The organism is Actinomyces sp. Z5, assembly GCF_003287795.1.
In the GTDB taxonomy this organism is placed as follows: domain Bacteria; phylum Actinomycetota; class Actinomycetes; order Actinomycetales; family Actinomycetaceae; genus Actinomyces; species Actinomyces glycerinitolerans.
In genome coordinates this window covers 38,760-95,636 of sequence record NZ_QMIN01000046.1, presented here as the reverse complement: position 1 = coordinate 95,636, position 56,877 = coordinate 38,760, and the positions used below count along the sequence as shown (strand labels likewise).

The window sequence follows — 56,877 nt, the reverse complement described above, 5'->3', positions numbered from 1 at the left end:
CTCTGGTAGAGCTCGTAGTAGGCGCCCTGGGCGGCCATGAGGGTCTCGTGGTTGCCCTGCTCGACGATGTCGCCGTGCTGCATGACCAGGATGGTGTCGGCGTCGCGGATGGTGGACAGGCGGTGGGCGATTACGAAGCTGGTGCGTCCCTGCCGCAGTCCGACCATGGCCTTCTGAACCAGCAACTCGGTGCGGGTGTCCACCGAGGAGGTGGCCTCATCCAGCACCAGGATCTGCCGGTCGGCGAGGAAGGCGCGGGCGATGGTGATCAGCTGCTTCTCACCGGCGGACACGCCCGCCCCGGAGTCGTCGATGATCGTGTCGTAGCCGTCGGGCAGGGAGCGCACGATGTGGTCGACGCTGGCGGCCCGGGCGGCCGCGCGCACCTGCTCGGGGGTGGCGTGAGCGGCGCCGAAGGCGATGTTCTCCCCGATGGTGCCCTCGAACAGCCAGGTGTCCTGCAGCACCATGCCGATCTGCGCGCGCAGTTCGTTGCGGGCGAGGTCGCGGGTGTCCACGCCGTCGAGCGTGATCGCACCGCCCTGCGGGTCGTAGAAGCGCAGCAGCAGGTTCACCAGGGTGGTCTTGCCGGCGCCGGTGGGGCCGACGATGGCGACGGTCTGTCCGGGCTCCACCGTCAGGTTCAGGTCGGTGATCAGTTCCGTGTCCGGGCTGTAGGAGAACTTCACGTGATCGAAGACGACGCGGCCGGCCACTCGCTCCGGCAGGGCGCGGGTGGCGGTGTCGTCCTCCTCGGGGGCGTCCATGATCTCGAACAGCCGCTCGGCACTGGCAGCACCGGACTGCAGCAGGTTGGCCATGGAGGCCAGCTGGGTGATGGGCTGGGTGAACTGCTGGGAGTACTGGATGAAGGCCTGCACGTCGCCCAGGGTCATCTGGCCGTTGGTGATCTTGACACCGCCGATCACCGCGATGATCACGAAGTTCAGGTTGGAGACCACGCGCATCGCCGGCTGAATGGTGCCGGAGATCCACTGCGCCTTGTAGGAGCCGTTGTACAGGCGGTTGTTCTCCTTCTCGAACAGGGCGTTGAAGGTCTCCTCGGAGTTGAACAGGGCGACCGCCTCGTGGCCGGTGAAGGCCTCCTCGACGACGCCGGACACGTCACCGGTGGCGTCCCACTGCTCGGTGAAATGCGGCTGGGCGCGGGAGGCGATCAGCAGCGTGATTATCAGCGCCACCGGCAGCGTGGCCAGGGAGATCAGGGACAGCTGCACGGAGACCGTCAGCATCATGGCGAACACGCCGATGACGGTGATGATCGAGTTCAGCGCCTGCGAGAGCGTCTGCTGCAGGGTCTGGGTGATGTTGTCGACGTCGTTGGTGACGCGGGAGAGCATGTCGCCGCGGGAACCGTGGTCGATGTAGGACAGCGGCACCCGGTCCAGTTTGGCGGCCACCTCGGCGCGCATGCGCTGGCCGGTGCGCTGGATGACGCCGGCCAGGATGTGGCCCTGCAGCCACAGGAACAGGGCCGAGAGCACGTACAGGGAGAGGGTCTGCAGCAGGATCACCATCAGGGCGTGGGTGTCCAGGCCCTGGCCGACGACCACGTCGTAGGCGGAGAGCATGTCCGCGTAGGTGTCCTGGCCGGCGCTGCGCAGCACCTGCGCCAGCTCATCTCCGGACAGCCCGTCGGGCAGCCCGAAGTTGGCCAGCAGCTTGCCCAGCACGCCTTCGAAGATGACGTTGGTGGCGCGGGCGATCACCTTGGGGGCGGCGACGTTGAGGACGACGGCCGCCGCGGTCAGCACTATGACGGCGCCGATGCGCAACCGCTCGGGCCGCAGCTCGTGCAGCAGGCGCCGCCAGGTGCCGCGGAAGTTCTTCGCCTTCTGGTTGGGGGCCCGCCGGGGCCCGGGTCCGTGGCTCATGCGGCCTCCTCGGCGCTGATCTGGGACAGGACGATCTCTGCGTAGGTGGGGCAGGTGTCCATGAGTTCGTTGTGGGTGCCGACGCCGACGACGTGTCCTTCATCCAGGACGACGATCTGGTCCGCGTTGCGCACGGAGGCGACGCGCTGGGCGACGACCACGATGGTCGCCCCGCCGGTGGCCTGCGGCAGGCCGGCGCGCAGGCGGGCGTCGGTGGCGTAGTCGAGGGCGGAGAAGGAGTCGTCGAAGACGTACACGCCGGCCCGGCGCACCAGGGCGCGGGCGATGGCGAGCCGTTGACGCTGGCCGCCGGAGAAGTTGACGCCCCCCTGGTCGACCTCGTGGTCGAGCCCGTCGTCGAGGGCCTGCACGAAGCCGGCCGCCTGGGCGGCCTCGAGGGCCTGCCACAGCTCGGCGTCGGTGGCGTCCTGCCGGCCGTGCTGCAGCGTGGAGCGGATGGTGCCGGAGAACAGGTAGGCCTTCTGGGGGACCGTGGCGACGTTCTCACGCAGCTCGTGCGGGTCCAGGTCGCGCACATCGACGCCGTCGACACTCACCGACCCCTCGGTCACGTCCAGCAGGCGCGGCAGCAGGTTGGCCAGGGTGGTCTTGCCGGATCCGGTGGAGCCGATGAAGGCGGTGGTGGTGCCCGGGGCCATGTCGATGTTGATGTCGGCCAGCACGCGGGAGTCCGCACCCGGGTAGCGGAAGGTGACGTTGTCCAGCTTCACGTGGCGGCCCCGGGTGCCTGCGGCGCCGCCGGGGGCGGGCAGGTGTGTCGGTTCGGCGGGCGCCTTGATGGCGGGATCCACGGCCATGACCTCCTGGAAGCGGCCCGCGGCCACCTGGGCGCGCGGCAGGATCGTCACCAGCATGACGGCGATCATGACGGAGAAGAGGATCTGCATGATGTAGTTCAGGAAGGCAGTCAGGTCGCCGACCTCCATCTGCCCGTCGTTGATGCGCAGTCCGCCGAACCACATCACGCCGATGGAGGCGAGGTTCATGATGACGGTCACCGACGGCATCAGGATGGCGAACAGGCGTCCGATACTCATCGAGGTACGCGTCAAGGAGTCGTTGGCCTCGGTGAACACCTGGCCGCGTTCCTTCTGCCGCACGAAGGCCCGGATGACGCGCACGCCCTGGATCTGCTCGCGCATCACCAGGTTCACCCGGTCGATCCGGGACTGCATGACTTGGAAGTGCGGCAGCAGGCGGCTCATGAGCACGCCCACCACCACCAGTAGCAGCGGGATCAGCACCAGCAGCAGGGCGGACAGGGGCACGTCCACGCGCAGCGCCATGACGGTGCCACCGACCAGCATGATCGGCGCCATCAACATCATGGTGCTGGCCATGAACACCACCATCTGCACCTGCTGAATGTCATTGGTGGAGCGGGTGATCAGGGAGGGCGCGCCGAAGCGGGACACCTCCTCCAGGTTGAAGCGCTGGACGTGGTTGAAGATGTCCTTGCGCATGGCGCGTCCGAGTCCCATGGCCGCCCTGGAGGACAGGTAGGTGCCGATGACGGCGACGACCCCCTGGACCACGGTGATGGCGAGCATCTGCCCGCCCAGGGACCAGATCTTGTCCGTGTCCCCCGTGACCACGCCGTCGTTGATGATGTCGGCGTTGAGGGTGGGCAGTGATAAAACGGCGATCGTCTCGATGATCTTCAGCAGGAAGACGATCGCCAAGGAGCCCGCATAGGGCTTGAGGTAATGACGAAGTGTCTTAAGCAGCACTCGGAGAGGCTACCGCGAGCCGCCCAATGGGCATGTGTCTATTTCACTGTCGGCACAGGGTTGGGGCGCGTCTCACGCGCCCCGGCCCGACGGCGGAATCGACGGCGGCACGTCGTCGTCGGAGGCCGGCGCCTCGGCGTGGCGGCCCGAGGTGGGCGGTGTCGCCGTGGCGGGGTCCGCTCCGGCCTCGGGGGCGGCGGTGGCAGGGGGCTGCTGTGCGGGCGCGGACGTGTCTGCGGCCTCGGCCTCCTGGGAGGCGGAGGCGGCCTCACCGCGGGCCTGGGCGAGTGCCTCCTCGGGGGCCTGCAGGCTGGTTTCGGCGAGGTCTCCGGCGATGTCCAGGCTGGACTCCATACCGGAGACGTCCACCTTCACGTCGTCGTCGGTGCCGGTGGTGAAGGCGGCCGAGCCGGGGCCGCCGGCGGCGGACTTGCCGCCCAGGGCGCCGGCGATGCCGTCCAGCGCGGCGGTGAACTCGGTGGGCACGATCCACATCTTCGAGGAGGAGCCGTTGGCGATCTTCGGGAGGGTCTGCAGGTACTGGTAGGCCAGCAGCTTGGGGTCGGCGTTGCCGCGGTGGATGGCGTCGAAGACCTGCAGGATGGCGCGGGACTCACCCTGCGCCTTGAGGATGGCGGACTGGGCCTGACCCTCGGCCCGCAGAATCGCGGACTGCTTGTCACCCTCGGCGGTGAGGATCTGGGACTGCTTGACGCCCTCCGCGGTCAGGATGGCGGCGCGGCGGTCGCGCTCGGCGCGCATCTGCTGCTCCATGGCGCCCTGGATGGAGGCGGGCGGGTCGATGGACTTCAGCTCCACGTTGGACACGCGGATGCCCCAGCGGCCGGTGGCCTGGTCCAGGACGCCGCGCAGCTGGCCGTTGATCTGGTCGCGGCTGGTCAGGGTCTGCTCCAGGTCCATGGCGCCGATGACGTTACGCAGGGTGGTGACGGTCAGCTGCTCGATGGCCTGCAGGTAGTTGGCGATCTCGTAGGTGGCGCGCTTGGGGTCGGTGACCTGGTAGTAGATGACCGAGTCGATGGACACCACCAGGTTGTCGGAGGTGATCACCGGCTGCGGTGGGAAGGAGACCACCTGCTCGCGCAGGTCCACGGTGGTGCGCACCCGGTCGATGAAGGGCACCAGCAGGTGCATGCCGGCGCCGTATTCGGCCTGGAACTTGCCCAGCCGCTCGACGATGATCGCGTAGGACTGCGGGACGATCTGCACCGCCCGGAACAGGGCGACGATCACCAGCAGCAGTATCAGTACAAGGATGACGAGGATCGCGGTCTCTAGCACTGTTGGCCCTTTCGGTCGGTTGTGAGCGGCAGCTTACGCGCCTATGCGGCAAATCGTTACCGGCTGCGCCGGGTTCGGTGGCTTGCTACTGGGGGACGACGACGGCGACGGCGCCGTCAATGGCGACTACGCGCACGCCCGCCCCGGGGTCGACGTGCGCGGCGGTGTTGGAGCCGTAGGCCTCCGGGGTGTCGGCCAGGCGGGCGCTCCACTCCTCGCCGTCCAGGTTGATGCGCCCGTCGCGCGCATCGATCACCGTCAGGGCGGTCGCGCTGCGGCCGATGCGCGCCTCGGCGTTGGTGCGCATCTGCGGGGTGGTCGCCGCCAGGTGCCGCTTGGCCCAGGGCCGCACCGCGAGCAGCAGCAGCGCCGCCACCACTGCGAAGACAATCGCCTGTACCCAAACCTGGGCGCCCAGGGCGGCCGCCAGGGCGCCGCCGAGCGCGCCGCCGGCGAGCATGAGGAAGGTCAGGTCCGCCGTCGCCGTCTCGATGACGCCGAGCACGAGGGCGGCTCCGATCCACCAAAGCCAAATCATCGGGTCCTCCTCTGGTTATGTGTGCCCCGGCGAATCGGGGCGGGACTGACGTAAAGGATTCAGGCGCCGCGGGCGGTATAGCGACCGCGGTCCTTGGTGATCTCCAGCGGGAGACCGAAGGTGGTGGTGACGACCTCACCGGTCAGCACCGTGTCCAGCGGCCCGGCGGCCACGGCCCGGCCACCGCGCAGTGCGAGGCCGTGGGTGAAGCCTACGGGTATCTCCTCCAGGTGGTGGGTGACCAGCAGCATCGACGGGGCGCCCGGGGCGGCCAGGATCTCGGTCAGCGCCGCCAGCAGCTGCTCGCGTCCGGCCAGGTCCAGGCCGGAGGCGGGCTCGTCCAGGATCAGCAGCTCCGGGTCCGGCATGAGGGCGCGGGCGAGCTCAATGCGCTTGCGCTCTCCTGAGGACAGATTCGCCCAGGTCCGTTCCGCGAGGTGACCGGCGTCGAGGGCGGCCAGCAGCGCGCGGGCGCGTTCGACGTCGAAGTCGTCGTACTCCTCGCGCCACACGCCGATGGAGCCATAGGAGGCGGACAGCACCACCGACAGCGCCGTCTCACTGCCCAGGACTCGGCCGGCCAGGGCCGAGGAGGCCAGGCCGATGCGGGGCCGCAGCTCGGACACGTCGACGCGCCCCAGCCGCTCCCCGAGGATGTCCACCGCGCCCGCGGAGGGGAACAGCCTGGCCGAGGCGATGCGGGAGATGGTGGTCTTCCCGGCTCCGTTCGGGCCCACCAACACCCAGTGCTGCCCCTCCTCCACGTGCCAATTCACGTGGGAGAGGATCTGGGTGGTGCCGCGGTGGAGCGAGACGTCGTCGAAACGGAGCACGCTGGTCATGGGCTCAGCCTATCCTGCGCGCCACTGCGGCCGCCCACCATTTGGCGCTAAGGTGCGGCGACATGGATCCGCTTGCACTGCCCGTCTCCGTCCTGCTGGCCCTGTGGGCGCCGCTGCCCTCCTCCCAGGGGCGGGCGGTGGTGCAAGGCCCAGACGGCGTGCATGAGGCCCTCGACGGCGCCTCCCCGTGGGGACTGGGACGCCTGCCCCTGGAGCAGTGGGTGGCCGACTTCGGCCCGCTCGCGCGGGCGAGCGCGGTGCTGCCCTCCCCCGCGGACCCACTGCCGGGTCTGGCCGCCGCCATCGAGGTCGGCGAGGGCGTGGTCCTCGAGGCGGTCACTGGTAGGCACGTGCTGCTGGTGCCGTGGGTCGCGGGCGCATCGGTGGCCTGGCAGGTGGAGGAGATGACGGCGCCGCTGCCGCCGCTGGACGCCTCCCAGGCGCGGCGCGACGTACACCGGGCCACCGAGGCGGCGATCGACGCGCTGATCAAGTTGGATCTGGCCCGCGAGCGCCCCGAACTGGCCGACACGCTCAACGACGTCGTCACCGCCGTGCTCGACCCGCGGTTGCTGCCGCCCGGCCTGGACGCCCGCCGCCGCACCCTGCTGGAGCGTTCTCTGCGGCTGCGGGCGATCTGCACCCTGGCCCTGCAGGACGACGGCGCGGCGGCGACGGCGCTGCAGGCCGAGCGGCGCGCCGCCATCCTGCGGCCGCTGCTGGCCACCGCCCGCCAGGGGGTTGCCGCCGCCACCGAGTGGTGGGCGCACTGAACCGGCCGGTGCTCAAGCGCGCAGGGTGATCGCCTCGGCATCGTGCGCGTGGAAGCAAACGTCGAGTTCAACCGGTCCGTCGGCCAGGGCAATCCGCTTGACCAGCGGGTCCCAGGCGCCCAGCTGCGTGAGACGCACTGGGACGTCCACCTCCGCCGTCCTTCCCGCCGGGACCGCCACCGTGGCGAAGCCGAGGAGCTGGGTCTCGTCGGCGTGAGTGCCTCCGCGCCCGTACACCTGGACGACCTGGATGCCATCGCGAGCACCGGTGTTGGCCACGCGGGACCTGACGGTGAGTACGCGTTCCGCCCCCGTGCCGGTGGAGGCGGCGATCTCAGCCGCCTCGAGCCGATAGCGGGTGTAGGACAGCCCCCAGCCGAGCGGGAATGCCGCCTCGACGCCGAGGCGATCCAGCAACCGCTGCCCGTGCCATCGGTCGTAGGTCACCGTGGTCCAGTCACGATCGAAGTCCGGCAGATGAGCCTCGCTCGTGGGAATGGAGAAGGGCAGGCGCCCTGACGGGTTGGCCCTGCCGAGGAGGATGTCGGCGAGCGCGTGGCCGCCCTCCATGCCCGCGTACCACATCATGACGATGGCAGGAGCCTCGTGGCGCCAATTCTCCATCATGATGGGGCCGGCGCCGACCAGTACAACCACCGTACGCGGGTTGGCGGCAGCAACGGCCCTGATGATCTCCTCATCGACCTCACGCAGGGTCAGACGGGAACGGTCGCCCCCATAGCCGGCGGTCATCACGGCGTTGGCCTCCCCGGTCGGTGCCTGCGCGCCTTCGGGCAGTGGGGGGAAGAGATCGAACAGTACCGGGTCGTGCATAGTGTCGCCGCCAACCCACTCGCCCTCGTCGTGCTTGTCGAAGCCGGCGACGACGATGGCCACGTCCGCCTGGGAGGCGGCTCTGGCGGCCGCCTGCGGGTCATCATCCTCGACGAGCAGGATGCGGGCGTTGGGGCAGGCGGAGCGGATGCCGTCGACGGGCGTGACATGGCTGGGCGGATGGACCATGGAGGAGCCCGAGTCACCCATGTTCTCGGCCGTTGCCAGCCGCCCGATCACGGCGATCGTGTCCAGACGCGACGACAGCGGCAGAATCGGGTCGCCGTCTATGGCCTCGTTCTTGAGTAGGGTCATGGCGCGTACCGCGGCCTCGCGGGCGAGGGCGCGGTGCGCTTCGGCGGCGAGCAGGGAGTCGTCCTCGGGGACGTCCTCACGCAGGGCGTAGGAGCGCAACTGGGCCGCCAGCAGCCGCAGGCCCGCGCGCCGCACCATCTCCCAACTGGTCTCGCCGCTGTCGAGCTGCCGGCCCAGGTGCTCGGCGCGCTGCTGCGCGAAGGGCTCTTCGAGGTCGAGTCCGTTGTTGAGCGAGGTCGCCGCGTCTCGCAGGCCCCAGATGAAGTCGGAGACGGTGATGCCGTCCCAGCCCCACTGGTCACGTAGCACCTCGGTGAGCAGCTTCCGGTTCTGTCCGGCCCACTGCCCGTTGACGGAGTTGTAGGCGCTCATGATGGCGGCCACCCCCTCATCGGCCACCCGCTTGAAGTGGGCCAGATACTGCTCGTGCAGGCTGGCGTCGTCGATGGTGACGTCGACCTGGAATCGCTTGTTCTCCATGGAATTGAGTGCGTAGTGCTTGGCGCAGGCCATGGCGTAGCGCTGGATTCCCCGCGTCAGTGCGGCGCCCATCTCCCCCAGGATGCAGGTGTCCTCGCCGTAGGTCTCCTGGATTCGTCCCCAGGCGGGGTGCCGGGGCAGGTTGATGCACACGCCGCCGAAGAAATTGCCGCCTATGGCGCGCACCTCGGTGCCGATTGCCTCACCCACACGCTCCTCAAGGTCCACGTCCCAGGTCGCTCCGCGGGCCATGGACACGGGGAAGGCGGTGCCGCGGCCGCTGACGCAGCCGCGTGGGCCGTCGACGAAGCGCGTGCCGGGGATTCCCAGCCGCTCGACGGCTCCGTGAACGTAGGGGGCGGAGTTGTAGCCGACCTGCATCATATCGGCCATGCCCTGCCAGAACGGCACGTCGCCGTCGAGGAGCCCCAGCCTCTCATCGGCAGTGAGTCGGTCATAGAGGCCGGCGGCCTCGACGAAGGGGTCGGCTCCGTCGCGGACGGCTTTAACGGACTGATCGAAGGGGGTGGTCATGATGCTCCTCACGGTGACGGCGTCATCCTTGACCCGTCAGACACGCCAACAGATTGGTTGATCGATACAACTAATGTAGTCCTCGCCCCGCCCCCTCGCAAGGGCGAATCATTACCGTCTCCCGCGCACCAAGAAACCGATGGCGGCGGCACCCCGAGGTACCGCCGCCATCGCTCACCGCTCATCGCGCAGTCGGCGTCATCACCGCGGGTTGGACAGCGCCCAACGGTAGACCTCCATGGTGCGGTCGGCGATCGCGGTCCAGGAGAAGTGCTCCTCCACCCGCTTGCGGGCGGCCGCACCCATCTGCTGCGCCTTGTCGGCGTCCATGACCAGCTCGGTCAGCCGGTCGGCCAGGTCGGTGGCGAACTGCTCGGGGTGGATGGGGGTACCGGTGCCGTCCTGCAGCTGCTCGATCGGAACCAGGTAGCCGGTCTCGCCGTCGACGATCACGTCCGGGATGCCGCCGGTGGCCGAGCCGACCACGGGCAGCCCCATGGCCATGGCCTCGAGGTTCACGATGCCCAGGGGCTCGTACACCGAGGGGCAGACGAACACGTCGGAGGCGGCCAGCACGGCCTGCAGTTCGCGGTGCGGGAGCATCTCCTCGACCATGATCACACCGGTGCGCTGCCCCTGCAGGGCGGCGACGGCGGTGTCCACCTCGGCCTTGATCTCGGGCGTGTCGGGAGCGCCGGCGCACAGGATCACCTGAACCTGCTCGGGCAGCTTCTCCACCGCGCGCAGCAGGTGCGGCAGCCCCTTCTGCCGGGTGATGCGGCCGACGAAGACGACGGTGGGGCGGGAGGTGTCGATGCCGTAGCGGGCGCGGACGTCCGCCGCCAGCGCTTCAAACTCGGCGTCGTCGGGGCGGGCCCAGCCGGCCAGGTCGATACCGTTGTGGACCACCTTGACGCGTTCGGGGTCGACGTTCGGGTAGGACTTCAGGATGTCGGCGCGCATGCCGTTGGACACGGCGATGATCGCGGAGGCGCCCTCGTAGGCCTGACGCTCCGCCCAGGAGGACAGGGCGTAGCCGCCGCCGAGCTGCTCGGCCTTCCAGGGGCGCATGGGCTCCAGGGAGTGCGCGGACAGCACGTGCGGGATGCCGTAGAGCAGGCCGGCCAGGTGGCCGGCGAGGTTGGCGTACCAGGTGTGGGAGTGGACGATGTCGGCGCCCTCCACTCCGGGGACCATTTCCAGGTCCACGCCGAAGGTGCGCAGGGCGGCGTTGGCGCCCTCGAGTTCGGCCACCTCCGGGTAGCCGGTCACGCCCGCGTCGGCGCCCTCGGTGCCGGGCTCGCGGGGGCCGCCGAAGGCGTGCACGCGCACGTCCGCGAGCGGCCGCAGCACCTTGGCGAGCTCGTTGACGTGCACGCCGGCACCGCCGTAGATGAAGGGCGGATACTCCTTGGTCAGCAGGTCGACTCTCAGTCCGTCACTGGTGTTGGTGTCTTCGGTCACAGCGCTCTCCTTCTTGGTCGTGCACCCGTGCACATCCGGCGGGCATTGTCGCACGTCACACAGTATCGCCGACCGGGGTTCACCGCGCGGCTTTTCCGCCACGGGGAGATCGTCCGATTCAGTCGCTCGAATCCCCTCCCAAGATGACGAAAATCACCGTAAGGTGGCCCCATGGCTTCTCCTCGCGTCCTCGCAATCATCCTCGCCGGCGGTGAAGGCAAGCGCCTGATGCCGCTGACGGTCGATCGGGCCAAGCCCGCCGTGCCCTTCGGCGGGATCTACCGGCTGATCGACTTCTCACTGTCCAACATGATCAACTCCGGATTCCTGAAGGTGGTTGTACTCACCCAGTACAAGTCGCACTCACTGGACCGGCACATCTCCAAGACCTGGCGCATGTCGGACATGCTGGGCAACTACATCGCCCCGGTGCCCGCACAGCAGCGCGTGGGCAAGCACTGGTTCCTCGGCTCGGCGGACGCCATCTACCAGTCGCTGAACCTGGTTGAGGACGAGCGGCCGGACTACGTGGTCATTACCGGCGCGGACAACATCTACCGCATGGACTTCTCCCAGATGCTGGACCACCACATCGCCTCCGGCCTGCCGTGCACCGTCGCCGGCATCCGCCAGCCGCGTTCACTGGCCGACCAGTTCGGCATCATCGAGTCCGCCCCGGAGTCCCCCGGCAAGATCAAGGCCTTTGTTGAGAAGCCCAAGGAGACGCCGGGACTGCCGGACTCCCCCGATGAGGTGCTGGCCTCCATGGGCAACTACATCATGAACGCCGACGCCCTGACCGAGGCGGTCACGATCGACGCGGCCGACGACTCCTCCAAGCACGACATGGGGGGCAACATCGTCCCCTGGTTCGTCAACCAGGGCGCCGCCGGCGTCTACGACTTCAAGGACAACGAGGTCCCCGGGGCCACCGAGCGCGACCGCGACTACTGGCGCGACGTCGGTACGGTCGACGCCTTCTACGAGGCCCACCAGGACCTGATCAGCGTCACCCCCGTGTTCAACCTGTACAACAGCCGCTGGCCGCTGTACGCCGGCTACACCAACGCCATGCCGCCGGCCAAGTTCGTCTACGGGCACCACGAGCGTCTGGGCCACGCCGTCGACTCGATCGTCTCCCCCGGCGTGATCGTCTCCGGTGGTGAGGTCATCTCCTCCGTGCTCTCGCCGGAGGTGCGGGTGAACTCCTGGTCCTCGGTGCGCGAGTCCGTGCTGATGGATGGGGTGAACGTCGGGCGCAACACGGTCGTCAACCGCGCCATCCTGGACAAGAACGTCGTCGTCGAGGAGGGCGCCATGGTCGGCATCGACCCCGAGCACGACCGCGAGCGCGGCTTCACGGTCACCGAGTCCGGTATCACCGTCGTCGCCAAGGGCCAGCGCGTCGTGCGCTGATCGGCCTGGCCGCCCAGCGGCCTGATGCGGACCGCCGCCCCGGGATCCTCACGGTCCCGGGGCGGCGTCGTATGCGGCGGGGCGGCGTTGGCTACCATCCTGGCCATGCACGCCTCTACGCCCCCGTCCTCCCAGTCGACCGGTCTGCCGCGCGTGTCCGGGGCCCATGCGAGCGGGGAGCTGGCCGCCCTGGGGCCCGGCCTGCTGGTCATGGATGTGGACTCCACCCTGATCGAGCAGGAGGTGATCGAGCTGATCGCCGAGCGGGCGGGCACCCGCGAGCGCGTCGCCGAGGTGACCGCTCGGGCCATGCGCGGCGAGCTGGACTTCGCTGCCTCCCTGCGTGAGCGCGTGGCGACGCTGGCCGGGGTTCCGGAGACGGTGTTCGCCGAGGTGCTCGGCGAGGTGCGGCTGACCCCGGGCGCGCGCGAGCTCATCGGGGCGCTGCATGCGCGCGGCTGCCGGGTCGGGGTCGTCTCCGGCGGCTTCGAGGAGGTGGTGTGCCCGCTGGCCAGCAGCCTCGGGATCGACCATGTGGCCGCCAACCGGCTGGAGGTGGCGGACGGGGTGCTCACCGGCCGGGTGCTGGGGCGCATCGTGGACCGCCAGGAGAAGATTCGCTGCCTGCACGCCTGGGCGCAGGCCGACGGCGTGCCCATGACCCGCACCGTGGCGATGGGCGACGGCGCCAACGACCTGGGCATGATCGCCGAGGCGGGGCTGGGGGTGGCGTTCTGCGCCAAGCCGGTGGTTGCCGAGTCCGCGCCCGCGGCCGTGCACGTGCGTGACCTGACCGCGGTGCTGGACCTGCTCTAAAACCGTCGCGATGCCGCGGCCGCCGAGTTCGGTCGGGCGGCCGCGCTCCCCGGTCCGCGCAGTGGCGGGCTCAGCGCGGGGCGGTGACGATTTCGTTCAGGTGTGCGGTCTGCGGGCCGAGCCCCGCCCAGTTGACCGGCACCTGCAGCAGAAGCGCCGTGGCGGTGGGGATGCCGAAGGAGACCTGGTTGGCCAGGTCGTCGACGGTGTCGTGCAGCATGTGCGCCAGCACCGACACGGTCGGCTCGTGGCCGACGACGAGCACGTGCCGGGTCGTCTCCGGCAGCGGCTGCAGCAGTCGCAGGATGCCACCGGGGCCCTCGTGGTAGATCTCGGGCTCCACGCGGGTGAGTGCGGGGCTCATGCGCTCGCGCATGGGACCGGCGGTCTGGCGGGCGCGGGCGGCCGGGGATACCAGCAGCAGGTCGAGGCTCGGCACCCGCCGTTCCAGGGCGTGGGCGAGTTCGTCGGCGAGCAGCCGCCCCCGTGAGGTGAGCGGGCGCTCCAGGTCGGTGGGGGCGTTGTGGGACGCCTTCGAATGCCGAACCAGCACGAGGATCTTGCCGGAGGAGTCAGTCGTCACGCGGCTACCCTACCGTCAGCGGCAGGGTGGCGCCGCCGTCGGCCCGGATGACCTGGCCGGTGGTGGCCGGCAGCCAGTCGGACAGCAGCGCGACGGCAGTGCGGGCGACGGGGCGCGCATCGCGGTGGTCCCAGCCCAGCGGTGCCGTGGTCTCCCAATGCCGGGCCAACGCGTCCAAGCCGGGGATGGCACCGGCAGCGGGAGTGGACAGGGGACCTGCGCCGATCGCATTGACGCGCACGCCCGCCGGGCCGAGTTCGACGGCGAGACTGCGCACGCACGCCTCCAGCGCGGCCTTGAGCGGCCCCATCCAGCCGTAGCCGGAGTGCACGTGGGAGGTGTCGAAGGTGAGAGCCACCACCGCCGCGCGTGGGGCGAGTAGGGGGCGTACCGCGTCAACCAGGGCCGGCAGGGAGGCGGCCGTGGTGGTGAAGGCCTCCGCCAGCCTCTGCTGGCGCCCGGCTCCGGCCGTGGCGGGGGCGGCGTCGGGGTCGCCGTCGGGGCCGGGTAGCAGGGTTCCAAGCAGCTCTGCGTCGGCGTGGGCGATGGCGTGCACGACGCCGTCCAGCCGCCCCACTCCGGCGGCCCGCAGCCGCGGCGCCAGTTCGGCCAGGTCGGCGGGGTCGGTGACATCCAGCGGCAGCACGAGGTCGATGCCGTGCCGGCGGGCGACCGCCCGGGTGAGCGACAGCGTGCGGGGGTGGCCGGTGAGCACCACGCGTGCGCTCTGTTCGCGGGCGGCGGTGGCGATGGCGGTGGCGATGGAGGCGGGTCGCAGCACGCCGGTGACGAGGACGGTGCGCCCGTCCAGCAGGCCCACGGGCGGGGCCGGTTGCTCGCTCATGGCGTCAGCCTTGCACGTGGCGGCGACGACGGCGTGGATATGCCAGCATGTGCCGGTGACCGCCTCACCCGACTCCACCCGTCCGCCCACTCCTGGCTCCTCCCCCTCCCCCACCGCCACCCGGCCCGGGCCGGCCGTGGCCGCGCCGCTGCATATCGGCCCGCTGGAGATCGCCACGCCGGTGGTGCTAGCCCCCATGGCGGGAGTGACGAACGCGTCGTTCAGGCGCCTGTGCCGCCTCTACGGGGAGCGGGCGCTGCCCGAGGCGCTGCGTCCGCAACAGGAGGGCCCGGTTACCACCGTCGCCGGCGGCCTGGCCGCACCGGCGGGCCTGTATGTCACCGAGATGGTGACCACCCGCGCACTGGTGGAGCGCAACGCCAAGACCCTGGCGATGGTGCGCACGGACCCCGCCGAGCGGGTGCGTTCGATTCAGTTGTACGGGGTGGATCCGGCCACGGTTGCGGCCGCGGTGCGGATCCTGGTGACCGAGGACCTGGCCGACCACATCGATCTGAACTTCGGCTGTCCCGTGCCGAAGGTGACTCGCAAGGGCGGGGGTGCCGCCCTGCCGTGGAAGCGGGACCTGCTGGAGGCGATCATGCGCGCGGCGGTGCAGGCCAGTGAGAGTGCGGTTGCCGTCGCCGGCCGGCAGCGCGCGGCGCCGGTGACGGTGAAGATGCGGCTGGGGATTGACGACGACCACGAGACCTTCCTGGACGCGGCGCGTCTGGCCGCGGACGCCGGGATCGCCGCCCTGACGCTGCACGCGCGTACCGCCCGGCAGCACTATGCGGGCAAGGCCAGCTGGGAGCAGATCGCCCGGTTGAAGGAGGCCACCAGCCTGCCGGTGCTCGGCAACGGCGACATCTGGAGCGGGGACGACGCCGTGGCCATGCTTGAGACGACCGGCTGCGACGGCGTCGTCGTGGGGCGCGGCTGCCAGGGGCGGCCGTGGTTGTTTGCCGACATCGTGGCGGCCATGCATGGTCGCGCGGAACGCACCCGACCCGACCTGGACGCGGTGATCGCCGTGATCAAGGAGCACGGGCGGCTGCTGGCGGCCGAGCTGGGCGAGGACCGGGGTGTGCGCGATCTGCGCAAGCACATCGGCTGGTACCTCAAGGGCTACCCGGTGGGCGGGGCGGCGCGCGCCGAGCTGATGCGCGTGTCCTCGCTCGCCGACCTCGATGCGGCCCTGGCGCGGATGCGGGAGCGCCTGCCCGCGCAGGTGCCCTTCCCGGGGGCGGCGGCCGAGGGTCCGCGGGGGCGGGCCGGCAGCCCGCGCCGCCCCCACCTGCCCGACGGCTGGCTGGACTCCCCCTACCTCGGACCCGCGGATCGGGCGCTGCTGGCCGAGGCCGAACTGGACGTCTCCGGCGGTTGAGCCGAGGCGGCGCCCCCGGTCCCTTGCCGAGTCGAGGCGCCACGCCCGGTCCCCTTCCGGCATGCGGCTCAAGGCCGGTGCCCGCGTCGTGCCGATCAGGCCTCGGCGGTCGCGGCCGGCTCGCCGGTGCGGCACAGGGCGGCGGCGATCGCCGTCGTCGCCGGGATGGCCAGCACCAGGCCGATGGAGGACACCAGGGTGCGCACGACCTCCTCGGCGATCTCGCCCGAAAGCAGCGTGGCGGCCAGGGGCCGGTCGATCAGCGAGGCCGCCAGGATGAGCGGCAGGGCCGTGCCGGCGTAGGCGAAGGCGAGGGTGTAGACGGTGGAGGCGATGTGGTCACGGCCGATCCGCATGCCGCCGGTAAACAAGCGGGCACGGCCCAGCGCGGGGTTGGCGGCGTGCAGCTCCCACACGGCGGAGGCCTGGGTGATGGTGACGTCGTTGAGCACGCCCAGGGCCGCCACCACCATGCCGCAGGTGAGCAGCGCCTGCAGGTTGATGCCGCCCACCATTGAGGTCAGGGTCAGGGCGGTCTCGTCGGTGGCGCCGGTCAGGTTGGCGGCGTCCACGCCCCACAGGGACAGCAGGACGGTGATGACCACGCCGGCGAAGGTGCCCAGCAGGGCGGTGGTGGTGCGCACGGAGATGCCGTGGGCGACGTAGACGGCCAGCAGCATCATCGCCGAGGCGCCCACCAGCGTCACCCACATGGGTGAGGCCAGGTCCAGCAGCGCCGGGATCATGAAGCCGAGCAGGACGCCCGTAGCCAGCAGCAGCCCCAGCACGCTGAGGGCACCCTTGCGGCCGGCGACGGCGACAACGAGCACCAGGTACACCACCGCCAGCGCGGTCACCGGCACCTGGCGGGCGTAGTCGACGAACACGTACGGGGTGCCGGAGGCCAGCGCGGCGGGGGCGTACATCACCTGCAGGCGGTCGCCGACGTCGGCCGCGGCCAGAGACTCGGCGGGGATGTGCACCGGCATGACCAGACCCGCGCCGTCGCCGGAGGTGATGCGCGCGCACACCGCGTCGGCGAGCAGCGAGTCGTTGGTCACTCCCTCCAGCGCGCCGGTGGTGTCGGCGCAGGCGGCGGTGTTCAGGGAGGTGATGGTGGCCGATTCGAGGGTGGCGCCGTCCGCGGTGAAGGGCTGGGAACCGACCAGGGAGTTCCCACTCGGCCACAGCACGATCAGACCGATAAGCGTGGCCACCACCAGGGGCACGACGATGGCGGCCAGCATCAGGCGCACCCGCCGGGCCTCGGCCGCCCCCAGGTTGAGGGGGCCGGAGTGGCTGTGCGCCGCCGAGGATACGTGCGGGATCGAGGTGTGCGGGCCCGAGGCGTGCGGGCTCGAGGCGTGCGGGCTCGAGGTGTGCGAGCCCGAGGCGTGTGGGCCCGAGGCACCATCGGCGCGCCCGGTCGGTGATTCCCCGGCGTCCGCGTTTCTCGGCCCGTCGATGGGCGGGTCGGCGGGCGCTGCGGCGGTCGGCGTCGTCTCGTCGTTCACGCCGCCATCATGCCCGCCGGCGGTGTGAAACCGCAGGCACCGCGCAGGCACGTCGCCCTGAGGCGGCCGGCCCCGGCTTGAGCCGGCTTGAGGTGCCTCGGGCGGCACGAGCCGGCAGGCGTGCGCCGACCAGCCGCTCATCCCCCGGCCAAATACACCCCGGCACGTTGCACGACCCCGGGCCGCGTTGCACGACCTTCGGGTGCGTTGCACGACCTTCGGGTGCGTTGCACGACCCCCGGGTGGTCGTGCAACAGGCACCGAGGTCGTGCAATGTCACCGAGGTCGTGCAGTGAGAGGCCCGCGGCACCGCAAAACGAGACCAACCAGCGGTCGAGGAGTATGGACAGGGTGGACCACCGAAATACTCCCGCGGAGGCTGGCCAACCAAGGCACCAAAACCCACAGGTGCCATTAGCGGCACCCCAGACAACCGCTTGTCCACAGTCGACGATGCGAGTAGTGGTCATCGCACCCGACTTCGGCGAATGCTGGAGGCATGCCCGCCTCGCCTGACCAAGCTCGCGACCGTGATCTGTTTCCCGTGCTGATTCACACCGGTCGGCATGACCGCGCCGGCGTCGCGGTCCCCCGCTCCGCGCTGCGGCTTGCTCCCGGCATTCACTGGGTTCCAGCCCCCGAGGCGAAGCGCTGGCAGCACCGCTATACCTTGGCCTTGGCACGCGCCATAACCGCGCAAACAACGCACCGCTCCGCACGCTGCCTCACCCACGCGTCCGCCGCACTTGTACTTGGCCTGCCAATGATGACCCAGGAACCGGACGTATACCTGGCGGTTCCCAGCACGCCCAAGCGAGTTGGCACGCCGCTGCCCTTGATCAGCGTGCCTCCCACGGGACCGCCGCGGTCGAGCGCAAACGAGGACTTCTACTGCCGACAGATCATGCTTTGGCGCCGACACTTGGACCTCCCGGAGAAAGACATCACCGTGGTCGGCGGGGTGCCGGTCACCACCGTGTTACGTACCGCCTTCGACTGTGCGTTCGACGAGCCCGCGCACAATGCCCTGGCGATTGCCGACGCGGCCCTGCGCCTGTACTGTCGCACGCAGCACGACAACCGCAGCCTGGATGCGCAGGCCGAAGCACGCGCCCGCGACATTTGGCAAGAATGGCTTCAGCAGTCCGCACGCAGACACGGAGTCGCACAAGCACGGGCAGTACTGGGGGCGGCGACGCCGCTGGCCGACTCTCCTGGCGAAAGCGTCATGCGCTGGCTGACTCTCGTACTCGGACTTGCGCCGCCACAAGTCCAGTACCGGGTGAGCGACCGCGCGAACATGTGGTGGCTCGACCTGTGCTGGCCCGAGCACGGGATCGTCATCGAGGTTGACGGCCGGATGAAGTACAACACCCGGGAGGATGCCTGGCAGGAGAAACTGCGCCAGGACGCCATCCAGGCCATGGGCTGGCGATTCATACGCGTGACTTACGGAGAGTTCCGCGATCTGCGCGCGCTGGCGGACAAGATCCTCGCGGCCTTTCCGCCCGGGGTTGTCGCCTCGCTCAGACCCAACCGTGATCTGCTGCGGCCGGGTACGAGGCTGGAAGCGGGGCTGCACGAAGGCTCCCTGCTGGGAATGCGCCGACGCTAAACGCAGTCGCCCCACGCGTCCTCCCCGAACCGAGCCGACGCCGGGCACATCTCATGCACAGCACGACCCCCGGCTGCGTTGCACGACCTCGGTGCCTGTTGCACGACCACCCGGGGGTCGTGGAACACACACCAGGGTCGTGCAATGTCACAAAGGTCGTGGAACGGCCGCGCTGCCCGGCCAGACGCCAATCAGGCGCCGGCCGGGCAGCCAGCATCTAGTTGGCCAACAGCGGACTGTTCAGCAGCCGACCAGGCGCTCGGCGAGGTAGCGCTCCACGCCCTCGAGCGGGATGCGCTCCTGGGCCATGGTGTCGCGCTCGCGCACCGTCACCGCACCGTCCTCGGGCGACTCGAAGTCGTAGGTGATGCAGAAGGGGGTGCCGACCTCGTCCTGGCGGCGGTAGCGGCGCCCGACGGCGCCGGCCTCGTCGTACTCGACGTTCCAGTTGCGGCGCAGCCGGGCGGCGAGCTCGCGGGCCGGGCCGGTCAGTTCCTCCTTGCGGCTCAGCGGCAGCACGGCGGCCTTGACCGGGGCCAGGCGCGGGTCCAGGCGCAGCAGCACGCGCTTGTCGACGCCGCCCTTGGTGTTGGGCGCCTCGTCCTCGGTGTAGGCCTCCACCAGGAAGGCCATCAGCGAGCGGGTCAGGCCCGCCGACGGCTCGATCACGTAGGGGGTCCAGCGCTCGTTCTTCCCCTGGTCGAAGTAGGACAGGTCCTTGCCTGAGTGATCGGCGTGGGTGGACAGGTCGAAGTCGGTGCGGTTGGCGATGCCCTCCAGCTCGCCCCACTCCCCGCCGGCGAAGCCGAAGCGGTACTCCAGGTCGACGGTGCGCTTGGAGTAGTGGGAGAGCTTCTCCTTGGGGTGCTCGTACAGGCGCAGGTTGTCCTCGCTGATGCCCAGGTCCGTGTACCAGGCCTTGCGGTAGTCGATCCAGTACTGGTGCCACTCCTCGTCCGTGCCGGGCTCGACGAAGAACTCCAGCTCCATCTGCTCGAACTCGCGGGTGCGGAAGATGAAGTTGCCGGGCGTGATCTCGTTGCGGAAGGACTTGCCGACCTGCCCGATGCCGAAGGGCGGCTTCTTGCGGGCGGCGGTCATCACGTTGGTGAAGTTGATGAAGATGCCCTGGGCGGTCTCGGGGCGCAGGTAGTGCAGGCCGGCCTCGTCATCGACCGGGCCGAGGTAGGTCTTGAGCAGGCCGGAGAAGGCCTTCGGCTCGGTGAAGGCGCCGCGGGTGCCGCAGTTGGGGCACACGAGCTGGTCCAGGGTGACGGTGTCGGGATTGTCAATGCCGTGTTTGGCCGCGTAGGCCTCCTGCAGCTCGTCCTCGCGCAGCCGCTTGTGGCAGGAGGTGCACTCGATCAACGGGTCGGTGAAGGCGGCCACGTGGCCGGAGGCGACCCACACCTCGCGCGGCAGGATGACCGAGGAGTCCAGGCCGACGACGTCGTCGCGGGACCGCACCATGTACTGCCACCACTGGCGCTTGATGTTCTCCTTCAGCTCCACGCCCAGCGGCCCGTAGTCCCAGGCCGAACGAGTGCCGCCGTAGATCTCGCCGCAGGGGAAGACGAAGCCACGCCGCTTGGCGAGGTTGATAACGCGGTCGAGCGTCGAGGGAGTTGCTGCCACTGTGTTTCTCCGTAGGTCCTGTTATGTGCTCTCGTCAGCTGCCGTCCGCGCCCCGCACGCGGTCGCCCGGACGAACGGGCTCAGTCTAAGGGGCGTCACGGGTCGGATTTGACGCCCGCCCCACAAGTAACTGAGAATGGTTCCCATGAACGTTTCTTTGCGCCCGCGCCGCCGCCCGCGCGCCCGCCGCACCCTGGCCGCCCTCTCCACGGTCGCGCTCGGGCTCACGGGCCTGTCACTGACCGCCTGTTCCGCCGATTCCACCGACGACGACGCGGCCGGGGACACGCTGTCCGTGGCGGCATCCTTCTACCCGATCCAGTACCTGGCCGAGGCGATCGGCGGCGACAACGTGACCGTCACCTCCATCACGCCCACCAACGTGGAGCCCCACGACTACGAGCTCGCCCCCAAGGATGTCACCGCCCTGTCGAGCACTGACCTGGTCGCCTACGTTCCCGGATTCCAGCCCTCACTGGACGACGCCCTGGCAGAGGTCGCCGGCCCCACCGTCGTGGATCTGTCCGAGGCGGTCGACCTGGTCCCCCACGACGGCGTGGAGCACGACGACGAGGCCGACGACGCCCACGAGTCCACGCAAGCCGACGACGGCGCGGACGCGGCAACCACCGACCCGCACTTCTGGCTCGACCCGGTAAGAATGCGGTCGGCCGCCCAGGCGATCGAGACCGCCCTGGCGCAGGCCGACCCGGACCACGCGGCCGACTTCGAGGCCAACCTCGCAGCTCTTACCGAGACCCTTGACGGCCTGGACAACGACTACTCCACCGGGCTCGCCCAGTGTGAGCGCAGCACCTTCGTCACCTCCCACGCGGCCTTCGGCTACCTGGCCGAACGGTACGGACTGACCCAGGCGTCCGTATCCGGCGTCGACCCGGAGTCCGAGCCCAGCCCCGCCGAGCTCGCCACCGTCAAGCAGGTCGTGCAGGAGACCGGGACCACGACGATCTTCACCGAAGAACTGGTCTCCCCCAAGACCGCCGAGGCACTGGCGGCGGAGACCGGCGCCACTACCGCCGTGCTCAACCCGCTCGAGTCCGCACCCGAGTCCGGGGACTACGCTGACGCCATGTCCGCGAACCTGCAGGCGTTGCGCACCGCGCTGGCCTGCGAGTGAGTACGATTCCCATCATCGACATTCTTGACTCGACTTGCCTCAAAAGGACCCCATGACCCCAACCTCAGCGCCTGCGCGGGCGAGCATCCCACCGATCGAAGTGGCCGACGTCTCCGTGGTCCTCGGCTCCAGTCTGATCCTGGACGCCGTCGACCTGACCGTGCGCGGCGGCGAATCCGTCGCCCTGTTGGGCGCCAATGGCTCGGGCAAGTCCACGCTGGTCAAGACGATTCTCGGCCTGCTGCCGATCCGCTCGGGAGCGGTACACCTGTTCGGCCACGACGTCACCGACCGCCGCACGGTGCCCTGGGAACGGGTCGGATACGTACCGCAGCGGGTCGGGGTGGCCTCGGGTGTGCCGGCCACGGCACTGGAGGTGGTCCGCTCCGGGCTGCTCTCCCCCGGGCATCCCTTCGCCGACCGTGGTCGCACCGCCCGACAGCGGGCCCTGGAGGCCTTGGACGCCGTCGACCTGGCGGACCGGGCCCAGGACCACGTGCAGATCTTCTCCGGGGGCCAGTCCCAGCGCGTGCTGATCGCGCGGGCCCTGGTGCGCTCCCCCGAGCTGCTGCTGTTGGATGAGCCGCTGGCGGGCATCGACCGGGCCTCCCGGGAGGCACTGGCCACCACTCTGGCCGGTTTGCGCGCGCAGGGACTGACACTGTTGACCGTCCTGCACGAGATGGGCGAACTGGCCGACGTCGTCGAGCGGACTGTGGTCCTGGACGAGGGGCGGGTGGCATTCGACGGGCCGAAGCAGGCACTGGCCCACGATCACGCCCGTCACGACGAGCTCGGGCACGACCGCCTGGATGACTGTGAGCACGAGCACGCCCACGGCAGCACCGAGCCGGCCATTCACCACGCCCCGGTACTGACCACCTCCGTGCGTCAGGCGGGAGGCGTCAAATGAGCGCGCTCGCAGCAGCGCTGGGCGACATGCTCGCCAGCCCGCTCATGCAGCGGGCCTATATCGTCGCGGTGCTGGTCGGCCTGTCGGCCCCGGTGGTGGGCACCTACCTGGTGCAGCGGGGGCTGGCGCTGCTGGGCGACGGCATCGGCCACATCGCCCTGACCGGCGTGGCGCTGGGCTGGATCGCCGGGGCGGCCGCCAACGTCACCCCGCACGACGCCTGGGCGATCCCCGGGGCGATCGTCGCCTCCGTGCTCGGGGCGGTGCTGATCGAGGTGATTCGCGCCCGGGGGCGCACCCGCGGGGACGTGGCCCTGGCGATCCTGTTCTACGGCGGCATCGCCGGCGGCGTGATCCTCATCAAGCTGGCCGGGGGCACGACGACGAATCTGACCAGCTACCTGTTCGGCTCGATCGCCACCGTGTCGGCCTCGGACACTCGGTTCACGGTGGTGCTCGCCGTCATCGTGCTGGCCGTGGGGATCGGCCTGCGCGGGCCGCTGTTCGCGCTTTGTCACGATGAGGAGTTCGCGCGCTCGATCGGGCTGCCCACTGGGGTGTTGAACGTGACGGTCGCGGTGGTGGCGGCGCTGACCGTATCGGTGTCCATGCGCGTGGTCGGAGCACTGCTGGTGTCGGCGGTCATGATCGTGCCGGTGGCCATCGCCCAGCTGGTCTCCTACTCCTTCGGCCGCACCATGCACCTGGCCATGGCGATCGGCGTGGCCGCCTGCGTGATCGGGCTGACCATCACCTACTTCCTGGCGGCCTCGCCGGGCGCCATGATCGTGGTGCTGCTGGTGTGCACCTACGCCGTCGTCGCCCTGGTCAGCGGTCTGGTGCGCACCGTCCGCGCCAGGCGCGGGCGCCGTCCGGAGGCCGGTGACATGCGCGGCAGCATTGCCCAACGCAACCGCAGCGAGCAGGAGGTGCCCGCATGAGCATGAACACGTCCGCCGGTAACGGCAGTTCCCCACGCCACCGCGCCACCTGGCAGCGGGCCGCGGTGGCCGACATGCTGGCGCGCACCGACGAGTTCCGCTCCGCCCAGCAGATTCACGCGGCCTTGCAGGCGGAGGGCACGAAGGTGGGGTTGGCGACCGTCTACCGCAACCTGACCGCCATGGCCGAGGCCGGCGAGGTCGACCAGATCCGCAGCGCCGACGGCGAGGTCCTGTACCGGGAGTGCGAGCGGCCCGAGCACCACCACCACATCGTGTGCCGCTCGTGCGGGCGCACCGTGGAGGTGGCCGGCGGCGAGCTGGAGGAGTGGATTCGCCGGGTCTCCGCCGAGCAGGGCTATACGGACATGGAGCACACCGTGGAGTTCTTCGGCCTGTGCCCCGTCTGCTCGCGAGGTCGGTAGATCTTACCTACCGAGTTCGGTTGATCTTACGTGCCGAGGTCGGTTGAAGTGGCGTCGCCGGGTTCAGGACCGGGACGTCACCCGGTCAACGGCGCCGCCGAAGCGCCGCTCCCGGTGCGCGTAGGCCTCGCAGGCGCGCCACAGTTCGGTGCGGTCGAACTCGGGCCAGGGCAGGTCGGAGAAGTACAGTTCCGCGTAGGCCGAGGACCACATCAGGAAGTTGCTGGTGCGCTGCTCCCCGCCGGTGCGGATCAGCAGGTCCACATCCCGCATGTGCGGCGAGTACAGGTAGCGCTGCACGGTCTTCTCGTTGATCGACGCCGCCCGCAGCCGCCCGGCCTCCACGTCCTGGGCCATGGCGCGCGCGGCGTCGGCGATTTCGGCCCGGCCGCCGTAGTTCAGGCACATGTTCAGCACCATGGTGTCGTTGTCGGCGGTGATGCGCTCGGAGCGGCGCACCTCCTTGAGCACCGATTTCCACAGCCGCGGCTCGCGCCCCACCCAGTTCACGCGCACGCCCCAGGCCAGCAGGTCGTCGGTCTGGGCGCGCAGCACCGAGCGGGTGAAGCCCATGAGGAAGCGCACCTCCGCGGGTGAGCGCTTCCAGTTCTCGGTGGAGAAGGCGTACACGCTCAGCTCCTTGACCCCCAGTTCGACGGCGCCGGCGATCACGTCCATCATGGTCGACTCCCCCACCCGGTGGCCCTCGGTGCGGGGCAGGCCGCGCGCGTTGGCCCAGCGGCCGTTGCCGTCCATGACGCAGGCGACGTGTGCGGGCACGGCCGCCGGGTCGAGCGCCGGCGGGGTGAGCCCCCCGCGGTGGAGGGGGACGACGTCGAGTGGGCGCGGATCCGTGCCGGTCCCGTCGGCGGATGCTGAGCCTGTGGCGTCGGGCATGTCAGGCCCTTTCTACTAGGGAGAGGGAGCGCAGGCGCCGTTCCAGGTGCCAGGTCAGGTAGGCGGACACGCACCCGGACGCTTGGGCACGCTCGCGCGGGCTCGAGGCGTCGGCCAGCTCCCAGTTTCCCGAGAGCAGGGCACCGAGCAGCGCCATGGCGCCCGGTTCGACGTCGACGGCGCCGGCGGGTCGGCAGCCGGAGCAGACGGCGCCGCCGACCTGCACGTGGAAGGCGGTATGCGGGCCGGGGGCGCCGCAGCGGGCGCAGTCGTAGCAGGAGGGCGCCCAGCCGGCCAGGGCCAGGGCCCGCAGCAGATAGGAGTCGAGTACCAGACCGGGGGCGTGACGGCGTCGCGCCAGCGCGGACAGCGCGCCGTACAGCAGCAGGAACTGCTGGGGGGAGTCGCTGGTGCCCAGGTCGCCGTCGTCCTGCGTGAGGCGCTCGGCGGTCTCCGCCATGGTCTCGGCGCAGGTGAACATCGCGTAGTCGGCGGCGATGCTGCGGCCGAAGGGGGCGATGGTCTCCACCTGGGTGACCACGTCCAGGCTGCGGCCGGCGTGCAACTGCACGTCGATCATGGAGAAGGGCTCCAGACGCGCGCCGAAGCGGGAGGTGGTGCGGCGCACCCCCTTGGCGACGGCGCGCACCTGCCCGTGGGCGCGGGTGAGCATGACGATGATGCGGTCGGCCTCGCCCAGTTTGTAGGTGCGCAGGACGATGGCCTCGTCCCGGTAGAGCCTCTCCCCCAAACGGCGCCTCCGTCAGCGCATGGCGCGGTTGACGGCGGAGATCACGGCCTTGAAGGAGGCGGTGGTGATGGAGGGGTCGATGCCGACGCCCCACAGCACCTGGCCGCCGACCTCGCACTCGACGTAGCAGGCGGCGCGGGCGTCACGCCCCTCACTCAGGGCGTGCTCGGCGTAGTCGAGGATGCGCACCTCGATGCCGGTCTGCTCCAGGGCGGTGACGAATGCGTCCAGCGGGCCGGAGCCGGAGGCCGTGAGCAGCTTGCGCTCGTCGCCGTCGGAGATGGTGACGGTGAGGATGGACTCGTCGTCGCCGACTGCCGTAAGGGTCGCCCCCTTGAGGCTGTAGCGGCCCCAGGCGGGCAGGTCGGCGCCGGGGGCGGCCGCGGCCGGCAGGTACTCGTCGGCGAAGATCGACCACAGCTCGTCGGCGTCGACCTCGCCGCCGAAGGTGTCGGTGTGGTGCTGGACGATGTTGGAGAACTCGATCTGCAGACGACGGGGCAGGTCGAGGTTGTGGGTGGTGCGCAGCAGGTAGGACACCCCGCCCTTGCCGGACTGGGAGTTCACCCGCACCACGGCCTCGTAGGAGCGGCCGACGTCGTGCGGGTCGATGGGCAGGTAGGGCATGGACCAGGGCACGGCCACCTCGGCCTCGGCCTGGCTCATGCCCTCGGCGGTCTTGGCGGCGACCTTCTCGGCGCGGGCCGCGAAGCCCTTCTTGATGGCGTCCTGGTGGGAGCCGGAGAAGGAGGTGTAGACGAGCTCGCCGGCGTAGGGGGTACGCGGGGGCACGTCCATCTGAGTGGAGTGCTCGACGACGCGCCGCACCTCGTCGATGTCGGACAGGTCGAGCATGGGGTCGATGCCCTGGCTGAACAGGTTCAGCGCCAGGGTGACCAGGTCGACGTTGCCGGTACGCTCGCCGTGGCCGAACAGGCAGCCCTCCACGCGGTCCGCACCGGCGAGCATGCCCAGTTCGGCGGCGGCGATGCCGGAGCCGCGGTCGTTGTGGTTGTGGATGGACAGGCACACGGCGTCGCGGTGGGAGAGGTTGCGACTCATCCACTCGATCTGGTCGGCGTAAACGTTGGGGGTGGCGCGTTCGACGGTGGCGGGCAGGTTGAGGATGATTTCGCGGTCGTCCTCGGGCTGCCACACGCCCATGACGGCCTCACAGACCTCCAGGGAGTACTCGCGCTCGGTGTCCACGAAGATCTCCGGGGAGTACTCGTAGCCGAAGATGGTGTCGTCGGTGAGCACCTTCTCCGCCCGGGCCATGATCTGGCGGGTGCCGTCCACGGCGAGTTCGCGGATGTCGTCCTTGCCCATGCGGAAGACGACCTCGCGGAACAGTGGAGACAGGGCGTTGTACAGGTGGACGGTGGCGCGCGGGGCGCCGACACAGGCGTCCAGGGTGCGGTCGATCAGGTCCTCGCGGGACTGGGTCAGCACCGAGATGGTGACGTCCTCGGGGATGGCGTCGTCCTCCACCAGGGAGCGCACGAAGTCGTAGTCGGTCTGGGAGGCGGCGGGGAAGCCGACCTCGATCTCCTTGAAGCCCATGCGCACCAGCAGGTCGAAGATGGCGCGCTTGGCGGCGGGGCCCATGGGCTCGATGAGGGACTGGTTGCCGTCGCGCAGATCGGTGCTCAGCCAGCGGGGGGCGTGGGTGATGCGGTTGTTCGGCCAGGTGCGGTCCGGCAGGGAGGCGTCGACGGTGTCGAGGAACGGCCGGTACTTGGTGAAGGGCATGCCGGAGGGCTGCTGTGGGGCGGGGCGGGCGGTACGCATGGGTCTGGTTCTCCTGAGCAGGTGTGCTTGGTTCCCGGCACCGGTGCCCGGCGCGCCGGGGTGGCTGGCTACGCGAAGTAAGCCGCGGTCGGGGTGCCGGCCTGGTCAGGCCCCGCCGCGGCGACTAAGCAGGAGGTTCCGCTCCCGGACGGAGGTCGCGCGCACGGGGACACCGTACCGCGAATCCGCCGCTCCGCCACGCCAGGTCACAGTGTGGACGGCGCGACGACGGACGGATTTCGCGACTTGCAGCCACAGCAATCGTCATCAATACACGCATTATGTAGTAGGTCTGCTACGATCGATAGCGTACCTACCAGGAAGGAGCGGTTATGCCCCCTGCCCCACCCATAATCGCCGCCCGGGGTGTCGACTTCGCCTACGGCAAGAACCCCGTGCTGCACGACGTCAGCCTCACGGTCCAGCCCGGCGAGGTGGTCTGCCTGCTCGGCCCCAACGGCGTCGGCAAGACCACGTTGGTGGAGAACCTGCTCGGCTCACTGCGCCCGCACGCGGGCAGCGTCCGCGTATTCGACACCGATCCGCGCCGCGCAGGCGCCGCATTCTGGGCGCGGATCGGGCTGGTGCAGCAGAACTGGACCGATCACGCCAAGTGGCGGGTGAAGGATCAGCTGGAGTGGATCCGTTCCATGCAGTTGACCGCATCGGCGCGGGTGGCCACAATGGCCGAGGTGCTCGACGCCGTGGGCCTGGCCGACAAGTCCAACTCGCGTCTGTCCCGGCTCTCGGGAGGGCAGCGCCGCACGCTTGACTTCGCGGCGGCGCTGCTGGGGCGCCCGGAGCTGCTGATTCTTGATGAGCCGACGACGGGTCTGGACCCCGCCTCCAAGGCGCGCCTGCACGATCTGATTATGGAGCGCGTCGACGACCGCGCTACCGTGCTGATGACCACCCATGACCTTTCCGAGGCCGAGCGCCTGGCCTCGCGCGTGGTCATCATGGCGGCGGGACGGATTATCGCCGACGGCACCGTGGCCGAGCTGCGCGAGCGGATCAGCAGCGAGGCGGAGGTGACCTGGATGCAGGACGGCGTACGCCATGTGCATGCCACCTCCAACCCCGAGCGCTTTCTACAGAAGCTGGACCTGGACGCGATCAGCGGGTTGACGGTCACCCGCCCCACCTTGGAAGAGGCCTACCTCGCCCTGGTCTCCCAGCCCGCGGAGGACGAGCGAAGCAGCACAGATCACCTGGCCGTCCGGAGCGATCCGGCAACCACCCCTAGCACCAAGGAACCCAGGCCATGACCCCCACTCGATCTCTACCCCTGTCCGTACTACGCGCGGCGGCGCGTCAGGCCTATGGTGACCTGCGCCCGAACATCATGGGAGCCGGCGCGGCGTCAATTGTGCTTACCGTGGCCGCCATATTGGTCGTCTCCCGGATAAGCGACGGTCCGCTCCAAGGTTTCGGGTCTTCCAGCGCCTTCGGCACCATGCTCGCGGCCAGCTGCGTCGGCGGCTTCGCCAGTCTCATCATGATGCAGATAGGCGCGGAGACCTATACCGACCGCATCGGTGGCGCACTGCTGCGGGTGCGTATCCTCCCGCACGGACCGCTCACCTGGGCGATCGGCAAGACGCTTTCCACCGTGGTGCTGGTTTTCATCATGCAGGCGATGATCCTTCTGGGGACTGTCCTCTTGATTGATGTCGCTATGCCCGCCACCGGGACGGCGCTGCTCTGCCTGCTTATTGCCGCGCTGGCCTCGCTGGCGTGCGCGCCACTCGGGTTCTTCCTCAGCGTGTTCATCCGCGGCGTTTACAGTTACATGGTGAACATGGTGATCTGCCTCGCGCTGTTCTTGGCCGGTTGCTGCTACCCGACCTCCGCACTACCGGGCTGGGTACAGGGCATTCAAATGGTGCTGCCGACCTACTGGTCCGGGCACCTGACCCGCTGGGCGCTCGTGGGCGACCCGTCGTGGGAGATCGGTGGCAGCTTCCACCCGGCGTTGGGCTTCGGGGTGCTGCTGGCCTGGGTCGTCGTCGGCTTCGCGCTGGTGCCGCCGGTCATTCGCCGCAGCTTCCGCAAGGAGACGATCGGCGGCCTGAACCGCACCCAGTCAACGATCCGCTCGCAGACTGGGCTGTGAGATGTCCGGAGAGGTCGTTCACAACCGGATCGCCGTGCTGCGCGCGGACCGCAGGGTCAGCCGACGGGAGTTGGCGGAGGCGCTCGGCGTCCACTACCAGACGGTCGGCTATCTGGAGCGCGGCGAGTACGCCCCGTCGCTGTATCTGGCGCTGCGCATCGCCCGCTACTTCGACGTGCCCGTGGAATCGGTGTTCTCCCTGGAGGAGTTCCCGCCCCTAACCTGAGCCGAGGCGCTCCGGGCGCCCGCCCTCGCCGAAGCCGGTCGATGAGGCATTCAGCTGTTGGGCTAACCTCACCTGCGCCCCATGAGACTTGAGCTTTCATTGACCTCATGGCAACGCGCGAGGAGAACAGGGAGCGCATACGCGTCCTGTGGGAGTACATCAAGCCGCACCGGAAGGTGCTGGCCATCGGGGTCGTGCTCGGACTGGCGGGAACTGCCAGCTCGCTGGCCACCCCCATGGTGACCAAGTGGGTCCTGGACACCCTGGGAACGGGCGTCGACCTGCTGCAGCCGGTGGGGCTGCTGGTGGGTTTGTTCGTAGTGGGGGCGATTGCAAGCTTCGCGCAGTTCGTGGTGCTGGGGCAGTTGGCGGAGAACATCGTGTTGGATGCGCGCCGCTCCCTCATCAACCGGTTCTTCCGCGCCAAACTGCAGCAGGTACAGCGCATCCGTACCGGCGAACTGGTCACCCGCGTCACCAGCGACACGGTGCTGCTGCGGGAGGCGACCACCAGTTCCATCACTCAGCTGGTGGACGGAGCGGTGGCTCTGGTCGGCACCATCACACTCATGGTGGTCCTCGACGTGCCCCTGCTCATCGCCACGCTCATCACTCTCATGGTCATCGCCGTCCCCTTGATCGTCCTGATGCCCATGATCGGCGAGGCGGACAAGCGCGCCCAGGACTCGCTGGGCGAGCTCGGCGGCTCGCTCGAGTCGGGCATGCGCGCCCTGCGCACCGTCAAGGCCTCGCGCGCGGAGGACCGGGAAGTAGCCGCCTCGCAGGACCGGGCGCAGACCGCGGCCAAGTTCGCGGTCCGCTCGGTGTGGATCTCGGCCATGACCGGGGTAGTCGCCGGCGGCGGACTGCAGTTGGGGATCATCGCCATCCTCGGTTTCGGAGCCTGGCGGGTGAGTACCGGGGCACTGGCCGTCTCCACGCTCGTCGCGTTCCTGCTGTACGCCTTCAACCTCGTGACTCCGATCGGAAACCTGACCACGGCCTTCACCCAGCTGCAGTCCGGCATTGCGGCGGCCGGACGCATTCGTGAGACCCAGCATCTTGAGCTCGAGGATTTGCACGCGGTTCCGGGCGGCGCCGACGACGTCGCCAATGCGGAAGACTCGCCCCGGATCGCACTGCGAGACGTCGTCGCCCAGTACGCCGACGCGAAGCAGCCGGCCCTGAGCGGAGTGAGCCTGGAGATCCCCCGCACCGGCCACGTGGCCCTGGTGGGGCCCTCCGGTGCAGGCAAGACGACGGTGTTCTCCCTGCTCCTGCGCTTCCTTGAACCGACTTCCGGAAGCCTTGAGCTCGACGGCGTCCCCTACAACCGTCTCAGCATCGATCAGGTCCGCTCGCGGATCTCCTATGTGGAGCAGGAGACACCGGTCATTCCGGGCACCATCCGGGACAACGTTCACTACCGGCATCCGGACGCCGACGATACGGAGGTGTGGCAGGCGCTCGACGCAGTCGGCCTGGCGGACCGCGTGCGTCAGTTGCCCGAGGGAATCGACGCGCAGGTGGCCGCCACCAGCCTGTCCGGTGGGGAGAGGCAGCGGCTCGCCATTGCGCGCGCTCTGCTGCGTTCCCCCGACTTGGTACTCCTCGATGAGGCCACCGCCCAGTTGGACGGTATCAGCGAGGCCGCGATCCAAAGGGCGATCCTACGACTGGCGCAGGCGGGGACCGTGGTCACCATCGCCCACCGCCTATCCACCGTCATCGACGCCGACCGCATCATCGTCCTGGAGGACGGAAGGGTGCGCGATGAGGGCACGCACGCGGAACTGTTGGAGCGCGACGGTCTCTACCAGGAGTTCATCGCCGCCCTACGGATCGGGACGCCACGATAGGCGGTTTCACTTGGCCCTATGACCCGCCGGACCCGCCGACGACGCCGAAGACGTCCAGGTAGGCCCGCTCGGCGCCGCCGGCACGCACGTCCACGGTGGCGGCCACCAGCCCGTCCTTGAGCAGGACTACCCGCTCGCAGACCTCGTCGAGCACGCTGAGGATATGGCTGGACATCAGGGCGATGCCGCCGCCGTCCAGGTAGTCGGCCAGGGCGCGTCTGAACAGCAGCACGCCCTCCACATCGAGTCCGTTCAGCGGCTCGTCCAGCACCACCACTCGTGGGGAGCCGAGGAAGGCGCAGGCGATCCCCAGGCGCCGGGTCATCCCCTGCGACAGGTGGCGCACCTCGGTGTCGCCGAAGCTGGCGCAGCCGAAACGGGTCAGGTGCTCCCCCAGCGCGGCCTCGTCCACCTCCAGGCGGCGCATCGCGGCCTCGAAACGGCAGGCCTGCCGGGCGGTGAGCTGTGGGAACAGCCTGCTTTGCTCGGGCAGGAAGCCACACAGTTCAGCGGGCAGGCGACGGCCCAGGTGGCGGCCGTCCAGCCGGACGGTACCGGCCTGGAGGTCGCTCACCCCGCACAACGCGTCGAAGAGGGTGGTCTTGCCGGCACCATTGGGTCCGACAACGCCGAGCACCTCCCCCGCGCTTACCGTCAGGCTAACCGGCCCGGTGCCGCGACCTCCTCGGTAACGGCGCTGCGCGTCAATGACTTCGAGCACGAGTCCTCCTGCGAAGTAGGTGGGCGGCGGCCGGGAGCACCGCGAGGGGCAGACCCGGAACCAGTGCGAGCAGTGCCCCGCCCAGCTCCGCGGCGGGCAGCATCCGATGCCGCCGGGTGTAGGCGGTGGCCGCGTCGGCCAGCACAGCGGCCAGCAGGGGCAGATAGACCAGGCAGGCCACCACGGCGGCACCGTCGATACGAGCACCGGCCCAGACGCCGGACAGTATCGTCATCAGGCATTCGGCAAGCAGCAGCGGCAGCGTCAACGCGAGCTTGACTCGCCGCAGCTCCGCGTCGGCAACACCGTAGCGACTCCTGGCGAACCGGGCGGCAGCGGTGTCATCAACCTCCGACAGAACACAGATGACGGTCGCCGCCAGATAGGCGCCCGCCACATACACCCCCGCGGAGAGAGGTTGGTCCAGTCGCCCCAGCACGTACGCGATCAGCACGCCCTCGGCGGCTGCGGCAAGCACCGGCCACCGTGAGGCGGAGCGGAGGTAGGCGAAACCCAGCGCCGGGAGACGGCGCCGCAGCCGGGCTCCCAGCGGGAGGCGACACCGCAGCCGAGCGTTCGATGCCATTGGAGCGCCGCGCACCGCGCTAGTACGACGCACTCCCACGTTTTCCATGTCTGTCGTGTCGGTGCCACGTCCTGCGCCGGCTCTCGGCACGGGCAGTTCCCCCACGATATCGACACCCCGGAGCCGCTCCGCTGCCGCCGTCACCAGCGCCGTCGCCGCCGTCCACGCCGCCAACAGCAGCCCGAAGCGGCGCGCGTCGGACCAGCCCGGGAATTCCAGTGCGAGCATTCCGCACGCGGCTTCCAACGCCGTCAGCGGCAGGGACGCGAACGCGTACAGCATGAGGAAATCCGCCGACCCGAATCCGTAGTAGCGCAGCGCCCCACGTAGGGCGACATCGAGGTCCCGCAGCAGCGCCGAGGCGTTCGCCGCCGCGACCAACACCCCGAGACCCGCCACGGTCAGCGACCGGGCGAGGCTGCCGGTAACGGTTACCGCGCTCCGGGTGGCGGTCCAGACGAGCACGAACACCAGCGCGAGCGCGAACGAGCGCACCGACGGGGTCAATACCAGCCCCGGGCGGTGCAGCCGACACGCGACGGCGATCAAGTTCAGGGCTCTCACGGCCTGCCTTCACCCTCCCGATGACTCACACCAGCATGGGGAACAGGCCCCAGTAGGCGATCGCAACCAGCAACGTGGCCGCACCGATCACGACCGCCGAGAGCACCGCCGCCGCGGGGACGGTGAGCCAGCGGCCCTTCTCACCGCGCTCCTGGTTGGCCGCGTGGGCGGCGGCGCGCATGAGCCGGGCGCGGTAGGTCAGTTTGACCAGGATAACCACGGCTACCACCGCAACCAGCTGGACCACCACCCAGCCGCCGTAGGAGAACAGGTAGTTGGTGTGGTAGCTGGTGGCCAGGGACGCCACGCCGAGGATGTAGACGATGTACAGCGCCCAGGCGACGCTGACACTCACGCTCAGGGACACGGCCCAACGGCCGATCGGGTCCGGCAGGTGCAGGCCGCGCCGGCCCCGCAGCCGCGGCCCCTGTCCGAGCAGCCAGCCCAGCCCCGCCGCCACCATCAGTCCGAAGCCGATGACGAATGTGGCCAGCATGAGGTCTCCGGAGGCGTACCAGCGGGTGGAGGCGGGCCGCTGCGCCCAATAGGCCTGGGTGGGGGTGGCGCCGGCGACGTGCGGGACGGCGGCGGCCGTGTCGGGCAGGCCATTGACCCAGCGCGACAGGTCACGGGTGACCCCCGGGGCGAGAGAACCGTCGGTGGTGATGCCGAGCTTGAGACCGTGGTTGGCGCCGTCGTAGTAGCGGACGGTGAGCTGGTCGTTGTCGGCGGCCTGCAGTGCCTCCCACACGGTGCTGGGGCCCTGCACCAGGGGCATGGAGGCGTCGGCGGTGCCGTACATCATGAGGATGGGAACGGTGATGGTCTCCAGGTAGGACACGGAGTCGAAGTCGGCGTACTCGAAGCCGCCGCCGGGGATCTCCGCGCTGCCGAGCACGCGCGGAATCAGGTCGAGCATGGCCTGCGGCACGCCGACGTTGCGCATATAGCTGTCCACGGCCAGCGCGGCCTGCTCGCGCAGCCGCACCACGGGGGCGCTGGCCAGAATGAGGAAGGCGACGCGGTCGTCCTCCGCAGTCAGCACCACCCCGGGGATGGCGCCCTCGGACTCTCCGTAGATGCCGACGCCGCCGCTGTCCACGCCGTCCAGGGCGACCAGGTAGTCGAGACTGCGCTGGTAGTCGGCGGCCATGGACAGGTAGTCCCGGTCGGTTGCGGAGTAGTTCTCCATGGGTTTGGAGGGCACGAGCGTGGTGACGCCGGTGGAGGTGAGGGCCTCGGCCTGTTCGGTGAAACCCCAGATGGAGTGGGTGCCCGCGCCGTGCATGAAGACGACGCCGGGCGTGTCCTCCTCAACGCCTACGGGACGGCGTAGCAGTGCGGGCACCTCCTCGCCGTCGGCCTGGGTGATGGTGATGGTGGTGGTCTCCACCTCGTAGGTGCCGACGGCGGCGGTGGCAACGGTCCCGCCGATGCTGGTGTCGGTGGTGGATGGGGCCAGCGAGTCGGTCAGCGGCTGGGGGTTCCAGCGGGGACCGGCGAAGGTGCCGATCAGGCTGAGGCCGAGGACGGCGACCACCACGCCGCCGATGGTGCGGTGGTCGGTGGAGACCGCGAGCACGAGGGCGCCCAGACCGACGGTCAGCATGATTTCCCAGATCTCCCGGCCGCCGGTGCCGAGCCACCCGAGGAGCACCGCTACACCGACGGCGGCCGCCAGCACGATCAGAGTGCGGCGCCGCTCGGTGCGCCACAGCCGGGACAGCAGCGCCCAGGCGCGGCGGGGAAATTCACGCAGCCATGCCCAGCCGGAGCGCAGTTCGGCGGCGGTGATGCGTGCGGGCTGGGCTTTGGGGCGGGCCCGACGCGGCGAGACCGGCCGGGTGCGTCTCCGGCGCGGCGACGCGGTTTTGGGGCGCGGAGCCGCACCCCCGCCGGATCGGTCGTCGGGTGGTTGGGACAGCGGGGACATGGGCGGGTGGGCCTTCAGAATCCGAGCCTGGCGAGGGCCTTCGGATCGGACTGCCAGTCCTTGACGGTGCGCACGTGCAGGTCGAGGTAGACCTTGCGGCCCAGCAGCTCCTGGATGCCGCGGCGGGCCTCGGAGCCGATGGCCTTGAGGTTGGCGCCGCCCCGACCGATCACAATGGCCTTCTGGGAGTCGCGCTCCACCAGCAGACTGACGCGCACCTGCAGCCGGTTGCCGGTGCCCTTGACGCGGCCCGCGTCCTGGGTCTTGGGGTCAACGATCTCGTCGACGACGACGGCCAGGGAGTGCGGCAGCTCGTCACGCAGCCGCTCCAGGGCGGCCTCGCGAACGAGCTCGCCGACCATGACGGCCTGGGGCTCGTCGGTGACGGAGTCGGTGGGGTACAGCGGCGGGGATGCCGGCAGGTGGGAGGTGAGGACTTCCTCCAGGACGTCGACCTGGTCCCCCTTGAGTGCGGAGACGGGCACGATGTCCGCCCACTGTCCGAGCTGGTCGACGGCGAGCAGCTGCTCGGCCAGCTTGGCGCGGGAGACGGTGTCGGTTTTGGTGACGACGGCGACGACGGGCTTGCCCAGGTCGGCCAGTTCCCGGGCGATGAGCCGGTCGCCGGGGCCGATCTTGTCGCCGGCGGGTATGCAGAAGGCGATCACGTCCACGCCCGTGAGCGTGTCGCGAACGAGGTCGTTCAGGCGTTGGCCGAGCAGGGTGCGGGGGCGGTGGAAGCCGGGGGTGTCCACCAGCACCAGCTGGGAGTCGGGCCGGCTGACGACGCCGCGCACGTTGTGGCGGGTGGTTTCGGGGCGGCCTGAGGTGATGGCGATCTTTTGGCCCACCAGCGCGTTGGTCAGGGTGGACTTGCCGGTGTTGGGGCGGCCGAGCAGGCAGACGAAGCCGGCGCGGAAGTCCTCCGGGTAGTCGGGGACGGTTATGGATGCGCGGGTGGGGTCGTCCGCGTCCGGTTCGTCGGGCAAGATGGGGAAGCCGTCGGCGTCGGTGGCACTGGTCATCGGGGGTCCTAGGTCCTCAGTCGTCGTTGGGGTTGTCGCCGTCGTCGGCGTGATCGTTGGGGGAAGCAGCGGCCGCGGGGCCGTCGGGCGGCGCGGGCGGCCCGACGGCGTCGATGCGGGAGGCTAGCAGGGTGGCGACCTGGCGGCGTCTACCGGTGGCCTCCTCGGCCACCAGGCGGATGCCCTGCACGTCGCCGCTGGCCCCGGGCAGTGGTACCCGGCCGATGGCCTTGGTGAGCAGGCCGCCGGCGGTGTCGACGTCGTCGTCCTCGATCTCCAGGTCGAAGAGCTCGCCGAGGGCGTCCAGGCCCAGGCGCACGGGCACGCGGAAGGTGCCATCGCCGAGGTCCTCGGCCACGGGCTCGGCGTGGTCGTGCTCGTCGGTGAGTTCCCCCACGACCTCCTCCAGCAGATCCTCCATGGTGACCAGGCCGGCGATGCCGCCGTACTCGTCCACCGCCAGGGCGATGTGGAAGTGCCCCAGCTGCATCTCGCGCAGCAGGTCGTCGGCGAGCTTGGTCTCGGGCACGTACACGGCCTCACGCACGAAGGACACCACCGGCCGCTCCCCGTGCTCGGGGTGGTCGGACAGGCGCCGCAGCACGTCCTTGAGGTAGAGGATGCCGCGCACGTCGTCGGCGTCCTCCCCGATCACGGGCACGCGCGAGTAGCCGGAGCGGACGAACAGGCGCATGGCGGCGGAGGCGGGCTTGTCCTCGTCAATGGTGACCATGTCGGTACGGGGGACCATGACCTCACGTACGAGCGTCTGGCCGAGCTCGACCACGCTACGCAGCATCTCGCGGTCCTCATCCTCGATGGTCTCCGAGTCGCCGATCTCGTCGATCATCTCGCGCAGGTCCTCGGTCACCTCGGCGCGAGCCTCGGCGTCGGTGCGGGTGGAGGCGCGGCCGAAGCGGGACTGGAACCAGCGCCAGGGCGCCCCCAGAGCGTCGACCCGCTCCAGAATGCCGGCCAGTGCCAGGAGCGTGCCGGCGGGGTTGCGGCGGCCGGCCGAGCGCGGGGACACGCCCACGAGCAAACCCAGCAGCACCAGGCTGACGGCCACGGCGACGAGGAGCGCCTGCCACCACTGCTCGAAGCGCCCGGCCACGCCCAGGGTGACCAGGACCGCCACCAGCATGTCGACGCCGGCGCGCAGGACGGCGAGGGTTCCCAGCACCTGCTCGCGCTTAGCGGTCAGGGCGGCCACGCGGCCGGCCCCGCGGCGGCCGTCCTCGACCAGGTCCTCGGCGGCGGCCCGGGTCATGCGGCTCAGCGCCCCCTCCCCCGCCGAGAGCACCATCCCGAAGCCGAGCACGACCACCGCCACGAACAGCAGCGGGGCGGTGGGGGCGGCGGTCACTTGCCGCGCTCCGCCAGGAAGGTCAGCAGTAGGGTGCGCTGGAGGGCGAACATCTCCTCCTTCTCCTCCGGCTCGGCGTGGTCGTAGCCGAGTAGGTGCAAGATGCCGTGCACGGTCAGCAGCAGCATCTCCTCCACGGCGCTGTGGCCCGCCTCGAGCGCCTGCTTCGCGGCCACCTGCGGGCACAGCACCACGTCGCCCAGGGTGCCGGGCGGCGTCTCATTCTCCGCGGTGCCGGGGCGCAGCTCATCCATGGGGAAGCTCATCACGTCCGTGGGGCCCTCCAGGTCAAGCCAGCGCTCGTGCAGCTCGGCCATGGGCTCGGGCTCGATGAACAGGATGTTCAGCTCTGCCATGGGGCTCACGTGCATGGCGGCCAGCACGTAGTCGGCCAGGGCGGTGAACTCGGTGGCGTCGATGGGGGTGGTGGTCTCGTTGATGACCTCGGTGGTCATGGGCGGTTCCTGTCTCGGAATTCGGAGGGGGTTCGGCGGCGGGCGCCGCCACGTTGGGGGGCCGGCTCGCCGCCGCGGCCGGGGCGACCGGCCGGTTCGGCGCGCTCGGCGTCATAGCGGGCGTAGGCGTCGACGATCTGGCCGACCAGCCGGTGCCGCACCACGTCGGCGGCGGTCAGCTCGCAGAAGCTGATGTCCTCCAGGCCGTCGAGGATGCGGCGCACCACCCGCAGCCCGGAGGGGCGCCCACCGGGCAGGTCGATCTGGGAGATGTCTCCGGTGATCACCATCTTGGAGCCGAAGCCGAGGCGGGTGAGGAACATCTTCATCTGCTCGGGGCTGGTGTTCTGGGCCTCGTCCAGGATGATGAAGGCGTCATTCAGGGTGCGCCCGCGCATGTAGGCCAGCGGGGCCACCTCGATGGTGCCGGCGGCGATCAGCTGCGGCAGGGCCTCGGCGTCGAGCATGTCATGCAGGGCGTCGTACAGGGGCCGCAGATAGGGGTCGATCTTGTCGGTGAGGGTGCCGGGCAGGAAGCCGAGGTTCTCCCCCGCCTCCACGGCCGGGCGGGTGAGGATGATGCGGGAGACCTGCTTGCGGGCGAGGGCATCGACGGCCTTGGCCATGGCCAGGTAGGTCTTGCCGGTGCCGGCCGGGCCGATGCCGAAGGTGATGGTGGAGTTCTCGATGGCGTCGGTATAGGCCTTCTGACCGAGTGACTTGGGGCGGATGGAGCGGCCGTGGGTGGTCAGTACCTCGTCGGTGAGGACCTCGGCGGGGCGGGCGGAGGCGTCCAGCAGGCCGATGGCGCGGTCGACGGCGTCGGCGGTCAGGGGAGTACCGGCGCGGGCGATGTCGATCAGTTCGGACAGCAGGACGATCACGACGTCGACGCGGGCGGCGGGGCCGGTGACGGTGACGGTGGTGCCGCGCACGTACACGGACACGTCGGGGAAGCCGCGTTCGACGGCGCGCAGCACCTCGTCGCGGGCGCCGAGCAGGGCGACGGGGGCGAGGTCATCGGGCAGGGTCAGGGTGCGCGTGACGTCGGCCGGGGCGGCACCGGCCGCATTGGCGGGTGTGCTGGTTGTACCAGCTGAGGCGGAGGTGGTCGCCGCGGTCGCGGCTACTGGTGTGATGGGCGAATTCGTCATCTTGAAGCCCATGCTACCGGCCGGACCCGGACGGTACAGGCCGCGTTCGCGCTGAACGGTGTCATCCCCACCACCGAGGTCGGTTGATCTTACGTGCCGAGGTCGGTTGATCTTACGTGCCGAGGTCGGTTGTTGTGGCGCACCCAACGGCTCGGCCCGGATCCGCTAGGGTTGCTCCGTCGCTCAGCGGCAGTGATGCCCACGGTCGGGAGGTGCGAAGCGAGTGGTGATTTGGTGAGTAGCGATCTCCGCGCGCACGAGTATGTGAGGGGCAGGATGTAAGCGATGACCGAACTTCTAACTCTCGGACCCGAAGGCCGAGTCGTCATTAATGAAGGAAAGACGCTTGAGCTCAAGCGCGATCTGTCTTCACCCGACGGGCCACTGCGGACGATTGTTGCCTTCGCGAACTCCGCGGGCGGGCGGCTGGTCATCGGAGTCGCGGACGATGGCACGGTGGTTGGCGTCGAGGACCCGCTCGCCGAGGAGGAGCGCATCGCCAGCCTCATTGATGACCGGATCTCACCTCAGTTGGTCCCCGCGATCGATCTGGTGACGCTGGCAGACAAGACGGTGCTCGTTGTTGACGTGCCGCTCAGTACTCGCCGACCTCACTACATCACCCACCAGGGCGCCGAGGCCGGCGTCTACGTGCGCCTCGGCTCCACCACTCGGCAGGCGGACCCGGCGCTGGTGGCCGAGCTTGAACGCAACGCCAGCGGTATCGCCTTCGAAGACCTTCCCGAACCGCGCGCCACACTGGAAGACCTGGATCTGCAGGTCCTTTCCGATCTGCGCGGACGCGACACGTCCGTCGACGACCTCCTGGCACTCGGTCTCGCTGCCAAACAGGGTGACCAGATCGTCCCCACCAATGCGGGCGTCCTCGCCGCCTGCCCCGACCCTACGCGCTTCCTGCCCTCCGCCTGGGTCCAGTGCGGGCGCCTGCGCGGCCCGCACGGCACCGACATCTTCGACCAGACCGAGATCCATGGCCCCATGGCGCTGGCCGTCGACCCCGCCGTGGACTTCCTACTCAAGCACGCCTACAAGACCGCGGTCTTCGGCGAGGTCCGGCGCCGGGATGTCTACTCGATCCCCATCGAGCCGATCCGCGAAGTGATCGTCAACGCCCTCGTCCACGCCTCCTACACAGAACGCGGAACCCCCATCCGCATCGGCTTCTACGACGACCGCATCCAGGTTGACAGCCCCGGCCTGCTGCTGCCGGGCATGACCATCGACTCTATGCGGCGTGTGTCCCGCCTGCGTAACCCCGCCCTCGCGCGTATCTTCCGCGAGGCCGGGATCATGGAACAGTGGGGTACCGGTGTCCAGCGCGTCTTCGAGCAGGTGGCCGAGGCCGGTCTGCCCGAGCCCGTTATTGAGGAGGTCCAGGACCGCGTACGGGTCATCATCCAGATCCCCAGCCATGACCCGCGGCATGCGGCCGCCGCACACGCCGGATCGCACGAAGTACGCAGTGCCCACGAGCCGGAGACTGAGGACCAGATCAGCTCAGAACATGCCTACACACATAGCAATGACGATAGATATGACGGTAGGTATGATGTGGCAATGATGCGCGCGGCAGCGAATGGGCCGGTTCACCGGAACACGCTCCTGGAAGCCGCTGGCCTTAGGCCCCTGTCACAGAACTACGCGCGGCACGTCGTTCCACTGCTGAATCGTGGGCTGATCGCCATGACCCTGCCGGACAAGCCCCGCAGCAAAGCGCAGAGATACGTTCTGACGGATAAGGGCCGCGCCTACCTGCGCACCCTTACGGGAGATGCCGAATGAATGCCATGTCGGCCGTCCGACGCCGCGAGCACTTCGAGCTCGACCGGCGCCAGCAGTACTTCCGGCAGGTCAGGGAGTTCACGATCGCCTACATGCGCAAGCAATAGCCGGCCGCCCGCGCCTGCCTTCCCCCACGCCGCCCTCACCGCACCCGCCGCGGCACGGTCAGGGCGGCTACCGCGAGGATCGCCACCCCCACCCCGGCCACCAGCCCCAGGTCGGCGGCGAAGGCGGTGGTCGGCGCGGTGCTCGTGCTCAGCTCGCCGACGGCGTCGACGGCCCAGCTCATGGGCAGCACGTTGCTGCACAGCTCCAGCACGCGCGGCAGCTGGTCGCGGGCCACCAGCAGCCCGCACAGGAAGATCTGCGGGCCGATGATCACGGGGAAGAACTGGACGGCCTGGAACTCGGTGCGGGCGAAGGCGGATACGAACAGCCCCAGCGCCACGCCGAGGAAGCCGTCGACCAGCGCGGTGAGGATCACCCACGCCCAGGGGGCGGTGATCTGCACCCCCAGGCACCAGGCGGCCACCGCGCACAGCAGCAGCGACTGCCCCACGGCGGTGGCGGTGAAGGCGGCGGCATAGCCGAGCAGCAGGTCGGCGCGGTGCAGCGGAGTGGTCCACAGCCGCTCCAGGGTGCCGGAGCCGCGCTCACGCAGCATGGTGACGCTGGTGACCAGGAACATCACCAGCATCGGCAGGATCGCCATCATGGCCACGGCGATCCGGTTGAACAGCTGCTCGCCGTGCGGATAGTCGTAGTAGACGAAGTACAGCAGGGTCAGCAGCGCGGCGGGCACCACCATGATCAGTCCGAGGGTGCGCCGGTCGGCGGCCAGCTGCGCCAGCACCCGGCGCACGGTAGCGGCGAAGGTGCGCGCGTTCATCACTGTCCCTCCCCCTGCTCCGTTCGCCCCGCATGCCGGACGACGTCGAGGAAGGCCGCGTCGAGGGTGTCGGCGCCCGTGCGCTCCAGCAGCTCGCCCGCAGTCGTGGAGGCCAGGAAGCGGCCGGAGCGCATGAGCAGCACGCGATCGCAGTGGAAGGCCTCATCCATGACGTGGCTGGAGATCAGCAGGGTGGCGCCCGCATCGGCCAGTTCCCGGAAGGTGGCCCACAGCCCCTCCCGGGTCAGCGGGTCCAGGCCGACCGTCGGCTCATCCAGTACCAGCAGTTCCGGGCCGGCCACCAGGGCGCAGGCGAGCGAAACCCGTCCGGTCTCACCGCCGGAAAACGTACTCACGCGCCGGTCGGCAAGCTCGGTCAGCCCCACCGTGTCCAGCACCTCGTCGATGTCGCGGGCGCGCGCCCCGGCCAGCGCGGCGAAGTAGCGCAGGTTCTGGCGGGCGGTCAGGTCCTTGTACACGGCCGCCGCCTGGGTGACGTATCCGATCCGGCCGCGCACGGCGGGCGTGCCCGGCCGCTCCCCCAGGACCCTCACCACGCCGTCGTAGCACTGCACCCCGACGAGTACCCGCATCAGGGTGGTCTTACCACAGCCGGACGGCCCCAGCAGGCCTGTGATGGAGCCGGGACGCAGGTCCAGGTCCAGGCCGTGGAGGATCTCGGTGCCGCCGCGGCTCACCCGCAGTCCGCGCACGTGTACCGCACTGCCGACAGCCTCCGCGACGGCCGGATCGGCATGACCGACGACAGCACCCAAGCCATTTTTCATCATGCGATGAATATAGGGGGCACGGCAGCGGTCCGGCAAGGACTGCGGACTACTCCTCGGGTTCTTCCATGGTCTTGAAGGCCCCGGCATCCTCGACCGGGACATCGTGCGCGTCGCCGAGGTCACCGGTCAGGTAGCGCTGGATCACCGGACCCACGGCGGCCGCGAGCTCCTCCGGGCTTGCGGCGGATACGGCGTCGAGGCGGGCGATCCAGCGCGTCATGCCCAACCCGACCAGGTGTCCCGCGATCAGCTGGGACCGCAGCCGGACCCGATCGGGAGCCACACGTTCGACCAGCGGAGTCACCAGGGCGCCCACCACGAGCTCCCGTATGCGGGCGACAACGCCCTCGTGAGCCAGCGCCGCGCGCACCACCGCGGCGAAGCGGTCCGCCCCCATGCGGTCCCACTGGGTCACGAACAGGCGCACCAAGGCGGTTCCCTGCCGAGAGGCGGGCAGGCGCCGGACGTCGTCCAGAACGGCCGGATCCATGACGGGCCCGTCCGGCCCGTCATAGACGGCCTCCACGAACAGGTGCGAGCGCTCCGGGAAGTAGTGGTGCACCAGGGCGGGGTCGACGCCGGCCGCCCGGGCGATGCCTCGCAGCGAGGCGTTGTAGCCGTCGCGGGCGAAGGCGGCGCGGGCCGCCTCTAGAATCGCCTGCCGGGCGTCCGGGCTCCCGGCCCGCCTACGCCCTCGCGTGCCCATCTCGCCCCTCCTGCGCAACTATTGACGAGTCGAAGGATACGTGCGGTGTCCTCATTACCGCCGGACTTTAGGAGGCCGCCGCCACCGCCGACCCGGCCACGTCGCACACGAGCTTGCCGGCCTGGTGCCCCCGAGCCAGTTGGGCGTAGGCGGCGGGCACCGCGTCAAGCGGCACCGTCTCGGCCACGCGGGCGTCGAGCCGCCCGGCGGCGACCAGTTCCAGCATCTCGGTGAGCATGGTCGCCAGGTCCGCGCGGTCGCGGGCGGTGCCCGCGGAGTAGGCGGCGCCGAGGGAGACCTCGTGGATCGAGGGCGAGATCGTGAATCCCGGCATGGCAGACAGATCGGGGCACCCACCGATGAACGCCAGGGCGCCGTTGAAGGCGAGCGCGCCCAGATTCGCGGTGGCGGAGGCGCCGTCGAGCGTGTCGAGCACGGCGTCTACGCCACGCCCCTGCGGAGTGAGGGCGCGGGCCGCCGCGGCGACGGCGTCGGGATCGCCGGCGGCGCGGTAGTCGATGACCTCGTCGGCGCCGAGGGCGCGGACGGCCCGCACCTTATCGGTCGAGGCGGTGGCGACGACGCGGGCGCCCAGGTGGTGGGCGATCTGCACGGCGTAGCCGCCCACTCCCCCGGCCCCGGCGGTGATGAGAATGGTCTGCCCGGCGGCCAGGCGCAGGCGGCGGGTGAGGGCGTGGTAGGCGGTCATGCCGGCGCAGGGCAGGGCGGCGGCGTCGGTGGCGGAGACCGCGTCCGGCAGGTGCGCCAGTGCGAGGGCGTCGACGACGACGTACTGGGCCAGGCCGCCGGGGCGCCGCAGGTCGTGGTGCAGGGCGACCGTGTCGCCGACGGCGAGATCGGGGCGCAGCGCGGTGGCGCCGTCCTCGGCGGGAGTGGCAACGCCGGGTCCGAGGGCGTCGACGGTGCCGGCCACGTCGAGGCCGAGCACGTGGGGCCAGGTCCAGGCCGGGTTGCCGCCGCGAGCGACCTTCCAGTCCACGGGGTTCAGGGAGCAGGCCTCCACGCGCAGCCGGACCTGGCCGTGACCGGGCTCGGGGAAGGGCAGCCGCCCCAGGCGCATGGCTGCGGAGAGCTCGTCGGGCCCGGCCGGCCGGTCGAGCAGCAGGGCGGTCATGGTGTCGGGCACGGTCTCCTCCTGGACGTCCGGCGGCAAGCAAGGTCAATATGCGGGCCGCCCGGGCGCGCCCGCCCCGCCGCCTGCACGGTCCGCCGACATCGTATCGCCGCGCCTGCAGACCGCTCCCGGCAGAGGGCAGCAATGCGCCCGAATTCGTGTCGTACCCCTGGCGGACACTTGAGTCGAAAGGAACCGCCTGCAACACCTCTTGACTACTTGCCGAAAGGGGGATTGAATAATGAAGCGCAGAGATCTCATCCGGCAGTTGGAGGAGGTCGCCCGTCAGAAGGGACAGAAGCTTGTACTCACCGAGGGCGGAAGGCACACCAAGGCAACCATAGGGACGTGGAGCGAGCCCATCCCCCGCCACCGGGAGATCAACGAGATGACCGCACGGGCAATCTTACGGAGGAGCAAACGATGACCAGAATTGAAGCCATGGCACTTTACTGCGAGGGTTGGTGGGCGATCGACTTCACCCTTGAAGGCCACGAGTACTCCACCCAGGCGCGACGTCTCGATGAAGTCGTCCCGATGGTCACCGATGCCGCCGTCCTCATGACGGGGCGCCCCACAGACGACTTCGAGGTGCACTACACGGTACGCAACGCGAACTACGTAGACGCCGTAGAACAGTACAAGGCAGCAGCGCAAGCATCCACAAAAGCCAGTGCGGCCGCGGCAGCCGCCTCACGCCGCGCCGTCACCCTGTTGCGCGCCGACGGCCTACCGCTACGCGACATCGCCACCCTTATGGGAGTCACCACCCAGCGGGTCTCACAACTGGCCCGAAGCTGAAGCCACCCGCTCCCGCGAGCCCAGCGCAACTGCCATGCCGCGCGCAGATCGCTCCCGGCAGAGGCCAGCAATGCGCCCGAATTCGTGTCAGTGGGGCGTGCGATCTTGTACGCATGATGCCTCAACGAATCAGTACCGCAACGGTATGGCGGAGCGCGCCGCGTGGTGCACTCTTGACCAACCAAACTCGTCAACGTAAGGTTGACGGATGAGGGTTACTCGGTCGGCCCTCAAACACGGTGTCTCAGCCGATGACGTCGTCCACGCCTGGGAGAACGCGTTGCGATTGGTCGAGTACGAGTATGACGGGGAGGAACGATTACTCGTGATTGGTCCAGCATTGGATTCGAGTCTGCTCGAGTTGGTCGCTGTTCCCTCAGCCGCACCTGCTCGCATAATCCATGCAGACCGTCTACGGCCGAAGTTCTACGTCTTTCTGAAGTGATTCCCATGCAGCGAACAACTACGACTACGACCAGTTCTCCGGATACCGGCCTGCAGTCTCTCGACCCGGCACGCACGCCATCACGCGACGCCACGCACTTCCGGCGCATCATCGCCGTGAAAAAACACGTGATCGATGCGGAACAAGACCTGGCTCACGCCGTCGCCGACGCTCGTGCGGCCGGTGAGTCATGGACAGTGATAGGCGCCGCCCTCGGCGTCTCGAAGCAGGCCGCGCACAAGCGCTTCGGCCACTCATCCCCCCGCTGAAGACCCGTCTCAGCCCCACAGGCCGGTGCGCTGGGCGAGGACCGCGAGCGCGACCGGTCCGGCCGATGCCGTGCGCAGCACATGCGGCCCCAGGCGCACGGCGCGTGCCCCGGCGTCCTCCAGCGCCTCCACCTCCGTGTCGCTGATGCCGCCTTCGGGCCCGACGACGACGGCCAGCACCGGCGCCTCTCCCGCACCACCGGCACCCTCCCGAGGGTCGCCTTCGGTTGTACCAGCCCCCTCCGACGCTCCCGCACCCGCCCGCGTCTCCGGCAGCGCCGCGTCGCCGATCGGCTTGGTCGCCTCCTCGTGCAGTACCAGCACCGTCCCGCCGGCCTCGCACACCTGTCGCACCCACCCGGACAGCTCGGCGGTGGTGAGCAGCTCCGCGATCTCGGGCACGCGTGCCCGCCGCGACTGCTTGGCGGCCTCGCGGGCGGCGGCCTGCCAGCGCTGGCGCCCGCGGGTCGCCTTCACGCCGCGCCACACCGCAACGCAGCGCTCGGCCCACCAGGGCACCACCAGATCCGCACCCACCTCGGTGGCGGTCTCGATCGCCTGCTCGTCGCGCCCGCCCTTGGCCAGCGCCTGCACCAGCACCAGTTTCAGCCCCGCGTCGGGCTCCTGGATCCGCTGCACGACCTGCACGCCCAGGCGCTCCCGCCGTCCACCGTCGGCGGCCGCGTCGGTCACCTCGCACACCAGGCGCAGGCCCCGTCCGTCCACCAGGTCGACCCGCTCTCCCGGATGCAGGCGCCGCACGGAGACCGCGTGATGCGCCTCCGGACCGGTCAGTGTGAGTCGGGCCCCGGGCGTGGCGGTGGTGGCCGCCCCGGTGGGTTCGAGCGTTTCGGGTGTGATGAGGAAGACGGGTGCAGTCACACTTACAGGGTACGGTTCCGGACGGGTCAGTGCCGCGGTGCTAGCGTCACGGAACATGACCGATCCGTCGTCCCTCCCGTCCCCCCAACCGTCCACCGCACCGCCTGCCGCCGGCTCCGAACCCGCCGCGCAGCCGTCCAGCGCCCCCACGGCCACCACCGTGGAGGACTTCCGCCGCAACCTGGCCGCCGTGCGCGCCCGCATCGACGCCGCCGCCCGTGCCGCCGGCCGGGACCCCGCCGAGATTCGGCTGCTGCCGGTGTCCAAGACGGTGCCGGAGGAGCGCCTGCGGGCCGCCTGGGCCGCCGGCATCACTCAAATGGGTGAGAACAAGGTGCAGGAGGCCAAGCGGAAGGCGGCGAACCTGGCCGACCTGGGCATCCACTGGGCGCTGATCGGCCACCTGCAGACCAACAAGGCCAAGGACGTGGCGGCCTTCGCCGACGAGTTCCAGGCCCTGGACTCCCTGCGCGTGGCCGAGGCCCTGGATCGGCGGCTGCAGGCGGCCGGGCGCGGCCTGGACGTGTACGTGCAGGTCAACTCCTCCGGAGAGGCCTCCAAGTTCGGCCTGGAGCCGGACGCCGTCGCCGACTTCCTGGCGGCCCTGCCGGCCTACTCGGCGCTGCGGGTGCGCGGCCTGATGACGCTGGCCGCCCACACCGACGACGCCGACCGCATCCGCGAGTGCTTCCGCATCATGCGCACCCTGCGCGACGCCGGGCTGCAAGCGGGCACGGTCGGCGATGGGCAACTGTCCATGGGCATGAGCGGTGACTTCGAGCTGGCCATTGCGGGCGGTTCCACGTGTGTGCGCGTGGGGCAGGCGATCTTCGGTGCGCGCCCCACCCCGGATTCGCTGTACTGGCCCGCCAACGGCGCCGAGTAGCCCGATGCGGGCGGCCCGGGAGGCGCCGCCCGCATCGCGTCCGTGTCGGCAGACCCGTCAGCGGCCGGACAGCTTCTCCTTCAGCTTGCCCATCATGGACTCGTCCTTGGGGGCGGCGTAGCCGTCCTCACCGCGCAGGGAGGCCAGCTCCGTCAGCAGCTCGCGCTGCCGGTCGTTCAGGCGGGTGGGGGTCTCCACCACGATCTGCACGCGCAGGTCGCCGCGGCCGGGGCGGCGCAACCGCCCCACGCCGAGGCCGGACAGGACGATCTCGTCCCCGCCCTGGGTGCCGGCGCGCACGGAGACATTGCGCTCGCCGTCGAAGGTCTCCAGCGGGAAGGAGGCGCCGAGGGCGGCGGCGGTCATGGGCACGCGCAGCTCGGTGTACAGGTCGTCGCCCTCGCGGGTGAAGGCCTCGTGCTCCCTCTCGTGGATCTCCACGTACAGGTCGCCGTTGGGGCCGCCGGCGGGCCCGGCCTCGCCGCGCCCGCCCATGCGGATGCGGGTTCCGGTTGACACGCCGGCGGGAATGTTGATGTCGATCGGGGTGCGCACGTGCTTGCGGCCCTCACCGTCGCAGTCCTTGCAGGGGGAGGCGATGACGGTGCCGTACCCCTGGCAGCGCGGGCAGGGCATGGAGGTGACCACGTTGCCGAGCAGGGAGCGCTGCATGCGCTGGACCGAGCCCTGGCCGTTGCACTCGGCACAGGTGACCGGCGAGGTGCCGGGGGCGCAGCAGGACCCGTTGCACGTGTCGCACACGACGTAGGTGTCCATGGTGACGGTCTTGGTGGCGCCGAAGACGACGTCGGCCAGGTCCACGTCCACGGCCAGTAGCGAATCCTGGCCCCGGCGGGTGCGGGACGCCGGGCCGCGGGAGGCTGCGCCGCCGAAGAAGGCCTGCTGGAACAAGTCGGAGAAGCTGCCGAAGTCACCGGTGAAGCCACCGCCGAAGCCGTTGTTGCCGTGCAGGGCGTCCTCACCGCCCAGGTCGTACATCTTCCGCTTCTCGGAGTCGGACAGGACCTCGTAGGCGGCGGAGACCTTCTTGAACTCGTCCTCGTGCCCCGGGCCGGCGACGTCGGGGTGCAGCTGGCGGGCCTTCTTGCGGTAGGCCTTCTTGATCTCCTCGGCCGTGGCCTGGCGGGTGACGCCGAGGACGTCGTAGTAGTCGCTCACGCTTGCTGGTGTTCCTTCGTGGTGGGGTGGTGTCGGATTCTCGGTGGGCGGGTCAGCCCGGCGCGCTGCCCTCCGTCCCGGTCAGGAACCGGGACAGGTAGCGGGCGACCGCGCGCACGGCCGCCATGGTGGCCGGATAGTCCATGCGGGTGGGGCCGATTACGCCCAGGTGGGCGACGGCGTCCCCGGGGCCGTAGGCGGCGGAGACGACCGAGGCCTCCGCCAGGGCGTCCTCGTGGGTCTCCGAGCCGATGCGCACGGTGGTTCCGGTGTCGTCGGCGTCGTCGCGGTGGGCGGCGTCCTCGGAGGTGAACAGGCGCAGCAGCACCACTTGTTCCTCAACCGCGTCCAGGAGCGTGCCGATGGCGGTGAAGTCCAGGGAGCGGGCGAGGTTGGCGGTGCCGGCGACGACGATGCGCTCCTCGGCGTCGGGCCGCAGAGCGGCGATCAGCTCGTCGGTGACGGCGGCCAGCACGGCGCGCTCGTCGGCGGGCGCCTGCTCGGCCAGGGCGGCGAGCACCGGGACCACCTCGACGGCGCGGCGGCCGACCAGGGCGGTGTTCAGCCGCAGGCGCAGCCGCTCCAGGACGGCCGGGTCCACCAGCCCGTCGGGGCCGCGCCCGGACAGGCCGACGGTGCGCTGCTCGACGCGGCCGGTGTCGGTGATGATGACCATGAGCAGGCGGGTGGGGCCGAGGGCCACCAGTTCGAGGTGACGCAGGGTGGTGCGGCGCAGACTCGGGTACTCGACGACCGCCAGCTGGCCGGTCAGTTGGGCGAGCGCGCGCACGGTGCGGGCGACCACCTGCTCCAGGTCGACGGCGCCGGACAGCAGGGCGTTGATGGCGGCCCGCTCGGGGGCGGAGAGGGGCTTGATGCGGGCCACCTCATCGACGAAGCGGCGGTAGCCCTTCTCGGTGGGGACGCGACCGGCACTGGTGTGCGGCTGGTGGATGTAGCCCTCGTCCTCCAGGGTGGCCATGTCGTTGCGGATGGTGGCCGGGGAGACGCCCAGCCGGTAGCGCTCCACCAGGGCGCGTGAGCCGACCGGCTCGCGGGTGCGCACGTAGTCGGTGACGATGGCGGACAGCACCTTCAGACGGCGATCGTCCGACATGGGGCCCTCCCTTCTCGTCTGCGATGCGCGCACGGGGCGACGCGACGCCCGGCCGCCGGTTCAGGCGTCACCGGGCCGGCCGACGCCGTTAGCACTCCCGGGGCGCGAGTGCCATCCTACGCCGCGCCGCGGCCGGCAATCAGGGCCGACGGCGTGACCTTCCCCTACCGTGCCCAGAGTGAACACGCCACCCTCCCGCCGTTCCGGCTCCCAGTCCACTTCCAACGCCCGCGGCGTCGTGCCCGGGGCGACGGCGGCACGCCGTCGGGCCCTGCGGGAACAGGCCGCCCGCCAGCAGGCCGCCGCACGTCGCAGCGGCGCCCCGGAGGGTGCGGCCCGAGCGGCCGCGGCTTCCGGGCGTTCCGCGGCGGGGCGTGGGGGCCGGAAGGCCGCCGCTCCCCCGCCCGCGCGCCCTTCGGCCGACAACCGTTACGGCGGGGATGTGCTGGCGGTGGACCCCCACCGAGTGGGCCCGACGGCGGTGCGCCCGGAGTCGGTGCATGTGGCCCTCACGCGCGGCATGGTGCTCGAGGACCGCCAGACCGGCTTCGTGGGGGCGGCGGTGGCCGTGGAGAAGTCCGGCGGCAAGCACCTGGTGGTGCTGGAGGATCGGCGGGGCGTGCACCGCGCCTTCCCACTCGGGCCGGGCTTCTGGCTGGAGGGCCGGCCCGTGATCGTGGACCCGCCGGCCCCGCGCAGGCGTCCCCCCGCCGGTCCGGTCAGCGCCGGCGGACGCAGACTGACCGCCTCGGGCTCCTATGCCGTCGAGGGCGAGCGGGCCCGGGTGGCGCGGGCCTCGCGCATCTGGGTAGAGGGCAAGCACGACGCCGAGCTGGTGGAGAAGGTGTGGGGTGATGACCTGCGCCATGAGGGCGTGGTGGTGCTCATGCTGGACGGCGTCGACAACCTCGAGGAGGTCATGGCCGCCTTCGGTCCCTCGTCTCAGCGGCGGGCGGGAGTGCTCGTGGACCACCTGGTGCCCGGCTCGAAGGAGTCGCGCATAGCCGAGCAGGTGCGGGCCATGCCCGGCGGCGAGAACGTGCTGATCCTGGGGCACCCGTATGTGGATGTGTGGCAGGCGGTGCGGCCCGCCCGCGTGGGCCTGCAGGCTTGGCCGGAGATTCCCCGCGGCACCGACATCAAGCACGGCACCCTGGAGGCGCTGGGGTGGCCGCATGCCGACCAGGCGGATATCGCCCGCGGCTGGCAGCGGATTCTGGCGACGGTGCGCTCCTACAAGGATCTGGAGCCGAGTCTGCTGGGCCGCATGGAAGAGTTGATCGACTTCGTTACCGCCCCCGGCACCCGCTGATGACGCGCCCTCCTCGCTCCTGCCCCACCCTCAAACGCCGAGATCGGTAGTAGTGACGTGCCCAGATCGGTAGAAGTGGCACCTGCCACTGGGCATGGCCGTCTCCGCACGAGCCCGGCAACCTCACAAGCGACTCACAGCAAGACTCCCGGGTTACGCTCAGACGGCACCGGTTGCATCCTGTCTGTCACCCTGACATCAACTGGAAGGAATCCAACGATGATCCTCTCACGACGCACCGTCATGCGCGCGGTGCCGGTGGCGACGCTACTCGGCGTCGCGGGACTGGCTGCTTGCTCCAACGACTCCGGCAGTTCGACCAATACCTCGGGCTCCCCAGCCGCCTCCACCACCAGCACCGACCTGGCGCTCAACCCGGCGGCCTGGAGCTATGACGCCGACGGCGACGTGTACTACCAGCTGGGACTGTCCTACGTGGCCTCCCCCCAGGACACCAGCTACGAGGCCCTTGGCGTCTTCGTGCCCGGCGCCTACATGTCCGCCACCGACAACGGGGACGGCACCTTCACCGCCGAGGTCGCCTCCGACGGCGCGGTGGGCGACTGGACGGCCACGACGGCGCCGATCGTGCTGCCGGTCAACACCCCGGGCTACGCCGCCCAGCAGCCGCCCGGCGAGTACTCCTACGACACGGTGTCTGCCTACATGGAGGCCGGCTTCATCTACGTACAGGCGGGGCTGCGCGGCAAGGACTCCACCACCGACGCCGCCCCCGGCAACGCGCCCTGGGGTGTGACCGACCTGAAGGCCGCCGTCCGGTACCTGCGCTACAACACCTCCGCCCTACCCGGCGACCCGGAGCAGATCTTCGTGTTCGGCCACTCCGGCGGCGGCGCCCAGTCCGCCGTAATGGGAGCCTCCGGCGACTCCGCGCTATACACCCCCTACCTGGAGGCGCTCGGCGCGGCCACCACCGACGCCGACGGCAAGGCACTGTCGGACGCGATCGCGGGGGCCATGTGCTGGTGCCCGATCACCAGCCTGGATGCCGCCAACGCCGCTTACGAGTGGAACATGGGCCAGTTCGCCACCACCGGCACCCGCGAGGAGGGCACCTGGACGGAGGCGTACTCCAAGAACCTGGCCGCCGCCTACGCCAGCTACCTCAACGGCCTGGGCCTGGTCGACTCCGACGGCAGCACCCTGACCCTTCAGGAGTCCGCGGACGGGCAGTACCTGGCCGGCTCCTACTACAACCACATGGTCGCGGTGGTCGAGCAGTCCCTGAACGACTTCCTGTCCACCACCGAGTTCCCTTACACGCCCAACGCCACCGAGATGGCCGGTATGGAGGCCCAGGGCGGCTCCGGCGCGCCTGAGGGCGGTCCAGGCGACTCAGCCGACAGCACCTCCGGGCTCCCCTCCGGCGCCCCAGACAGCGCGCCCGTCGGCGAGGGCACGCAGGGTGCCCTCGCCGACGGCGGCCCGGACGGAGACGGCGCCACCGCCGGCGCGGGCGGCCCCGGGGAGGGCTCCTCGGCGGATTCCTCCGAGTCGGTCACCTACGAGACGGTGGAGGACTACATCGCGGCCCTGAATGAGGACGTGGAGTGGGTCTCCTACGACTCCTCGACCAACACGGCCACGATCACCGGCCTGGAGGGCTTCGTCACCAGCCAGAAGGCGGCGACCAAGGACGTGGGCGCGCTCGACGGCGTCGACCGCGGTCAGACGGAGAACACGGTCCTCGGGGTCGGGCAGACGGCGATGCACTTCTCCGAGCTCTCCCGCGACGTGATCGCTGCCAACCAGGACGCCTATGCGTCCCTGACCAACTGGTCTGACGAGTACGGCTCTTCCGAGTACGACTCGGACTTTGCGCAGACCGACGCGCTCGGCGTCGATGTGCTGACCCGCGAGCACATGTACAACCCGATGTACTTCCTGTCCAGCGCCTACGAGGGCGCAGGCACCTCGACGGTGGCACCGAACTGGCGCATCCGCACCGGTATCACCCAGGGCGACACCGCCTCCACGGTCGAGGTGAATCTGGCTCTAGCCCTGCAGGCGGCCGGCCAGTCGGTGGACTTCGCGACCATCTGGGGCCAGGGGCACACCATGGCCGAGTTGACCGGCACCGGTGAGGAGAACTTCATCGCCTGGGTCACCGAGCGGGCCGCCTCCTGAGGAGAGCCCCCCCGGCTGCCCGGCACAACTCGCCGAGATCGGTAGAAGTTACGTGCCGAGATCGGTAGATATGGCCGGCCCGATAGATGTGAGACGGACAAATACGAGGGGCCCGGACACCTGCGGGTGTCCGGGGCCGGCCCGCTCGTATCGGCGGCGGTGAGCGCCGTCGTCAGGCGTCCGCCAGCGCCAGGCGGCGGCTGGAGCGCAGCAGCCGGACATTGTTGGCCAGCAGCACGACTACCAGCACGACGCCAAGGAGCTTGGCCCACAGCGGGTTGGCGATGAACAGCAGGACCATGGCGGCCAGCACGGGCACCAGGTACATGAAGGAGCGGCCGATGTAGCCGCCGAAGGAGGGCATCTCGACGTCGCGCGCCTCGGCGACGGACTTGACCATGAAGTTCGGGCCGTTGCCGATGTAGGTCAGGGCGCCGCACAGGACCGCGCCCAGCGAGATGGAGCGCAGGTACAACTCGGGCACGCCGGCAACCGTGGCCCCGCCGGGGTGAGGGATCTGACCGGCCATCTCGAAGAAGGTCGCGTAGGTGGGGGCGTTGTCCAGTAGGGAGGACAGGCCGCCAGTGAACACGAAGAAGGTGATCTCGTTCAGCGGCAGGCTGCCGGCGACTTCATCCAGGTAGCGCAGGGCCGGAATCATGGTCAGGAAGATGCCGATGAACAGCGCGGCCACCTCGGCAATCGGCCCCCACTCGAACTGGTTATCCTCGAAACGGGCGCGTTTGTCGCCCAGCTTGTAGGAGGCGCCGGCGGCGGCGAGCATGATCATCTCCCGAAGCGGGATCCAGTCCATGACGGTGGCGTGCCCCTCCTCTATGGCCTCGGCGTCGATGGAGGGGGCGAAGGCGACGGCGGCGATGATGACCACGAACCAGATCAGGTTATTGGCGCCGCGCAGGCCGAGGGGCTCGATGTCCGTCTTGTCGGCCAGGATGTCGGCGGCGGGCTCCTGCGAGTAGTACCAGGAGTCCAGGGCGAAGTAGATGGACAGCAGCATGGCGTTGACGAACAGCCACTCGACGGCGAGGTTGAACGTCCAAGTGAAGGGGACGCCACGTAGGAAGCCCAGGAACAGCGGCGGATCGCCGAGCGGGGTCAACAGGCCGCCACAGTTGGCGACCATGAAGATGGTGAACAGGACGGTGTGGACCCGGTACTCGCGCTCGCGGTTGGTGTTCAGCAGCGGACGGATCAGCAGCATGGCGGCACCGGTGGTGCCGACGAAGCTGGCCAGCAGCGCACCTATCGCCAGGAAGATGGTGTTGTTGCGGGGGGTCGCCTGAATGTCACCCCTGAGGAATATGCCGCCCGAGACCACGAACAGCGCCAGTAGCAGAGAGATGAACTGGATGTACTCCACCACGGAGGCGAATACGGGCTCCCAGCCAATGGCCACCAGCATCCAGACCGCGACGGGCAGTCCCAGGACGAGGGCGACCAGCAGTTGGTGGGAGTTCTTCTCCCACCAATGGGACGTTGCCGGCACGAGCGGCAGGACCGCGATCGATGCCAGCATGACAACGAAGGGCAGTATGGACCACCACTGCAACTCCACGTGAGACTCCTCAGTTCGGGGCAGGCGTGCTCGTCGCCCCATCAAAGATGCGACGACGCTAGCTTCACCCTATGACGATATCCGTCCCATATCGCGAGACATCGGTGTGTCCCGGGCACAAGGTGACCGGAAGCACGCCGGGCTCCGACCCCGGTGAGGGCCGACGACGCCGCACACCGCCGTCGACGCGGGTCAGCCCTGGCTCGGGTAGCGGGCCACGTCGCGTCCCTGGACGCGCACGTAGGCGTAGGTGGTCATTAGAGCGACCAGGGGAACGGTGACGATCCAGCCGATGACGGTGACGGTTCCGGCGACGGTCAGGAGGAAACCGATCAGCGCGAACGGCAGCAGCACGCCGACGTTGGCCGACAGCAGGCGCATCGAGTGGCGCATGGCGGCGATGGCATCCAGGTGGTGCTCGACCGCTGCAAACCTGACGAAGGTGAACAGGTAGTACAGGATGATGCCGGGAACGATCAGGAAGATGGAGCCGATCACGGTGGCCAGGCCCGAGAGGAGCATGGCAAGGAAGGCCTGCAGGAAGTTCGGGAAGGTGAAGAAGTCGCCGAAGCTCGCCTTGCGACCGGAGGATGTTAGTAGCCCCACATGCGCCGTGGCGATGGGACCGACCAACATGGCAGCCAGAGAGATGACGTTGCCGCCGGGGATTCCCAGGCCGTAGCTGTGCTCGACGCCGTCGACCGTGTAGCTCGCCTGCACCCCGACGCCGGCGAGGATCGTCCAGATGCCAAAGCCGACCAGCAGGACCACAGCGTTGTCGGTGATGCGGGACCACGCCCAGGACAGCCCGTCACCAATCGTGAGGGTGGGCGGGACCGGGGGCATGGAACCGTACGGTCCGGAGGCGCCGGGCTGCGACGCGCCATAGCCGTATCCCTGGCCGGTGTTTCCGTAGCCGTTGTTCTGGGGTGCTCCATAACCGAGCATACCTGTGCTCATAACTCCAGGATGCCAAATCGACACGTTGCATGTCCCGCCGAAACACTGTGGAGGCCGCCACGCCAGCGGCGTGGCAAGATGCAGAACGGACCGCCGTACCAGGCGCGGTAACGTCGCAGACCACGGTCTCAGACCTGACTCGTGCCACTTTTGGTGACATGACGTCGGGATCGTGGTTTTTCGTTGGTGTGGCGTGGTTGGGTTGGTGGTTGTGGGGCACTAATCCGGTGGCCTGTAGAGTGATGGCGTGTGAGCCCGTTTATTCGGAAGGTGCGTACAGCGTCGGGGGCTACGGCGGTGCAGATCGTGGCCAAGGAGCACGGGGTGCGCCGGATTGTGGAGCACCTGGGCTCAGCCCACGGGTGAGGCGGAGCTGGCGGCCCTGATTCAGGCTGGGCGGGAGAAGATCCGGGGCGGCCAGGGCGTGCTGGACCTGGCCGGCCTGACACCTCAGGCCGCCGGCCAGGCCGCGCAGGCGGTAGTCGTCGCTCAGCGCTCGGCTCTGCTGTGGGATGTCCTGTGTGCGGCCTACGAGGCCCTGGGGCTGGGTGAGGCCACTGGCGGGGATGAGGGTTTCAG

At 69.8% G+C, this 56,877-nt stretch carries 49 protein-coding genes and 1 pseudogene (1 of these 50 cut by a window edge); 20 read left to right on the top strand and 30 right to left on the bottom strand.

Features of this window, described 5'->3' with window-relative positions; genetic code table 11:
- The 5 genes from DRB06_RS05855 to DRB06_RS05835 all read right to left on the bottom strand — a co-directional run.
- Positions 1–1,895, bottom strand: partial view of an ABC transporter ATP-binding protein gene (locus DRB06_RS05855; protein ID WP_111819366.1) — the 5' portion only. The gene continues 97 nt to the left of window position 1, outside the view; only the first 1,895 of its 1,992 coding nucleotides appear in the window; its start codon is at positions 1,893–1,895; its stop codon lies beyond the left edge, outside the window.
- Entirely contained in the window at positions 1,892–3,646 is a 1,755-nt protein-coding gene (locus tag DRB06_RS05850; RefSeq protein ID WP_111819365.1) for an ABC transporter ATP-binding protein, read from the bottom strand. Before DRB06_RS05850 ends, DRB06_RS05855 begins: the two co-directional genes overlap by 4 nt.
- Before the next feature lie 72 nt (positions 3,647–3,718).
- Positions 3,719–4,948, bottom strand: a complete 1,230-nt coding sequence (locus DRB06_RS05845; protein ID WP_108967420.1) for an SPFH domain-containing protein — start codon at positions 4,946–4,948, stop codon at positions 3,719–3,721.
- An 85-nt stretch (positions 4,949–5,033) separates the two neighbouring features.
- Positions 5,034–5,486 (bottom strand): NfeD family protein, encoded by a 453-nt coding sequence (locus DRB06_RS05840; protein WP_073331592.1) that lies wholly within the window; start codon positions 5,484–5,486, stop codon positions 5,034–5,036.
- Between the two features lie 59 nt (positions 5,487–5,545).
- Positions 5,546–6,328: an ABC transporter ATP-binding protein gene (locus DRB06_RS05835; protein ID WP_073331589.1), complete on the bottom strand. Its 783-nt coding sequence runs from the start codon at positions 6,326–6,328 to the stop codon at positions 5,546–5,548.
- Between the two features lie 62 nt (positions 6,329–6,390).
- On the opposite strand from DRB06_RS05835, the gene DRB06_RS05830 reads away from it, so the two are divergent.
- The gene (locus DRB06_RS05830) at positions 6,391–7,101 is read left to right on the top strand and encodes a hypothetical protein (RefSeq protein ID WP_108967422.1); all 711 of its coding nucleotides are present in this window, start codon (positions 6,391–6,393) and stop codon (positions 7,099–7,101) included.
- A gap of 12 nt (positions 7,102–7,113) precedes the next feature.
- Here the strand turns inward: DRB06_RS05830 and DRB06_RS05825 are convergent, their stop codons facing one another.
- The gene (locus DRB06_RS05825; protein ID WP_108967424.1) at positions 7,114–9,264 is read right to left on the bottom strand and encodes a glycoside hydrolase family 3 C-terminal domain-containing protein; all 2,151 of its coding nucleotides are present in this window, start codon (positions 9,262–9,264) and stop codon (positions 7,114–7,116) included.
- Between the two features lie 201 nt (positions 9,265–9,465).
- On the bottom strand, positions 9,466–10,698 hold the full coding sequence (gene glgA / locus DRB06_RS05820) for a glycogen synthase (protein WP_108969731.1): 1,233 nt from the start codon (positions 10,696–10,698) through the stop codon (positions 9,466–9,468).
- A 201-nt stretch (positions 10,699–10,899) separates the two neighbouring features.
- On the opposite strand from glgA, the gene glgC reads away from it, so the two are divergent.
- Positions 10,900–12,144, top strand: a complete 1,245-nt coding sequence (glgC, locus tag DRB06_RS05815; RefSeq protein ID WP_111819364.1) for a glucose-1-phosphate adenylyltransferase — start codon at positions 10,900–10,902, stop codon at positions 12,142–12,144.
- 105 nt (positions 12,145–12,249) lie between these two features.
- A complete protein-coding gene (serB, locus tag DRB06_RS05810; RefSeq protein ID WP_108969733.1) occupies positions 12,250–12,960 on the top strand; it encodes a phosphoserine phosphatase SerB in 711 nt (236 codons plus the stop codon).
- 70 nt (positions 12,961–13,030) lie between these two features.
- Here serB and DRB06_RS05805 read toward each other — a convergent pair whose 3' ends face one another.
- Together DRB06_RS05805 and DRB06_RS05800 are read right to left on the bottom strand one after the other, a co-directional pair.
- Entirely contained in the window at positions 13,031–13,543 is a 513-nt protein-coding gene (locus tag DRB06_RS05805; RefSeq protein WP_073331580.1) for a histidine phosphatase family protein, read from the bottom strand.
- A gap of 4 nt (positions 13,544–13,547) precedes the next feature.
- On the bottom strand, positions 13,548–14,387 hold the full coding sequence (locus tag DRB06_RS05800) for an SDR family oxidoreductase (RefSeq protein WP_111819363.1): 840 nt from the start codon (positions 14,385–14,387) through the stop codon (positions 13,548–13,550).
- Between DRB06_RS05800 and dusB the strand changes: the two genes are divergently transcribed.
- Positions 14,386–15,774 carry a tRNA dihydrouridine synthase DusB gene (dusB, locus tag DRB06_RS05795; RefSeq protein ID WP_111819362.1) on the top strand — a complete coding sequence of 463 codons (1,389 nt, stop codon included), beginning with the start codon at positions 14,386–14,388 and terminating at the stop codon, positions 15,772–15,774. The genes DRB06_RS05800 and dusB overlap by 2 nt on opposite strands.
- Positions 15,775–15,869: 95 nt before the next feature.
- Here the strand turns inward: dusB and DRB06_RS05790 are convergent, their stop codons facing one another.
- On the bottom strand, positions 15,870–17,288 hold the full coding sequence (locus DRB06_RS05790) for a YibE/F family protein (RefSeq protein WP_395994428.1): 1,419 nt from the start codon (positions 17,286–17,288) through the stop codon (positions 15,870–15,872).
- 499 nt (positions 17,289–17,787) lie between these two features.
- On the opposite strand from DRB06_RS05790, the gene DRB06_RS05785 reads away from it, so the two are divergent.
- Complete coding sequence (locus tag DRB06_RS05785; RefSeq protein ID WP_111819361.1) at positions 17,788–18,903, top strand: RAP domain-containing protein; 1,116 nt, start codon at positions 17,788–17,790, stop codon at positions 18,901–18,903.
- A gap of 240 nt (positions 18,904–19,143) precedes the next feature.
- Here DRB06_RS05785 and DRB06_RS05780 read toward each other — a convergent pair whose 3' ends face one another.
- Complete coding sequence (locus DRB06_RS05780) at positions 19,144–20,538, bottom strand: glycine--tRNA ligase (RefSeq protein ID WP_108967428.1); 1,395 nt, start codon at positions 20,536–20,538, stop codon at positions 19,144–19,146.
- Positions 20,539–20,674: 136 nt separating this feature from the next.
- Here DRB06_RS05780 and DRB06_RS05775 point away from each other — a divergent pair, with 136 nt between their 5' ends.
- The 4 genes from DRB06_RS05775 to DRB06_RS05760 are packed head-to-tail and all read left to right on the top strand — an operon-like array spanning position 20,675 to position 23,955.
- Entirely contained in the window at positions 20,675–21,676 is a 1,002-nt protein-coding gene (locus tag DRB06_RS05775) for a metal ABC transporter substrate-binding protein (protein WP_395994427.1), read from the top strand.
- A 52-nt stretch (positions 21,677–21,728) separates the two neighbouring features.
- Positions 21,729–22,589 (top strand): metal ABC transporter ATP-binding protein, encoded by an 861-nt coding sequence (locus tag DRB06_RS05770; protein ID WP_073331567.1) that lies wholly within the window; start codon positions 21,729–21,731, stop codon positions 22,587–22,589.
- Positions 22,586–23,530 carry a metal ABC transporter permease gene (locus DRB06_RS05765; protein WP_108967432.1) on the top strand — a complete coding sequence of 315 codons (945 nt, stop codon included), beginning with the start codon at positions 22,586–22,588 and terminating at the stop codon, positions 23,528–23,530. The genes DRB06_RS05770 and DRB06_RS05765 overlap by 4 nt, the downstream gene beginning before the upstream one ends.
- A complete protein-coding gene (locus DRB06_RS05760; RefSeq protein ID WP_108967434.1) occupies positions 23,527–23,955 on the top strand; it encodes a Fur family transcriptional regulator in 429 nt (142 codons plus the stop codon). The genes DRB06_RS05765 and DRB06_RS05760 overlap by 4 nt, the downstream gene beginning before the upstream one ends.
- 63 nt (positions 23,956–24,018) lie before the next feature.
- Here the strand turns inward: DRB06_RS05760 and uppS are convergent, their stop codons facing one another.
- The 3 genes from uppS to leuA are packed head-to-tail and all read right to left on the bottom strand — an operon-like array spanning position 24,019 to position 27,394.
- Positions 24,019–24,852: a polyprenyl diphosphate synthase gene (gene uppS / locus DRB06_RS05755; protein WP_108967437.1), complete on the bottom strand. Its 834-nt coding sequence runs from the start codon at positions 24,850–24,852 to the stop codon at positions 24,019–24,021.
- 1 nt (position 24,853) lies between these two features.
- Complete coding sequence (gene recO, locus DRB06_RS05750) at positions 24,854–25,603, bottom strand: DNA repair protein RecO (RefSeq protein WP_111819359.1); 750 nt, start codon at positions 25,601–25,603, stop codon at positions 24,854–24,856.
- 12 nt (positions 25,604–25,615) lie between these two features.
- A complete protein-coding gene (gene leuA, locus DRB06_RS05745) occupies positions 25,616–27,394 on the bottom strand; it encodes a 2-isopropylmalate synthase (RefSeq protein ID WP_111819358.1) in 1,779 nt (592 codons plus the stop codon).
- 332 nt (positions 27,395–27,726) lie between these two features.
- Here leuA and DRB06_RS05740 point away from each other — a divergent pair, with 332 nt between their 5' ends.
- The 4 genes from DRB06_RS05740 (at position 27,727) to DRB06_RS05725 (ending at position 31,595) form a co-directional block, all read left to right on the top strand.
- The gene (locus DRB06_RS05740) at positions 27,727–28,662 is read left to right on the top strand and encodes an ABC transporter ATP-binding protein (protein WP_111819357.1); all 936 of its coding nucleotides are present in this window, start codon (positions 27,727–27,729) and stop codon (positions 28,660–28,662) included.
- On the top strand, positions 28,659–29,510 hold the full coding sequence (locus DRB06_RS05735; protein WP_073331555.1) for an ABC transporter permease: 852 nt from the start codon (positions 28,659–28,661) through the stop codon (positions 29,508–29,510). The genes DRB06_RS05740 and DRB06_RS05735 overlap by 4 nt, the downstream gene beginning before the upstream one ends.
- 1 nt (position 29,511) lies before the next feature.
- Positions 29,512–29,736, top strand: coding sequence for a helix-turn-helix transcriptional regulator (locus DRB06_RS05730; protein ID WP_073331552.1), 225 nt, complete (start codon positions 29,512–29,514; stop codon positions 29,734–29,736).
- 107 nt (positions 29,737–29,843) lie between these two features.
- The gene (locus tag DRB06_RS05725; RefSeq protein WP_108967446.1) at positions 29,844–31,595 is read left to right on the top strand and encodes an ABC transporter ATP-binding protein; all 1,752 of its coding nucleotides are present in this window, start codon (positions 29,844–29,846) and stop codon (positions 31,593–31,595) included.
- A 16-nt stretch (positions 31,596–31,611) separates the two neighbouring features.
- Here DRB06_RS05725 and DRB06_RS05720 read toward each other — a convergent pair whose 3' ends face one another.
- Genes DRB06_RS05720 through DRB06_RS05695 form a run of 7 tightly spaced genes read right to left on the bottom strand, consistent with a single transcriptional unit; the run spans position 31,612 to position 39,399 of the window.
- On the bottom strand, positions 31,612–32,316 hold the full coding sequence (locus DRB06_RS05720; protein WP_181575200.1) for an ABC transporter ATP-binding protein: 705 nt from the start codon (positions 32,314–32,316) through the stop codon (positions 31,612–31,614).
- The gene (locus DRB06_RS16045; protein ID WP_159097667.1) at positions 32,300–33,466 is read right to left on the bottom strand and encodes a hypothetical protein; all 1,167 of its coding nucleotides are present in this window, start codon (positions 33,464–33,466) and stop codon (positions 32,300–32,302) included. Before DRB06_RS16045 ends, DRB06_RS05720 begins: the two co-directional genes overlap by 17 nt.
- Positions 33,467–33,491: 25 nt before the next feature.
- Positions 33,492–35,399, bottom strand: coding sequence for a S9 family peptidase (locus DRB06_RS05715; protein WP_258522153.1), 1,908 nt, complete (start codon positions 35,397–35,399; stop codon positions 33,492–33,494).
- A 14-nt stretch (positions 35,400–35,413) separates the two neighbouring features.
- Positions 35,414–36,424 carry a GTPase Era gene (era, locus tag DRB06_RS05710; RefSeq protein WP_108967452.1) on the bottom strand — a complete coding sequence of 337 codons (1,011 nt, stop codon included), beginning with the start codon at positions 36,422–36,424 and terminating at the stop codon, positions 35,414–35,416.
- Between the two features lie 16 nt (positions 36,425–36,440).
- Complete coding sequence (locus DRB06_RS05705) at positions 36,441–37,790, bottom strand: hemolysin family protein (RefSeq protein ID WP_108967454.1); 1,350 nt, start codon at positions 37,788–37,790, stop codon at positions 36,441–36,443.
- The gene (gene ybeY, locus DRB06_RS05700; RefSeq protein WP_073331540.1) at positions 37,787–38,245 is read right to left on the bottom strand and encodes an rRNA maturation RNase YbeY; all 459 of its coding nucleotides are present in this window, start codon (positions 38,243–38,245) and stop codon (positions 37,787–37,789) included. The genes DRB06_RS05705 and ybeY overlap by 4 nt, the downstream gene beginning before the upstream one ends.
- On the bottom strand, positions 38,242–39,399 hold the full coding sequence (locus tag DRB06_RS05695; protein WP_108969741.1) for a PhoH family protein: 1,158 nt from the start codon (positions 39,397–39,399) through the stop codon (positions 38,242–38,244). Before DRB06_RS05695 ends, ybeY begins: the two co-directional genes overlap by 4 nt.
- A 285-nt stretch (positions 39,400–39,684) precedes the next feature.
- Here DRB06_RS05695 and DRB06_RS05690 point away from each other — a divergent pair, with 285 nt between their 5' ends.
- The gene (locus DRB06_RS05690) at positions 39,685–41,202 is read left to right on the top strand and encodes a helix-turn-helix domain-containing protein (protein WP_108967456.1); all 1,518 of its coding nucleotides are present in this window, start codon (positions 39,685–39,687) and stop codon (positions 41,200–41,202) included.
- 142 nt (positions 41,203–41,344) lie between these two features.
- Here DRB06_RS05690 and DRB06_RS05685 read toward each other — a convergent pair whose 3' ends face one another.
- The 4 genes from DRB06_RS05685 to DRB06_RS05670 all read right to left on the bottom strand — a co-directional run bounded on the left by DRB06_RS05685 (position 41,345) and on the right by DRB06_RS05670 (position 44,735).
- Positions 41,345–42,091 (bottom strand): ABC transporter permease, encoded by a 747-nt coding sequence (locus DRB06_RS05685; protein WP_108967458.1) that lies wholly within the window; start codon positions 42,089–42,091, stop codon positions 41,345–41,347.
- Positions 42,091–42,882 carry an ABC transporter ATP-binding protein gene (locus tag DRB06_RS05680; RefSeq protein ID WP_258522152.1) on the bottom strand — a complete coding sequence of 264 codons (792 nt, stop codon included), beginning with the start codon at positions 42,880–42,882 and terminating at the stop codon, positions 42,091–42,093. The genes DRB06_RS05685 and DRB06_RS05680 overlap by 1 nt, the downstream gene beginning before the upstream one ends.
- A gap of 46 nt (positions 42,883–42,928) precedes the next feature.
- Positions 42,929–43,588, bottom strand: coding sequence for a TetR family transcriptional regulator (locus tag DRB06_RS05675; protein ID WP_108967461.1), 660 nt, complete (start codon positions 43,586–43,588; stop codon positions 42,929–42,931).
- A 67-nt stretch (positions 43,589–43,655) separates the two neighbouring features.
- On the bottom strand, positions 43,656–44,735 hold the full coding sequence (locus DRB06_RS05670; RefSeq protein WP_083565850.1) for a zinc-binding dehydrogenase: 1,080 nt from the start codon (positions 44,733–44,735) through the stop codon (positions 43,656–43,658).
- 411 nt (positions 44,736–45,146) lie between these two features.
- Between DRB06_RS05670 and DRB06_RS05660 the strand changes: the two genes are divergently transcribed.
- Both DRB06_RS05660 and DRB06_RS05650 read left to right on the top strand, forming a co-directional pair.
- Entirely contained in the window at positions 45,147–45,524 is a 378-nt protein-coding gene (locus tag DRB06_RS05660) for a hypothetical protein (protein ID WP_073331526.1), read from the top strand.
- Positions 45,525–45,974: 450 nt separating this feature from the next.
- Positions 45,975–46,238: a hypothetical protein gene (locus DRB06_RS05650; RefSeq protein ID WP_111819355.1), complete on the top strand. Its 264-nt coding sequence runs from the start codon at positions 45,975–45,977 to the stop codon at positions 46,236–46,238.
- Between the two features lie 9 nt (positions 46,239–46,247).
- On the opposite strand, the gene DRB06_RS05645 is transcribed toward DRB06_RS05650, so the two are convergent.
- The gene (locus DRB06_RS05645) at positions 46,248–47,120 is read right to left on the bottom strand and encodes a 16S rRNA (uracil(1498)-N(3))-methyltransferase (protein ID WP_111819370.1); all 873 of its coding nucleotides are present in this window, start codon (positions 47,118–47,120) and stop codon (positions 46,248–46,250) included.
- A 55-nt stretch (positions 47,121–47,175) separates the two neighbouring features.
- Here DRB06_RS05645 and DRB06_RS05640 point away from each other — a divergent pair, with 55 nt between their 5' ends.
- Positions 47,176–48,006: a YggS family pyridoxal phosphate-dependent enzyme gene (locus DRB06_RS05640; protein ID WP_111819354.1), complete on the top strand. Its 831-nt coding sequence runs from the start codon at positions 47,176–47,178 to the stop codon at positions 48,004–48,006.
- A 57-nt stretch (positions 48,007–48,063) separates the two neighbouring features.
- Here DRB06_RS05640 and dnaJ read toward each other — a convergent pair whose 3' ends face one another.
- Both dnaJ and hrcA read right to left on the bottom strand, forming a co-directional pair.
- Complete coding sequence (dnaJ, locus tag DRB06_RS05635) at positions 48,064–49,185, bottom strand: molecular chaperone DnaJ (RefSeq protein ID WP_111819353.1); 1,122 nt, start codon at positions 49,183–49,185, stop codon at positions 48,064–48,066.
- Between the two features lie 52 nt (positions 49,186–49,237).
- Positions 49,238–50,302, bottom strand: a complete 1,065-nt coding sequence (gene hrcA / locus DRB06_RS05630) for a heat-inducible transcriptional repressor HrcA (RefSeq protein ID WP_108967472.1) — start codon at positions 50,300–50,302, stop codon at positions 49,238–49,240.
- A gap of 178 nt (positions 50,303–50,480) precedes the next feature.
- On the opposite strand from hrcA, the gene DRB06_RS05625 reads away from it, so the two are divergent.
- Entirely contained in the window at positions 50,481–51,614 is a 1,134-nt protein-coding gene (locus DRB06_RS05625) for a DUF3097 domain-containing protein (RefSeq protein WP_395994426.1), read from the top strand.
- A gap of 219 nt (positions 51,615–51,833) precedes the next feature.
- Positions 51,834–53,762 carry a subtype A tannase gene (locus tag DRB06_RS05620; RefSeq protein WP_111819351.1) on the top strand — a complete coding sequence of 643 codons (1,929 nt, stop codon included), beginning with the start codon at positions 51,834–51,836 and terminating at the stop codon, positions 53,760–53,762.
- 172 nt (positions 53,763–53,934) lie between these two features.
- Here DRB06_RS05620 and DRB06_RS05615 read toward each other — a convergent pair whose 3' ends face one another.
- Both DRB06_RS05615 and DRB06_RS05610 read right to left on the bottom strand, forming a co-directional pair.
- The gene (locus DRB06_RS05615) at positions 53,935–55,338 is read right to left on the bottom strand and encodes a sodium:proton antiporter (protein ID WP_111819350.1); all 1,404 of its coding nucleotides are present in this window, start codon (positions 55,336–55,338) and stop codon (positions 53,935–53,937) included.
- Positions 55,339–55,530: 192 nt separating this feature from the next.
- Complete coding sequence (locus DRB06_RS05610) at positions 55,531–56,298, bottom strand: hypothetical protein (RefSeq protein WP_146750809.1); 768 nt, start codon at positions 56,296–56,298, stop codon at positions 55,531–55,533.
- A 334-nt stretch (positions 56,299–56,632) separates the two neighbouring features.
- On the opposite strand from DRB06_RS05610, the pseudogene DRB06_RS16540 reads away from it, so the two are divergent.
- A pseudogene (locus DRB06_RS16540) lies at positions 56,633–56,877 on the top strand (hypothetical protein); the annotation flags it as partial.

What these genes read in the sequence shown, in the direction of transcription:
- DRB06_RS05840 (WP_073331592.1), bottom strand. Translation starts at nt 5,486, where the DNA reads ATGATTTGGCTTTGGTGGATCGGAGCCGCCCTCGTGCTCGGCGTCATC.
- DRB06_RS05835 (WP_073331589.1), bottom strand. Translation starts at nt 6,328, where the DNA reads ATGACCAGCGTGCTCCGTTTCGACGACGTCTCGCTCCACCGCGGCACC.
- DRB06_RS05830 (WP_108967422.1), top strand. Translation starts at nt 6,391, where the DNA reads ATGGATCCGCTTGCACTGCCCGTCTCCGTCCTGCTGGCCCTGTGGGCG.
- DRB06_RS05825 (WP_108967424.1), bottom strand. Translation starts at nt 9,264, where the DNA reads ATGACCACCCCCTTCGATCAGTCCGTTAAAGCCGTCCGCGACGGAGCC.
- glgC (WP_111819364.1), top strand. Translation starts at nt 10,900, where the DNA reads ATGGCTTCTCCTCGCGTCCTCGCAATCATCCTCGCCGGCGGTGAAGGC.
- serB (WP_108969733.1), top strand. Translation starts at nt 12,250, where the DNA reads ATGCACGCCTCTACGCCCCCGTCCTCCCAGTCGACCGGTCTGCCGCGC.
- dusB (WP_111819362.1), top strand. Translation starts at nt 14,386, where the DNA reads ATGGCGTCAGCCTTGCACGTGGCGGCGACGACGGCGTGGATATGCCAG.
- DRB06_RS05800 (WP_111819363.1), bottom strand. Translation starts at nt 14,387, where the DNA reads ATGAGCGAGCAACCGGCCCCGCCCGTGGGCCTGCTGGACGGGCGCACC.
- DRB06_RS05785 (WP_111819361.1), top strand. Translation starts at nt 17,788, where the DNA reads ATGCCCGCCTCGCCTGACCAAGCTCGCGACCGTGATCTGTTTCCCGTG.
- DRB06_RS05775 (WP_395994427.1), top strand. Translation starts at nt 20,675, where the DNA reads ATGGTTCCCATGAACGTTTCTTTGCGCCCGCGCCGCCGCCCGCGCGCC.
- DRB06_RS05770 (WP_073331567.1), top strand. Translation starts at nt 21,729, where the DNA reads ATGACCCCAACCTCAGCGCCTGCGCGGGCGAGCATCCCACCGATCGAA.
- DRB06_RS05765 (WP_108967432.1), top strand. Translation starts at nt 22,586, where the DNA reads ATGAGCGCGCTCGCAGCAGCGCTGGGCGACATGCTCGCCAGCCCGCTC.
- DRB06_RS05760 (WP_108967434.1), top strand. Translation starts at nt 23,527, where the DNA reads ATGAGCATGAACACGTCCGCCGGTAACGGCAGTTCCCCACGCCACCGC.
- uppS (WP_108967437.1), bottom strand. Translation starts at nt 24,852, where the DNA reads ATGCCCGACGCCACAGGCTCAGCATCCGCCGACGGGACCGGCACGGAT.
- leuA (WP_111819358.1), bottom strand. Translation starts at nt 27,394, where the DNA reads ATGCGTACCGCCCGCCCCGCCCCACAGCAGCCCTCCGGCATGCCCTTC.
- DRB06_RS05740 (WP_111819357.1), top strand. Translation starts at nt 27,727, where the DNA reads ATGCCCCCTGCCCCACCCATAATCGCCGCCCGGGGTGTCGACTTCGCC.
- DRB06_RS05735 (WP_073331555.1), top strand. Translation starts at nt 28,659, where the DNA reads ATGACCCCCACTCGATCTCTACCCCTGTCCGTACTACGCGCGGCGGCG.
- DRB06_RS05730 (WP_073331552.1), top strand. Translation starts at nt 29,512, where the DNA reads ATGTCCGGAGAGGTCGTTCACAACCGGATCGCCGTGCTGCGCGCGGAC.
- DRB06_RS05725 (WP_108967446.1), top strand. Translation starts at nt 29,844, where the DNA reads ATGGCAACGCGCGAGGAGAACAGGGAGCGCATACGCGTCCTGTGGGAG.
- DRB06_RS05715 (WP_258522153.1), bottom strand. Translation starts at nt 35,399, where the DNA reads ATGTCCCCGCTGTCCCAACCACCCGACGACCGATCCGGCGGGGGTGCG.
- era (WP_108967452.1), bottom strand. Translation starts at nt 36,424, where the DNA reads ATGACCAGTGCCACCGACGCCGACGGCTTCCCCATCTTGCCCGACGAA.
- ybeY (WP_073331540.1), bottom strand. Translation starts at nt 38,245, where the DNA reads ATGACCACCGAGGTCATCAACGAGACCACCACCCCCATCGACGCCACC.
- DRB06_RS05695 (WP_108969741.1), bottom strand. Translation starts at nt 39,399, where the DNA reads ATGACGAATTCGCCCATCACACCAGTAGCCGCGACCGCGGCGACCACC.
- DRB06_RS05690 (WP_108967456.1), top strand. Translation starts at nt 39,685, where the DNA reads ATGACCGAACTTCTAACTCTCGGACCCGAAGGCCGAGTCGTCATTAAT.
- DRB06_RS05685 (WP_108967458.1), bottom strand. Translation starts at nt 42,091, where the DNA reads ATGAACGCGCGCACCTTCGCCGCTACCGTGCGCCGGGTGCTGGCGCAG.
- DRB06_RS05680 (WP_258522152.1), bottom strand. Translation starts at nt 42,882, where the DNA reads ATGATGAAAAATGGCTTGGGTGCTGTCGTCGGTCATGCCGATCCGGCC.
- DRB06_RS05675 (WP_108967461.1), bottom strand. Translation starts at nt 43,588, where the DNA reads ATGGGCACGCGAGGGCGTAGGCGGGCCGGGAGCCCGGACGCCCGGCAG.
- DRB06_RS05660 (WP_073331526.1), top strand. Translation starts at nt 45,147, where the DNA reads ATGACCAGAATTGAAGCCATGGCACTTTACTGCGAGGGTTGGTGGGCG.
- DRB06_RS05650 (WP_111819355.1), top strand. Translation starts at nt 45,975, where the DNA reads ATGCAGCGAACAACTACGACTACGACCAGTTCTCCGGATACCGGCCTG.
- DRB06_RS05640 (WP_111819354.1), top strand. Translation starts at nt 47,176, where the DNA reads ATGACCGATCCGTCGTCCCTCCCGTCCCCCCAACCGTCCACCGCACCG.
- hrcA (WP_108967472.1), bottom strand. Translation starts at nt 50,302, where the DNA reads ATGTCGGACGATCGCCGTCTGAAGGTGCTGTCCGCCATCGTCACCGAC.
- DRB06_RS05620 (WP_111819351.1), top strand. Translation starts at nt 51,834, where the DNA reads ATGATCCTCTCACGACGCACCGTCATGCGCGCGGTGCCGGTGGCGACG.
- DRB06_RS05610 (WP_146750809.1), bottom strand. Translation starts at nt 56,298, where the DNA reads ATGAGCACAGGTATGCTCGGTTATGGAGCACCCCAGAACAACGGCTAC.